Source organism: Pantoea sp. EEL5 (genome assembly GCF_049892805.1).
Taxonomy (GTDB): domain Bacteria; phylum Pseudomonadota; class Gammaproteobacteria; order Enterobacterales; family Enterobacteriaceae; genus Pantoea; species Pantoea ananatis.
In genome coordinates this window covers 287,410-345,080 of the sequence record NZ_JBNDNJ010000004.1, presented here as the reverse complement: position 1 = coordinate 345,080, position 57,671 = coordinate 287,410, and the positions used below count along the sequence as shown (strand labels likewise).

Below are 57,671 nucleotides of genomic sequence, written 5' to 3'. Positions count from 1 at the left end.
CGCCATCGCTTTTCTGCAGGAACTGGTGACGCGTTTTGCACCCCAGCGTGAGACATTGTTAGCCGCACGTCAGGTCCGGCAAAAAGAGTACGATTCCGGCGGGTTACCTGACTTTGATATGGAAACGGTTTCCATAAGAGAGCGAGCGTGGACGATCCGTGGTATTCCGGCCGATTTACAGGATCGTCGCGTTGAGATCACCGGTCCGCCCGATCGCAAAATGGTGATTAACGCCTTGAATGCTAACGTAAAGGTGTTTATGGCCGACTTTGAGGACTCGCTGGCACCTTGCTGGGAAAAACTCATTGACGGACAGCAAACCTTACGGGAAGCCGTGGCGGGAACGCTGCGCTATACCAGCGAGAACGGAAAAATCTATCAGCTACGGGCCGATCCTGCGGTATTGATGTGCCGGGTACGTGGACTGCATCTGTCTGAAAAACATGTTAGCTGGCAGGGCAATGCGATTCCCGGTGGTCTGTTCGATTTTGCTCTCTACTTTTTTCATAACGCGGAAGCCTTACTGGTAAAAGGCAGTGGCCCCTATTTTTATCTGCCTAAAACTGAGAGCTGGCAGGAAGTTGCGTGGTGGCGGGATATCTTTAGCTTTGCCGAGGATCGTTTTGATCTGGCTCGCGGCACCATAAAAGCCACCGTATTGATCGAAACGCTACCGGCGGTATTCCAGATGAACGAGATCCTGTGGAATCTGCGGGATCATATCGTGGGGCTGAACTGCGGCCGCTGGGATTATATTTTCAGCTATATCAAAACGCTGCGCGAACATGCCGATCGGATTCTGCCCGACCGGCAGTCTGTAACCATGGCTCAGCCCTTTCTGGATGCTTACTCACGACTGCTGATCCAAACCTGCCATCGCCGCGGTGCTTTTGCCATGGGCGGCATGTCAGCACTGATACCCAGCAAGGACAGCGCGCGCAATGAATGGGTGCTGCAGCGCGTCACTGAAGATAAACAGCGTGAAGCCAACAACGGACATGACGGTACCTGGATCGCGCATCCCGGTCTGGCAGACACGGCGATGTCAGTCTTCAACCAGGTACTGGGTGAACGCCCCAATCAGCTCAACATTCTGCGGCAGGATGACAGCCCTATAACGGCAGAGCAGCTTCTGGCACCTTGCGAAGGCGACAGAACTGAAGCGGGCATGCGCGCCAATATTCGGGTGGCGTTGCAGTATCTGGAAGCCTGGATTAGCGGCAATGGTTGTGTCCCCATCGATGGCCTGATGGAAGATGCCGCAACTGCAGAAATTGCCCGGACTTCAATCTGGCAATGGATCCGCCATCAGAAATCTCTGCTTGATGGACAGCCGGTCACGGCCGCGCTCTTCCAGCAGCTGCTGAACGATGAGCTGCAAAAGCTACAGATGCATCTGGGCGATAAGACATTCAGTTCAGGTCGTTATGAGGAAGCGGCGCGCCTGATGGCGCAGATCACAACCCAGGACGAACTGGTTTCCTTTCTTACTCTGCCAGGCTACCGCCTGCTTCCCTGACTTAAGGAGCCGTTGCCATGACACGTACTCAACATATTCAGCAACTCGAAAAACAGTGGCAGGACGCGCGCTGGCAGGGCATTACCCGCCCGTACAGCGCAGAGGAAGTGATTAACCTGCGGGGCTCTGTTGTGCCGGCCTGTACTCTGGCAGAGCGGGGGGCGGTGAAGCTCTGGTCGCTGCTCAATGGCGACGCCAAAAAAGGCTATATCAACAGTTTGGGAGCATTAACGGGCGGTCAGGCTCTGCAACAGGCAAAGGCCGGTATAGAAGCGATCTACCTGTCTGGCTGGCAGGTCGCTGCCGATGCCAACGTAGCAGGACAAATGTATCCGGATCAGTCGCTTTATCCGGTCAACTCCGTGCCTGAGGTGGTCACCCGTATTAATCAGACATTCCAGCGCGCCGATCAGATTCAGTGGGCTAACGGCACAGAACCGGGAGACAGCCGCTATATCGACTATTTTCTGCCCATTGTCGCCGATGCAGAAGCGGGCTTTGGTGGCGTGCTGAATGCGTTTGAACTGATGAAGTCATTGATCAGCGCAGGCGCGGCGGCCGTGCACTTTGAAGATCAACTGGCGGCGGTGAAGAAATGCGGTCATATGGGCGGTAAGGTGCTGGTGCCAACCCAGGAGGCGATACAGAAGCTGGTGGCGGCGCGTCTGGCTGCCGATGTCATGGGCGTACCCACGATCCTGCTGGCGCGGACCGATGCGGATGCCGCAGACCTGATCACATCTGACTGTGACGAATACGACCGCCCATTTATACGCGGCGACCGCACGGCGGAAGGTTTCTTCCGCACCAAAGCCGGCATTGAGCAGGCAATCAGCCGTGGACTGGCTTACGCCCCTTACGCCGATGTCCTTTGGTGTGAAACCTCCACCCCGGATTTGGCCATGGCCCAGCGTTTTGCCGATGCGATTCACGCCCGCTATCCAGGCAAGCTGCTGGCTTACAACTGTTCGCCTTCGTTTAACTGGAAAAAGAATCTGGATGACAAAACCATTGCGGCCTTCCAGCAGGCGCTCAGTGACATGGGCTATCGCTTTCAGTTCATTACGCTGGCGGGCATCCACAGCATGTGGTTCAACATGTTCGATCTTGCGCACGCTTACGCTCAGGGAGAAGGCATGCGCCACTATGTGGAAAAAGTTCAGCAGCCGGAGTTTGCTGCGCGCGAACGGGGTTACAGCTTTTCATCGCATCAGCAGGAGGTCGGAACAGGCTATTTCGATCAGGTGACCAACACGATTCAGGGCGGCAAGTCATCGGTGATGGCCCTGACAGGGTCTACTGAGGAGCATCAGTTTTGAGTTGAGTCTGTGTCTTTCCCGCCCGGCATCTGCGGGCGGGCTTTTTCAGGAGTGAATCATGCCGCCACGCGAATCACTGATTGCTCACACCATTCTGCAGGGTTTTGACGCGCAGTATGGTCGTTTTCTCGACATTACCGCAGGCGCACAACAGCGTTTTGAACAGGCCGAATGGCAGGCGGTACAGCAGGCGATGAAGGCGCGTATTCATCTTTACGATCATCACGTGGCATTAGTCGCCGATCAACTGCGCGTGCTGAACGGGGCGGCACACTGGGACGATGACTTTTGGCTGACGATTAAAAGCCATTACGAAACCCTGTTGCCCGGCTATCCGCGCTACGAAATTGCCGAGAGCTTCTTTAATTCGGTGTACTGCCGGTTGCATGGCCATAATGCACTGCAGCCGAAACGCCTGTTTATTTTCAGCTCTCAGCCAGCCTCAACGCAAACTTCCCCTGCGCGCCCTCTGGCGCGGACCTATCTGCCACATCAGGGCTGGCAAGCGCTGTTCCATCAGGTACTGCGCGACCTGCCTTTAACGCTGCCATGGCAGGATCGGGCGCGCGATGAAGCGTGGATTCACCGCCATTTGCGCGAGCAGTTTTCCGCCGCCCAGTTGGAGCAGGGCTGGCTGGACGTGTGCAGTGAGCTGTTTTTTCGCAACAAAACCGCCTGGATTGTTGCCCGGCTGCACCTGCCCGACGGCATATTTCCCTGTCTGTTGCCGATTCAGCGCAGCGATAAGGGCGAACTGTGGATTGATACCTGCCTCACGGACGTCAATGACGCGAGCATCGTGTTTGGCTTTGCCCGCGCTTATTTCATGGTCTATGCGCCGCTGCCGGCGGCGCTGGTGGCCTGGCTCAAGCCTGTATTGCCGGGTAAAACCCTGGCAGAGCGCTATATGGCTATCGGCTGTCAAAAACATGGCAAAACGGAAAGCTATCGGGAATATCTCCAGGCGCTGGCGCAAACCGACGCCGCGTTTGAGATTGCACCGGGTATTCGTGGCATGGTGATGCTGGTGTTCACATTACCGGGCTTTGATCGGGTATTTAAAGTCATCAAAGATCGGTTTGCACCGCAAAAAGAGGTCACCGAAATGCAGGTCAGGGCCTGTTATCAGCAGGTCAAAGAGCACGACCGTGTGGGGCGCATGGCCGATACACAGGCTTTTGAACAGTTTGCGTTGCCGCTCGCGCGTATCGCTCCCGCGCTACTGGAGGAATTTCAACACACGATTGCCGGAAAGATACGTATTGAGGGCGATCGCCTTATCATCAGCCACCTCTGGCTGGAACGTCGGATGCAGCCCCTGAATCTTTACCTGGCGCAGGCCAGTGAAAACCAGCGCCAGCACGCCATTGAAGAGTATGGCAATGCGATCAAACAGCTGGCTGCCGCCAACATCTTTCCCGGCGACATGCTGTTTAAAAACTTTGGCATCACCCGACACGGGCGCGTCGTGTTTTATGATTACGATGAAATCCGCCCTATGCAGGAACTCAATTTTCGTGAGGTTCCTCAGGCGCGATATGAAGAAGATGAGCTCAGTGCGGAGCCCTGGTACAGCGTGGGGCCGGATGACGTATTTCCTGAAACCTTCCGCTATGCATTATGCAGCGAGCCTGCCACAGGCGCGCTACTGCAACAGCGGCATCCGGAAATTTTTGAGGCGAGCTGGTGGCGTGCACAACAGCAGCGCATCGCTCAGGGGCATATTGAGGACGTGATCGCCTGGCAGCATGCCCAGCGTTTCTGCATCCGTTACGGCAGCACGTTGACGACGTCGTCACGTGTGCCTGCTACTGCAGGCATTCAGCCGTCCGTTTTTGCCAGCGGCCATGAATCAAACAGATAACCATCGAAATCAAGGTCATCAACATTGGAAAACTCCAGCAGGCGCTGTTTCACGTTTTCAAGATGTTGCCACATCGCCAGCTTTGCAGCGCGTGCGTCCTTCTTGATGAGTGCAGCAAGAATCTGTCGGTGATCGATCAACCATGCTTTACGATAAAGCGTATCGCCCAGGTGACTGTGCAACTGAATCCACATAGGGTTATTTTCACGCCATTGCCATGACTGGCGAAACAGTTCGACCAGCATGCTGTTATGCGTTGCTTCGGCAATGGCAAGATGAAAATGCATGTCACCGCTCTCTGAGTTTTCCAGCGAGCAGCTTGCCAGTTCGCGCTCTTCTAACAGCAAGGCCTGACGCATTTTGACGATATCTTCTCGCGTGGCCTGAAGCGCGGCGAATTCGGCGATATTACTTTCCAGTAGCTGTCGTGCCTGAAGCTGTTCAAACGGGCCGGCATCGTTGCAAAAATGCGTGTTCACTTCTTCAATACGTAATGGGTTTTTGTGCTCCACCACATAAATACCAGCACCGCGTCTGACTTCGATTAGCCCTTCAATTTCCAGCATAATCAATGCCTCGCGAACCACGGTGCGGCTGACGTCGAGCATGTCAGCAATTTCACGTTCTGGCGGCAAACGCTGACCCGAGCGGTAAGGCGTCTCCAGAATCAGTTGCCGGATTTTTATACCCACTTGCTGATAGGGCCGCTGCTGAGAGACAGACCTCATAATTATGCTCCCGTCAGATACCGTTCCGGCGAAAACTATATCACCCAACGGGTAAGGTAACAGGGTTTTGCGCACGTTAAGATAAACTGGTTGACCAGATGAAAAGGGGATTTATCCCTTATTTAACAATTAATTGCGGTTTTTATTAAAAGTGACATCATACGATGCCACTTTTGAAACACCTGTGCGACGTAATGGATGCGTCGTTACTTCAACATAAAATCGTATTGCACGCCGGTTTTCACATCCCAGTAATAAAGTTTATCGCCCAGCGCGCTGCCGGGCCGTTTCTCTCTGGCACGGTCAGCAGCCACGTACATATTCAGTCCTTTGAATGGCCCATCGGTAACGTTATACATCACCGCTCCCATGAGTCCGAGCCCGTTAATTTTAGTATTACGCTGCTTGTCTTCGTAACCTCTGGTGATAACTGGCCCCAGCATGACACCGACGTTTTGATTAAAGAAATACTGCCCGCCAAACTGCGCGGATAACATGTTTTCCTTGTTGCGGTCGATGCTCAGGGAGTCGGGATAGCCAATATCGGTGTAGACAATGCGCCCATCGATATCATGGGTCAGTTTGCCCACGGCGCCAAACAATCTTGCCTTATCAAAAGAGTAAGTTAAGCGTCCGGAAATTAAGGCGGTCTCGTGATGGTAACTAAGAGGCTTACTCATCCCTTCTACCTGACCATAAAATCCCATAAGCTCCCACTTCAGTGTATGGTCGTTGGAAAAGGTATGCGTTTTTTCAAAAATGCTCTGCACCTGGGTTGAGACATCTTGCTGATAAGACGCCCCCAACGAATAGCGTGACGACGCATCGTGCCATGATCCCACCAAATAGCCGCGTCCCCGGCGGGGATGGTACTTACCTGTTGCGCTGTCAATCACCCCTTCATCACGCACGCCGGTTGCCGAATCGACATAGTAGAAGGCGCGTTTACGCCACATTGACCAGAATTCCAGGTTTTCTGTTGCCTCAAAACGGGCCAGGACGCCTTCAGAAATCGTCTGTATCGTGCGGGACGAATTATCGGCGATCAGTGGAATGCGGTAGGGGAGACTGCCGTAACCATAGTCGGTACCAAACCGCCCAATGGTTAAGTAGAGATTATCGGCGGGTTTAAGCTTGACCGCGCCGACTGCCACGCCAAAGCTATCGTGCCCATCCAGATAGTAGCGGGTGCTCCAGCCGTCTTTCGCCCCCAGTTTGTATACGTAATAGGCACCCGCGCTGATACCAATAAAGTCAGAATAGTAGCGGGTGTTCACATCAATGAGCCCGCCTTGTACCCAGGCGTAGATATCACGCCCGGTACCTGCACTCGGCTTGTCTGCTCGTCGAAAATCATTCTTTAAACGAATTCTTAAACTGTCTTCATTATCATTAATGGCTGCGGCGTACAGCAGCGAGGGACACAGCAGCAAAGCGATGGCCATGCAGCGAAAAAAACGTGTGTTCATAAAGGAATCCCTGGCGTATTAAGTATTTTCATTACGTTCAGGCGCAGGCAGAACGGGCTGCTATCCGATGGGATCAGCCATGCGTAACGTGCAACCCACTCAAGAACTGGCTTGGTTGAATTAAGGGCGTGCGTTATTATCCTGCTGCCACACCTGTTCATAGTCGTAGCCGGTCAGGGCCTTCACCACGACTTTGGTTTCGGGTGTACAGTCGGCTTTATTCCCGCCGGCCTTAAGGCGATCAATTTCTTTCACCAGAACCCGATGCGTTTCACGGGTCAGTTTAAATTTGAAGGTCATATATAAGCTGATGAGTAATAAACTACCGGAGCCAAAGACCAGCAGACCAGTAATTGCATTCAGCGCACTTTCTGGCTGAATTAACTGCCCTTTGACGAAATGACTGTGCTCCAGTACGGCACCGACTATCATAATTGCGACGGCCACGGTACTTTTGCGCATCAGCGTCATCACGCCAGCAAAGACGCCTTCACGCCGTTGACATGTGACCATTTCATCCACATCAGGAATAAAGCTGTAAATATTCCAGGGAATAAAATAAAGCCCTGCGCGGCCAAAACCTAACAGAACAAATATCAGCGTGGTGAGCCACCAGGAAGACACAGCGCTATGGCCGATATACATCAAAATGAGATAACCGAGTACAGCAAAAATACATAGATAAGAAATACGCATGGCCAGGGCGGGCCTGATATTCAGCTTGTCCAGCATAAACATGAAAAGCAGCGTCGCGGGAATGGATACGGAGGTGGCAATCGAAAGATAGGCTGACGCGTTTGCCGCATCCAGGCTCAGGCCATATACGACGAAATAAACAAACACCGCTATGAAAATATCCAGCGCCGTAAATGATGAAATATAGATAATCAAGTGCTGTCTGAATATTTTGATTTTGAAGGTGGTGGCCAGCTCGATAAACATATTTTTCAGGTGGGATATCAGTCCAATACTTGGCCCGGCGTTAAGTCGCTCAAACTCTTCGGGATTCATGTCTTTCGATTCCCAGGTACAGGACCAGGTAATCAGCACCACAATAAAAAACAGGCATGAAAACAGGATACCGGTGTAGGTGAATGTCAGGGCAGAGTCCTGACCAAAATACTGGATCATAACGCCCGGTACTGAGGCGGTGAGGAAGGTGCCCACCTGAGAAAACGTCAGGCGGATTGCCGCCATACGGGTTCTCTCGCCAAAATCGTTGGTCATCTCTGCCGCCAGGGTTTCCCAGGGCACCAACACCATCGCCACCAGTAACTCTACCGCGAGATAGGTTCCAAGATAGTACCAGTAGCTCATGTCGCTGACCCAGACCAGCGCATAGATAAACATCAGCGGGGCGCTGATGAGCAGAAAGAAGCGGCGTCGGCCAAAACGTTTACCGAGGCGGGTGCTGCCAAACTTATCGGTGATATAGCCCATTATCGGGCTGAGAATAGCGTCAATGATGCGGGCGATAGCAAAAATGGAGCTCGCCTCGAGCATCGAAAGACCACAAAATGTCGTATAGAAAAAAAGCAACCAAGTCCCAATTAGCGCCATGGAGCCACCGCCAAAAATATCGGTAATGCCATAGCCTATTGCGGTGCCCGTGCCCACCTTCCTGCGTGGCGGTATTGTTGTTGTCATCATAATGTTCCCTTGATTAATTCAGCGTAACGGTCAGAAAACATCTTCAGGTTGTTATGCGATCGTGAAGATGAAGAGAATTGTTTTTTAGTTAATTTGTAATAGGAGAAAACGGTTAAATTGAATCGGCGCTTTGTTTAAATAATGTTCCTCCTTTTGTTTTTTTTATTGTTGGTTGGTTTTAATGTTTAAAATAAGTGGGTTGATTCCCGTTCTGATGTTTAATATCAAATGAAATTTATTTTGGTTAACCAGTGTTGACGGTGGTTAAGTCAACACAGTGAAGGCTATGTTGATTATCTGTCAGTGTATTTTTTGCTTGTAGTGCGAATGCATGGTAATCAGTCTGCTCTTTTAAAAAAAAGAGGTCGATCACAAATCCCCTGGATGTCCATAAGTTAGACTCAAAGTCAACTTTTGGTTGACCAGTTAAATGAATGGGATGTTTTATTACGTGAGAAAGATGTTATTTGATGTGGGTCTTGTTTGGGGTTTTTGTTAAATAAGGTGGTGGGTAATATATAAAATCTATTCTTCTTGTAATGTATAAAAGTAATGAAAATAACGCTTTTTTATTTTTTTTGAAATTATTCAAGGAATCGATAATGATTTATTTTACATCAGGACGTGTTCCATCCTCTGCAAAACTTGAAGCCGCTATGAATGCGGTTATCGATCAGGCGATTGATGCACAGCGCATTGTCGGTTGTACGGTGATGGTAGCCCAAGCCGGCGAATTAATGTATCAGCGAGCGGCGGGTCTGGCTGACAGAGAGCAGAAGAAAGGCATGGCGCTGGATGCGATTTTCCGCCTTGCCTCGCTGACCAAACCCATCGTGAGCCTGACGGCAATGCGCCTGATCGAACAAGGGTACATGACTCTGGATGACGACATTACGCGCTGGCTTCCCAATTTCCGTCCCTGCCTGGAAGAGGGGAAACCTGCAACCATCCTGGTACGACATCTCCTGAGTCACATGTCAGGTTTACGTTACCGTTATTCCGCGCCGGCTGATTCCCTTTATCACACCCTGAACGTGTCTGATGGGATCGACTATCAACCGGGATTATCCATCGAAGAGAATCTACAACGCCTGGCAGGCACTCCGCTGCAGTTTGAACCGGGAAGCGGCTGGCGTTATTCCCTGGGCATTGATGTTTTGGGCGAAATCATGGTGCGGGCAACCGGTAAGCGTCTGCCGGATCTGGTAAGTCATGCGGTCACGGAACCGCTCGGGATGAAAGATACGCTGTTTACCGTCAGGGATGAGGCGCGTTTAACCACGGTGTATACCGATGACAGCCCGGTGCCCACGGTGATAGGCGAGAATCAACGAATACCTTTTGGTGAGGGCGCAGCCATTTTCTGTCCTGACCGTATTCTCAAACCCGATGCCTGGCCGTGCGCCGGCGGGGGAATGGCAGGGACGGCCCCCGATTTCATGCAATTGCTGGAAACGATCCGCCGGCAGGGCGCGCCGCTGATTACGCGCGACAGCTTTGACTATATGACGCAGGAACACGTTGCCGCGAAATATGCCACGCAGGGACCGGGATGGGGATTTGGTGTGGGCTGGGCACTGCTTGCCGATCCCGATGCGGCCGGGTCGCCTCAGTCAGCGGGCACGCTGTCGTGGAGCGGCGCTTACGGCCATACCTGGTTTGTTGATCGCCAAAAAGAACTCTGTGTACTAGCCATGACAAACACGACGCCGGAAGGGGTAAACGGTCAGTTCCCCGTGATGCTGCGCGATGCCGTATATAGCGGTCTTGCGTAATTGATTGTTGGACTGACGGCGGGCGCCCCCTTTTAGGGCGGCGCTGGCCAGTCCACAGGCTGTTTCTTATAAAGGCTGCGGTTGAGAAAGCATGAAGAGCGCGCTGGCGTTATCGGGTGAGGCGGGCGGCATTTCTTTAACGGCCACTGTACGCCAGGGTGACCTGACGGGCTTCGCGGATGACCAGCGCGCCCAGTTCGGTGATGCGGTCGTCCGTCATGCGGGCAATAGGCCCAGAGATGGAAAGCGCCGCAAATGGCTCGCCGTGCTCATCGTAAATGGGGGCCGCCACACAACGCAAACCGAGCGCATGTTCTTCATCATCGAAAGAAAATCCCCGAGTCCGGATCTGTGCCAGATTGGTTTTCAGACTCTGAGGTGACATCAGCGTATTGGGCGTGTAGTAATGCAGGCCTTTCTGATGCAGCAGAGCGGTGACCTGCTCGTCGCTGAGATGCGCCAGAAAAGCTTTACCTGCGCCCGATGCATGCATTGGCAGTTTGCCGCCGATCGGTGCAGACATGCGCATCAGTTGCGTACACTGTACCTGATCGATAATCACCGCCTGAAAATCGCTGAGGTCCAGCACCGCCAGATTGACCGTTTCACCCGAGTTTTCCATCAGCGTACGTAGCACCGGGTGGACCAGCGCCAGCAGGTTCCGGCTCTGTAAAAAACTGCTGCCAACCACAAACGCATGTGCCCCCATGGTCCAGTAGCCTAAATCGCCCTCCTGGCGCACAAACCCCTGCTGCTGCATAGTGGTCAGCAAGCGATGTGTTGTGGAGTTAGGCAACCCGGCCTGCTGCGCGAGTTCGGTAAGCGCGACGCTGCCATGTGAATTAGCGATCAACTCCAGCAGCGTTAACCCACGGGTCAGTGACTGAACCTGACCGCCTGCGGGCGCTGAGGGGGCAGGGGTGCCACGGGGTTTTTTTCCGCGTTTCGCGGCGACGGGCGTTGCCATTCTGTTTCTCCTTTTCACATAGTGGAAACCATTTTCGTTTTAAACTGCCTGAATGCAAACGCTGACGTGCTGGTCAGACCTGATAATCACTTCCCTGAAAATCTCCGCTAAGGTTACTTTGAGGCATCATGACCTTATGCAAGAATGACTGGCTGGTATTTCACCAGCGCATTGACGTGGATGAGATAACCGTGAGCAATCTAACCGACGCGCTGCATCAGCAACTTGCCCACCGCATTATGGTATTAGATGGTGGAATGGGCACCATGATCCAGAGCTATAAACTGGACGAACACGATTTTCGTGGCAGCCGTTTTGCTGACTGGCCCTGCGATCTTAAAGGCAATAACGATCTGCTGGTGCTAAGTAAACCAGAGGTGATCCGCGAGATCCATGATTCGTATCTGGCCGCCGGTGCGGATATTCTCGAAACCAATACCTTTAATGCCACCTCCATTGCGATGGCGGACTACCAGATGGAAGCCCTGTCGGCAGAGATTAACTTCGCGGCCGCGAAGCTGGCGCGTACCTGCGCAGATGCGTGGACGGCAAAAACGCCAAATAAACCGCGCTATGTCGCGGGCGTACTGGGCCCCACCAACCGCACCTGCTCGATCTCACCCGATGTTAACGATCCGGCGTTCCGTAATATCACCTTCAATCAGTTGGTGGACGCCTATCGTGAGTCCACCCGGGCGCTGGTGGAAGGCGGTTGCCACATCATCATGATTGAAACGGTATTCGATACGCTCAACGCCAAAGCGGCTGTCTTTGCGGTGAAAGTAGAGATGGAAGCCCTTGGCGTGGCGCTGCCGTTGATGATCTCCGGCACCATCACCGATGCTTCAGGCCGCACGCTTTCCGGACAAACTACCGAAGCCTTTTATAATTCGTTGCGCCATGCAGAACCCTTATCCTTTGGTCTGAACTGCGCACTGGGGCCGGATGAACTACGTCAGTATGTCGCTGAACTGTCACGCATCGCCGAAGGCTATGTCACTGCCCATCCCAATGCCGGTTTGCCCAACGCCTTCGGCGAATACGATCTTGATGCAGAAGTGATGGCGCAACAGATTGGGGAATGGGCCAACGCCGGCTTTCTGAACATTGTTGGCGGCTGCTGCGGCACCACGCCACAGCACATCGCTGCCATGGCGGCGGCCGTGGAAGGCGTTGCGCCACGTCAGCGCCCCAAACTGCCCGTTGCCTGCCGTCTTTCGGGTCTTGAACCGCTGAATATCAGTGCAGAATCGTTATTTGTGAACGTGGGAGAACGCACCAACGTTACCGGCTCTGCCAAATTTAAGCGCCTAATTAAAGAAGATAAATATCATGAGGCGCTGGAAGTCGCGTTACAACAGGTTGAGAGCGGTGCCCAGATTATTGATATCAATATGGATGAGGGAATGCTGGACGCGGAAGCCGCGATGGTGCGTTTCCTCAACCTGATTGCGGGTGAGCCCGATATTGCCCGCGTGCCCATTATGATCGACTCCTCGAAATGGGAGGTTATTGAGAAAGGGCTGCAGTGTATTCAGGGAAAAGGCATCGTCAACTCCGTCTCAATGAAAGAAGGTGAGGCCGTATTTATCCACCATGCCCGCCTTGTCCGCCGCTACGGGGCCGCCATGGTGGTGATGGCCTTCGATGAGGTGGGGCAGGCCGATACGCGTGAGCGGAAGATTGAGATCTGTCGCCGCGCCTACCAGATCCTGACGCAACAGGTGGGGTTTCCGCCTGAGGACATCATTTTCGATCCCAATATTTTTGCCGTTGCGACCGGTATCGACGAACACAACAACTACGCGATGGATTTTATTGGGGCCTGCGAAGACATTAAACGTGAACTGCCCCATGCGATGATCTCGGGTGGCGTATCTAACGTCTCGTTCTCGTTCCGGGGCAACGATCCGGTTCGTGAGGCGATTCACGCGGTGTTTCTCTACTACGCCATCCGTAACGGTATGGACATGGGAATCGTGAACGCCGGGCAGTTGGCCATTTATGACGACCTGTCTGACGAACTGCGTGAGTCCGTTGAGGACGTGATCCTTAACCGGCGCGCCGACGGTACTGAGCGATTACTGGCGCTGGCGGAAAAATACCGCCGCAATAAAAGCGACAGTGCGGATGAAAAGCAGCAGGCTGAATGGCGCGGCTGGGACGTGGTGAAACGGCTGGAATACTCACTGGTCAAAGGCATCACCGAGTTTATTGAACAGGACACGGAAGAAGCCCGTCAGCAGGCCGCGCGCCCGATAGACGTGATTGAAGGGCCGCTGATGTCCGGCATGAATGTGGTGGGGGATCTGTTTGGTGAAGGCAAAATGTTCCTGCCGCAGGTCGTGAAATCGGCCCGCGTGATGAAACAGGCCGTCGCCTGGCTTGAACCCTACATTCAGGCCAGTAAAGAAGCCGGACGCAGTAACGGCAAGGTGGTGCTGGCAACGGTAAAAGGCGACGTCCACGACATTGGCAAAAACATTGTTGGCGTGGTCCTGCAGTGCAATAACTATGAGATTATCGACCTCGGCGTGATGGTGCCGGGCGAGAAAATCCTCAAGACCGCGCGCGAAGTGAAGGCTGACATCATTGGTCTTTCTGGGCTCATCACGCCGTCGCTGGATGAAATGGTCAACATGGCGAAAGAGATGGAGCGTCAGGGATTTACGCTGCCGCTGTTGATTGGTGGCGCCACCACGTCTAAAGCCCATACCGCCGTGAAAATCGAACAGCACTACAGCGGGCCCACCGTTTACGTGCAAAACGCCTCGCGCACGGTGGGTGTCGTGTCATCCCTGCTATCGGATACGCTCAGGGATGACTTCGTTGCGCGCACCCGCAAAGAATATGAAACCGTGCGTATTCAGCATGCGCGTAAAAAACCGCGCACGCCGCCGGTGTCACTCAGCGCTGCGCGCGACAACGCGACGAAGATTGACTGGGACAGCTATACACCGCCCGTAGCGAAGCACGTCGGTGTCAGGCGCGTTGACGCGGGCATTGACGTGCTGCGCAATTACATCGACTGGACGCCCTTTTTTATGACCTGGTCGCTGGCTGGCAAATACCCGCGCATCCTGGAGGATGAGGTCGTGGGCGATGAAGCGAAACGACTGTTTGCCGATGCTAACGCGATGCTGGATAAGCTGAGTGACGAAAAAGCGCTGACGCCACGCGGCGTGGTCGGCCTGTTCCCGGCTAATCGCGTGGGCGACGATATTCATATCTTTGCGGATGAGCAGCGCGATACGCTGCTGAACATCAGCCATCATCTGCGGCAGCAAACGGAGAAAACTGACTTTGCCAACTACTGTCTGGCCGATTTTGTGGCGCCGAAAAGCAGCGGTAAAGCTGATTATATCGGGGCTTTTGCCGTTACGGGCGGGCTGGAAGAAGATGCGCTGGCCGAGGCTTACGATAAGCAGCAGGACGACTACAACAAGATTATGGTCAAAGCTATTGCGGACCGCTTAGCTGAAGCCTTCGCCGAATATCTGCACGAACAGGTACGCAAAACGATTTGGGGTTTTGCTCCCGATGAGCACCTCAGTAATGAGGCGCTCATCCGCGAAAATTATCAGGGCATTCGTCCGGCGCCGGGCTATCCGGCCTGTCCGGAACACACTGAGAAAGCCACTATCTGGGCGCTGCTGGATGTGGAAACGCACGCGGGTATGAAACTCACGGAGTCTTTTGCCATGTGGCCGGGCGCCTCGGTATCAGGCTGGTACTTCAGCCACCCTGACAGCCGCTACTTCGCCGTGGCGCAGATTCAGCGCGATCAGGTTGAGGACTATGCGGCGCGTAAGCGCATGTCGGTAAGCGAAGTGGAGCGCTGGCTGGCCCCCAATCTGGGTTACGACGCCGACTAAAAAAACAAGGCAGCCTGATGGCTGCCTCTTTTTTAGTTAAACCGGGCGTCACGGTCCGAGGTCATGTCATACAGCTGGTACTTCCTTCCCAGCATCTGGCCACCATCACGGGTGAGCGGTACCCAGTTAATCTGCGCACGGCCACGGGTTGGCGTAACGGTAAACAGATCCATGGGGATGGAGATATAGAAGCCTTTAGTAAAGTCACCTTCGCCATACTGTTGCGATGATACGTTGGTTTTTGTGGCATAAACGCCAACCATCACGCCACTGTCGAAGCGCTTAGAGAGATCAATCGTGACGCCTTTATCCTTCGCCAGATACTGCCCGACGCTGGCTTTCACTAAGACGTTCTCCATAAACCAGGGACGCCAGTAGCCGGTAAGGTTGCCGGTAGGCGCTTCGTAACGGGTGAATCTCATCATGTCATCCCAGTCACGCTGGCGCACATAGTTAGCATCCACGCCAACGGCCCAGTTGCTGTCTACCGGACGATAGAGGACTTCGCCGCCTACGCCGCCATACATGGTTTCCAGATAGCCGCCGTAGACCTGGCCATAGAATCCGTTACCCAGATAATCCATGTAGTTGGCTTGCAGATCGTTAACGTAAACGTTGTTCTCAACGTAGTCGCGAATGTGCGTACGCACGCGTGGCAGCGTGGAATCCGCAGGTGCGCCGTTGTAGTTAAATTTGTCGTAATTGTTCGCAACGTTAGCAAACAGGCTACCGCCTACCAGCAAGTGATCGGTGAGCCAGTAATCGACGTTGCCCATCACGCCAACCTGGTACAGATAGAAACTTTCCGGGCCGCCCACAGACTGGTTAAGCACCGGCGACAGGCTGTAACTCAGGCGCTCTTTGCGAATAAACATGCCCTGCTCGGTAGGCTCCGGATCAACCGGATCTGTGCGGACCTGTTGTAACGGCTTTTCATGCCCTAATGGATAACCCCCCAGCTCGTTGCGCAGGCTGGCAACGGAGGTTTCTGTCGTGACCTGAGGCATGTTGTAACGCGACTCCGTCACGTTTATGGTCTCAATACCGTCTGGGAGATGATTCATGATGATGCGGTTCGCGCGATCCACACCTTCACGCGTGTCACGGTATTTGGTTTGCTCGCCTGATACGTACAGCGTGCTGCCTTTAGTCTGGATTTTTGGACCAGCCAGGCCCGCGTTGTACTTCAGTTCAGACAGCTGATTACCTGTCACCGTGGTTTCCAGCAGCTTAGGTTGCGGGTTCGGGTTGTACGCAGGTTTCGGACTGTCGATATGATCCTGATGCATATCGTTGAAGTTGGTGCGAATGGTGAAGCCGAACATAAAAGTATTGCCGCGCTCATAGCTGGCATTGATATCGGCCCAGTCAGTGACGCGGTAGATTGCACCGACGTTGACCTTGCTGCGCTGCGGCAGGCGTCCGGCGAAATCATCCTTGTAATCGTTACCTTCGTATTCCAACTTCAGGCGCAGCGGCTGCCAGGGCGTCTGGTATTCTATCCCGCCAAATACCGCCGAAGGGCCGTGGAACATCTGCGAGCCATTGATCGATCCCGCCTGACCGACGCCGGGGCGCTGACAGTAGCTGTCGCTGTAAGAACAGAAGGGGTTTTTCACGGTTCCGCTGTTGCCCAGATAGCCCCAGCCCATACCCAACGTAAAGTCGAACGGCCCCCAGGCTTTGGTGGCGACCAGGTACTCGCTGTCGAACAGGCCGGTGCCGCCCAGATCGCGGGTACCAAACGAGACCTCCGGCAGCCAGTAACCTTCCTGCCACAGGCGCAGCTTCAGGTCGAAAGCTTTATCTTTATAGCTTTGGTTGCCGCTGAAACTTTCCACCGCGCTGTAACGCCGGGTGCGCACATCGGTATAACGCACGGTTGTTTCCAGCCAGGGAAAAAGCTGCAGTGAAGCAGAATAGTAGCGATACTGATCATTATCGCGGAAGTTCAGGCTAAATTCGCCCTCTTTCGCCATACGCGCGGTGGGCACCTGCATCAGGCCCACGCCGCCAAAATCAGACTGCGAAGGCGTTACCGGCGCGGCATACATTTCCGCATGGGCCTGACAGGCGCTTGCCACAGAAACAGCCAACAGGCTGAGAAGATAACGTTTTTTCATCAGTCTGGTATCCGGTGAGTCAGAACAGAAACAAGGCGATCATTCAGGTCTTTAAACGCGCCTGGCAGGCTCCACGACGAGAAGCCCGTCATAATGATGCTGCCGGGTTCGGGTTCAACGTGGCGGTGATTCCAGTAGGCCACAGGCGCTTCCCGCGTCGTGCCGTCCGGCGCAATCACAATCGCGATATTACGTTCTGCTCCAGCCAGGCGGGGGTGCTCGCTCAGGTAATCCCGTACGGATTTCCCTGGCTGCCAGTTCACGGCACCGGCACCCGCGATGGGGCCAAACAACAGGACGCTGGTGCTGGGCTGGGTAAGGTAGAGATCGTAGCTGCCTTCCAGGCGGCGGTTATCCATCGTATGCAGACGGATCCAGTCGGGATCCAGGGAGGTGAACTGCCGCCCGGTCACCCGGATACCGCTTAACTGACGAATAACGGCATCAATGGCCGCAGCCTGCTCTCCGCTACTATCGGCACGCCAGGCGCGCAACTGCGCCAGCGTTTGCTGATACTGCTGCTGCGCGACTGCCGTTGCCCCGCGCTCGGCAATAACGGCGCGTCGCCAGTCAGTCTGTGTCATCAGCGCGGGCTGAGTCACCAGCTGTGCCAGGTTTTCCACCTGGTTAACCTGTACGCTCTGGGTATCGTGGGGGGCATGCACGGTAACCTGACCTGCGGCCTGAGCGGCCAGGGTGGTGAGCAGGCTCATTCCTGCCAACAAGCGTGTTATGTTTTTCATGATTTTGCCGGCTTCAGAATGGTGATATCAACAGGGAATGCATCGGCAGCCAGCATTTGTCGGGACTGCACGACCTGACCACTACTGTTGTCGATCCAGAACGTGTTTTGCCACTCGCGATCCAGGCTGTCGATATGAAGCTGCTCATGCCAGACGCGGCAGGCAATGCGGTTCCCCGCAATATCCAGCACCTCGTCATCGCCCCGCGTGAAGGTTGAGCTCAGGGTTCCGCTATGGACGTTGCCCTGAACGGTCCACTGAACAATTCGCGTCCAGCTGTCTCCGTTGCTGAGGTGCAGGCCTTTAGCCAGCGGATCCTGCTGTAAATTGCTGACGTCTGTCAGATTGTCAGGCAGGCCCAGCGTTTTGATCAGCCTGCCATGTGCGGTGACCAGCATCGATTGATCGCGAGTGACCCACTTTTGCTGGCCATTTTCGTTATAACCCAGCACGACAAAAATGCGCTGGCCATCATTGATTCGGGCATACAGGCTGGCATAGGGCAGATTATCAATCTGCTGAGGCGTGACGGTGACATCTTCTGGCCCTTCAATGGCCATCATCACGGTCTGTTCGAGTCCTTTTTGCGTTTGTGTACAGGCCTGCAGCAGCAGGCAAACGAGCAGCAGCGGAAGTTGGCGCACAATGTGTCCCTGATAAATGATGCCAAAGTAAAAATAACCACACGAAAGTGTGGTTATGTTTAAAGCTCCCATACCCTTACTCGTTCAGGCCGCCGACGCTGTGGCATCCTGATAGCGACTCATTTACCTGCGCAAACGAATCGTGATATGCGCGTTCGCAGCCTTGCTACAGCCCGAATGAGCAGGGTACCCATCAACGCGTGGTGCCCGTTGTGGTTGTGGTTGTTGTACCAGTATTTGCCCCGTCACCACCGCCAGAAGCGGCAACACCGAGTCCTACTAACGCGCCGAGCACGCCGATACCTACAGCGGTCGTCGTACCTGCGGACATGGTGCCCGCCTGTGCGCCCGCTGCAGCACCAGCTTCTTCCGGCGCGGCAAACGCACTGGAAGAGACGGCTACGTAAAGTAATGCCAGACCGGCAATCATGCGTTTTTTCATAACAACACCTACATTGAGTGAATGAAGGATTGCTATCCGACATTTTTGCACAACAGCATAAACCGTTGACGCAAAGCCGAAGGACAGACCCATTACGGGCGCGTCCAGTATAGGGCAACAAAATACCAGAGTTCAGTAATGTAAAAACCTGTCAGTCTGTGAGGGCGTAAACGGGCTAAATTAAGTAAATTCAGCGTTAACTTATTTTAAAGGCATGGGTTTATGTTGAAAGGCCGGATATTTGTCTGCAAAGACGGAGAAAGCAAAGCGGTTTCTACTTATTTAGTATTCTTTGGTACGGAATAAGAATTATCGGAATTTCCTTAAGTGTGGTTAAATTAAATAACATTATAAAACAACAGGTAAGAATGAGTTGCGTGCCGTTTTAGGGCCATTTTTAATAAGATTGTCATGATTTAACCCCGGCTAACTTCGGATTTGCCTCAGCCTATTTTAAGAATTATCCAATCCGTATATCGACTTTTCAGATAAAAAGCGGGTTGCACTCTCCATCATAGAATAAAAAAGGCGACTAAATAGCCGCCTTTTTGTGCCTGTGGAAATTTAACGCCAACGCTTGTAGCGATTAATTAAGGCATTAGTGGAGCTGTCATGACTGGTAATATCACTGTCATTTTCGAGCTCTGGCAGAATACGGTTTGCCAGTTGTTTGCCCAGCTCAACGCCCCACTGATCGAAGGTAAAGATGTTCAGAATGGCACCCTGGGTGAAGATTTTATGTTCATACAGGGCAATCAGGGCACCCAGGCTAAACGGCGTGATTTCGCGTAACAAAATAGAGTTAGTAGGCCGGTTACCTTCAAACACTTTAAACGGCACAATATGCGCGACCGACTCGGCAGACTTGCCGGCGTCGGTGAACTCTTTCTGAACCACATCACGCGATTTACCAAAGGCCAGGGCCTCGGTCTGGGCAAAGAAGTTAGACAGCAGTTTAGGATGGTGATCGGCAAGCGCATTGTGGCTCACAGCAGGGGCGATAAAGTCGCACGGGACCAGTTTGGTGCCCTGATGAATCAGCTGGTAGAACGCGTGCTGGCCGTTAGTACCCGGTTCGCCCCAGATAATCGGGCCTGTCTGATAGGTAACAGGCTGGCCTGCACGGTCAACGTATTTACCGTTCGATTCCATATTTCCCTGTTGGAAATAGGCCGCGAAGCGATGCATATATTGGTCGTACGGCAGGATGGCTTCTGTTTCGGCACCGAAGAAGTTGTTGTACCAGATCCCGATCAGCGCCAGCAGCACCGGAAGATTCTGCTCCGCTGGCGTGGTTGAGAAGTGCTTATCCATGGCGTGCGCGCCGCTCAGCAGCTGCTCAAAATTATCGAAGCCAATAGAAAGGATAATTGACAGACCAATTGCTGACCATAGTGAATAGCGACCGCCTACCCAGTCCCAGAATTCGAACATGTTGTCCGTATCAATACCAAATTCGCCTACCGCTTTGGCATTGGTGGAGAGCGCAGCAAAGTGCTTCGCAACGTGCTGTTGATCGCCGGCCGTTTTCAGGAACCAGTCACGCGCACTGTGGGCGTTGGTCATGGTTTCCTGGGTGGTGAAGGTTTTAGAGGCGACCAGGAACAGCGTGGTTTCAGGACTCAGATCTTTTAGCGTTTCGGCAATGTGGGTGCCATCGACGTTAGACACAAAATGCATGTTCAGGTGATTTTTATACGGGCGCAGCGCTTCCGTCACCATGAAGGGACCGAGGTCAGATCCACCGATACCGATGTTAACAACGTCCGTAATGGGTTTTCCGGTATAGCCTTTCCAGTCACCGCCGATAATGCGTTCGGAAAAGCCTTTCATTTTTTCCAACACGGCGTTGACTTCAGGCATGACATCTTTGCCATCAACGATAATCGGCGTATTACTGCGGTTACGCAGCGCGACGTGCAGCACGGCGCGATCTTCAGTGCGGTTAATCTTCTCACCCGAGAACATAGATTTAATCGCACCGCTTAAATCGGTCTCTTTTGCCAGTGCCTGAAGCTTATCGAGGGTTTCCTGAGTAATGCGGTTTTTCGAAAAATCCACCAGCATCTGGTCGTCAAAGGTGGCTGAGAATTTAGCAAAACGATCGGCATCCTGGGCAAACAGGTCGGCAATTTTCGCCGTTTTCATCTGTTCATAGTGCTCTTGCAGCGCTTTCCAGGCTGCGGTTTGGGTCGGATTGATATTTTTCATGGCAACACTCTTGTTGATATTAAGAACCGTCATTCCATCGGGGTCGCATCGTACCCGGTTAGCATTTCAGTATGACCACAGTTGCAACTGAAAGGAAAATTTTGTCTGCGCCATAAAGGCACCATGATGAAAACACGCTGTTTTACGGTCAATAATGCGGCAAGATTTCAGCCTGATTCCATGGGGGAAAGGCTGAAAAGTATGGCCTGTTAGCAGACCGCATACCTTGTGCCACATCAGAAAGTGGTGGCGTTGCTGAAGCCATTAAGCACTGTAGTCGCTGCATTAGGGCAAAATTTGTTATCCGGTGCGCTCTGCATGAAAAATTGTCCCACAGCGGTCATTGACAGCAGGGCCAGAAATCGATAAATCTATGCGCGCTACTTGCGCACCCGTGCGCAAGCCAGAAGAGGCGCGTCGCCCAGGCAGTGTGTTGGAGGAACCGTATCCGGCGATAACACATCAGGGGGAGCGACGCCGAGGTGGTAAACACACGGTGTGTTGACTGTCGGCTGCAGGGGCTGAATCCTCTGGGTTGTCACCAGAAACGTCCACAGTCGGACGTTTTGCAAGGTGGAGCGCTTCTGGGTGACTCGTCTATTCGATCTTACCCGTTTCTGCTCTTTCCTTGTGCTTAGGCTGAATTACTGTTTCTCACCCGTTAACGGATGAGGGCAACGTACCCTGACACGAGGTCATACAATGTCTCTGAATCTGAATGTAGCGAAATTTGGCGGTACCAGCGTTGCCGATTTCGATGCCATGAACCGTAGCGCCGATGTGGTATTGCAGGACAGCAATACCCGGCTGGTGGTGCTTTCTGCCTCTGCAGGCATCACAAACCTGCTGGTCTCTCTTGCCGAAGGCCAGGAGACATCGCAGCGTGCAGCGCAACTCGATGACATCCGCCGCATTCAATACGCCATCATCGATCGTCTGCAAAATCCGGACGTCATTCGCGACGAAATCGACCGCATCATTGATAACATCGGCATGCTGTCCGATGCGGCCGCGCTGGCCACGTCTAACGCCTTAACCGACGAACTGGTCAGCCACGGCGAACTGATGTCGACCTTGCTGTTCGTTGAGATCCTGCGTGAACGCAAGGTTAATGCAGAATGGTTCGATGTACGCAAAGTCATGCGCACCAATGACCGTTTTGGCCGTGCTGAGCCCGATGTGGCCGTACTGGCTGAACAGGTTAGCGCGCAGCTGCAACCGCGTATTGCGGCGTCACTGGTGGTGACCCAGGGCTTTATCGGCAGCGAAGAAAAAGGGCGCACGACCACGTTAGGTCGCGGCGGCAGTGACTACACGGCTGCCTTGCTGGGTGAAGCGTTAAAAGCCTCGCGCGTGGATATCTGGACGGACGTGCCGGGGATCTACACCACCGATCCGCGCGTGGTGCCTGCGGCAAAACGTATTGATGAGATCACCTTTGAAGAAGCGGCTGAAATGGCCACCTTTGGGGCCAAAGTGCTGCACCCTGCAACGCTGCTGCCTGCGGTGCGTAGCGACATTCCGGTGTTTGTTGGTTCCAGTAAAGATCCTGCCGCGGGCGGTACGCGCGTGTGCAATGAGACGGCGAATCCACCGCTGTTCCGTGCGCTGGCGCTGCGCCGCAAGCAAACCCTGGTCACGCTGCACAGCCTGAATATGCTACACACGCCGGGCTTCCTGTCTGAAGTGTTCAATATTCTGGTGCGTCACAACGTGTCAGTGGATCTGATCACCACGTCGGAAGTCAGCGTGGCGTTAACGCTGGATACCACGGGATCAACCTCAACGGGCGACAATCTGCTGAGCCAGGCGCTGCTGACGGAGCTGTCGTCACTCTGTCGGGTGGAAGTGGAAGAAAACCTGGCGCTGGTGGCCATTATCGGCAACGAATTGTCGAAAGCCTGCGGCGTAGGGAAAGAGGTCTTCGGCGTGCTCGAACCTTTTAACCTGCGGATGATCTGCTACGGTGCCAGCAGCTACAATCTCTGTTTCCTTGTGCCGGGCAATGATGCTGAAAGCGTAGTGCGTACACTGCATCACAATTTGTTTGAATAAGCGCTCAGCCGCCACTGGGTTAAAGCCGGGCTCTGTCCGGCTTTTTCACGACAGGCCGCCAGGCGGCACAGCGTGCTTTCACAGTAGTCCCTCACTCGCTCATAAGGATATCTGTTTATGCTTGCCACCTTAACTCGTCTGTTTCCTTTGTGGGCAATTCTGTTGTCTGTCGCTGCCTACTATTCACCCACAACCTTTCTTGGCATCGGTCCATGGGTCGCTTATCTGCTGATGCTGATTATGTTTGGCATGGGCGTAACGCTGAACATTGATGATTTTAAACGCGTGCTGACGCGCCCGGCGCCGGTTATTGCCGGCACCTTCTTACACTATCTGGTCATGCCGCTGGCCGCCTGGGCGCTGGCTAAGCTGTTTCATATGCCGCCGGATCTCGCTGCGGGGATGATTCTGGTGGGCAGCGTTGCCAGTGGGACCGCTTCTAACGTAATGATCTATCTGGCTAAAGGCGATGTGGCCCTGTCGGTGACGATCTCGTCGGTGTCAGCATTGGTGGGCGTGTTTGCCACGCCGCTGTTGACGCGCTTTTACGTGGATACGCACATTCAGGTTGATGTCGCTGGGATGCTAATGAGCATCGTGAAGATCGTCGTGATCCCTATCGGGTTAGGCCTGATCATTCATCACACCATGAACAGCGTGGTGCGCCGGATCGAGCCCTATCTACCAGCCTTTTCCATGCTCTGTATTCTGCTGATCATCAGCGCCGTCGTGGCAGGTAGCCAGGGCTTTATTGCCTCAGTCGGTGTCATGGTGATTGCAGCGGTCATCCTGCACAATGCCATTGGTCTGCTGGGAGGCTACTGGGGCGGTAAACTGTTTGGCTTTGATGAGTCCACCTGCCGCACGCTGGCGCTTGAGGTCGGTATGCAAAACTCAGGACTGGCCGCCACGCTGGGCAAACTTTACTTTTCTCCTCTGGCAGCGCTGCCGGGCGCCCTGTTCTCTGTCTGGCATAACCTGTCCGGTTCACTGCTGGCGGGTTACTGGTCGGGTAAACCTGTTGAGAAAAAGAAGTAGTTTTTTGCCTGTACAACCGACATCACGGGTGCCGTATGGCCCCTGTAAATTAATCCCCGTCCCTTTCGTCATCCGGCTGTTCCAGCACCGTGTAGGCCACTGCGCAGAACAGGGAGTTCAGCCGCTTCATATCACCCAGCAGGCCCAGATGGAGTGAGCTGGTTTCAATGCTCTGCACATTCTGCTGGTGCAGGCGATTGACGTGTGAATGGGAATAACGGCGTATTTTCAGGCGGAAACGGTGTTTGGCTCGGCGCAACCGCTTCGCGCTGGTGACGTCGTGCGAGAGGAAAACCGACAGGCTCAGCCGCAGGTTTTCAACCAGCTGTTCGTAGAGTGACTCAAGCTCTTTCATGCCTTCTGGCGAAAAGGCCCGCCGCGCGGCAAGAGACTTATCGGCGACATCGCCGCTCATGCGTTCAATGATATCGCCTGCCATTTCCAGGTTTAGCGACATTTCAATCACTTCTCCCCAACGGCGAGAATCCTGCTCTGATAAATCCTCTTTGGGCATGCGCGCCAGATAGAGTTTGATGGCGGTGTAGAGCACATCGACGTCATCATCCAGCCGCCGCACGCGACGTTCCGCACGTGCTTCTCCACGAACCACTTGCAGAAACGTGTCCAGCATCTGCTCCAGCACGTCGCCCATGCGCAACGCTTCGCGCGCCGCGTTAACCAACGCCAGTGCCGGTGTATCCAGCGCGCTGCTGTCAAGGTGCCTGGGTTTCAGCGTGGTATCGCTTTCGGCATCGTCAGCAATCAGTCGGCAACACAGACGCGCCATGGCATCGGCGAACGGCACCATCACCACGCAGCGAATCAGGTTGTAGAAAACGTGAAAGAAGATCACCAGCTCTTCGTCGTTCACCGGCAGCTTGTCCAGCCATACCGCAACCGGATCGACAAAGGGCAGAATCAATACGCAGCCAATCAGCTTAAACAGCAGGCTGCCCATCGCGACGCGTTTACCCGCCGCGTTGGAGCCACTGCCGTTGATGACGGCCAGTAAACCACTGCCGAGGTTAGCGCCAATCACCAGGCACAACGCCACCTTAAAGGCGATCACGCCCGTTGCCGTCAGGGTGGCCGTAATCAGCACCGCTGCCAGGCTTGAGTAGCTGATAATCGCAAAGACCGCGCCGATCAAGGCATCCAGCATCACATCACCCGTTAAGCTGGAAAACAGCACCTGTACGCCCGAGGCCTGGGTGATTGGCCTGGCGGCTTCGACAATCAACTGCAGCGCCAGCAGGATAAGCCCCAGACCAATGCTGGTACGTCCAAGCTGTCCTGCGCGGGTTTGTTTGCGGCTGATGAAAAACACTACACCAAAAAAGATAAACAGTGGTGAAAGCCAGGAGAGATCAAACGTCAGGACGCGCGCCATAATGGCTGTCCCGACGTCAGCACCCAATATCACCACCAATGCCGGTGTCAGGCTCACCAGGTTTTGGGCCACAAATGAGGTCACCAGCAGCGTGGTGGCATTGCTGCTTTGTACCAGCATGGTCACGCCAATGCCGGCCAGGAACGCCATGGGTTTCTTTTCTACACTGCGGCTGAGCACCCGGCGCAAATCGGCACCGTATACGCGCATAATTCCGGAGCGGGTAATGTGCGTGCCCCATACCAGAAGCGCAACGGCAGAGAGTAAGTTAAGCAGGGTTAACACGTATAGTGGCTCCTTAACCATCAGGCTTCAGGCGGTTCAGATTGCCAGCCTGATGGAGAACGCAATCTGATCACGTGATTGCCGGACGCTGTGCAATTTTTTTCAGTGTTTTAAACAACCTGCGCAACGTCGACATCTCTAAATGTAGACTACTCTGGCGATCTGCATGGACAAATCCAGCCTGCGCGCACCGCTTCGTTTACCGGGCGAGCCTTTTCAGGCCGATTGGACGGTCAGCGGTAGCGCATCGCACAGGCAGAGACGTTCAGTGGGCGCGGGGCTGGCCGGAGAGGGCTGCGGGTGATACCCGGTTGCTGACCCTGTCAGGTCAGCACAGGAGCGGGTTTAAGACGTTCATGTTCTCAACCCTTCCGCCGCACGGGGAAGGGCGCCAGCTTCAGTATGCTGAGCCCGCCAGCAGGGCATGATGGACTGGCTTATCATGGGGCACATCAAGCAGTGAACACAGGGTGCCACAAAGCTCGGTTTGTTGAGGCGCCAGGCCGGGCCTTAGCGAGAATCCCTCGCCAAACACAAACAGCGGAACGGTCGTTTCTTCTGGCAGCATGCCACCGTGCGACCGGTCGTCGTTCATCCCGTGGTCGGCCGTGACGACGACCTGATAGCCTTCTGCCAGCCAGCCGGGCATCCACTGCGACAGATAGCCATCCGCCATGCGCGCGCGGTTACGGTACTGCGCAGAAGACAGGCCATGCTGATGTCCGGCATGATCGATATTCATCGGATGAATCAGCAGGAAATCCGGGTTGTAACGTAACCGAAGACTCTCGGCATCTTCAAACAGGTGCGAGTCTGGATAGCTGTCATCGACGTAAAAATGACCAAACTGAACAGGCAGGGTCGGGGCCTCAGTGTGACGATCGCGTGCCGGGACGAAAGGGGTGCGGTTATACAGCTCGCTTATCCAGTGGTAAGCGGCGGCGGCGGTGGTCAGTCCGGCATCGCGCGCATAGTGAAACACACTGCGTTCGCGGCTCATACGGTTAACGTCGTTATGAATGATGCCACTCTGCACCGGCGCAACGCCGGTCAGAATACATTCATACAGCGGACGTGACAGCGAGGGTAGCTCGCAGGTCAGGCTGTAATAATGCCCTCTGTCCTGGGCGCATTCCGCATGCAGGTAACCCATAGCATGTTGAGCAACGTAGTGACTCAGGCCGTCCAAAATCACCAAAATCGTTTTCATGTTTTCTCCTTACTGCGCCGCTGAATTTGCGCGTCTGAGCCCTCAGGGATCACTGTGAGGTTATCTGACGCGGTGACAGGCTTTGATTTCACGTCTCATTACCGCCTGCGCAGGAACTATTTTGATAGTGTGCACACACTAACTTTCTGCGAGCCGTCTGCTTTCTGGTGACGTCTCGCGTACTGCATCGCGTTTTTTGCGGCCACCTGACTCTGCTCACTGCTAGAGGACAGAAGCTACGCGCCAGCTCAGGGCAGTAAACGCCTTCATCCAGAGACGCCGGTGAAAGCATTGTCTGACGCCGTCGTTCGCAAAAGCCGAGCCAATGTAGTCTGCGGATATGAAAAATGGATGACAGGCTTAACAATCCGCGGCACGGCGAAAATCAGCCGCCGTAACGGGCCGATGTGAGCCGCCGTAACACAGCAATAAAAAACCGGCCTGTACAGCTGTGTCATTCCGCCTTAGGGAGACGGAATTCACCCTGCCTGACAGGGAACACTGCACGTCTCAACGTTGTGTCGGAGAGGGCAGCGGATGCGGTAAGCCTGACGGCTATATTGTGATTTAGGTCACACTAAAGCATGATAACGCTAACCGAACTCCATTCGATTCTCGAGGCGTGACATGAGTGATAAAAATCCTGCAGCACAGAAGATTGCGCGCCTGATGCAGTGGGTGCTGAACGCGGGGCTGTTGATCCTGGCCTTCATTTTGATGGTATTTTTGGGCAAGGAGACGGTACATCTGGCCAATGTGCTGTTTAGCACCGGTGAGCAGGCGTCCTCCTACCTGCTAATTGAGGGCATTGTGATTTATTTTCTCTACTTTGAGTTCATTGCACTCATCGTGAAGTACTTTCAGTCGGGCTACCATTTTCCCTTGCGCTATTTTGTCTATATCGGGATTACGGCCATCATCAGGCTGATCATCGTCGACCATAAAAATCCCTTTGATACGCTGTGCTACTCTGCGGCCATCCTGCTGCTAGTGATCACGCTGTGGCTGGCAAACAGTAACCGGCTTAAACGCGAGTAATCACGTTCTCAGCATTCAGGACGGGTGTTCCTCGTATCGCTCTGCGCTAAACTACCGCTCTGAAAATTTTTAGGGGAAAGTGCCATGACGCAAGACCCGCTCCGTTCGTTACGTTCACTTAACTGGCTGGCGCTGGACGATGCCGCATTGACGCAACCGCTTCGTGACTGGCTAATGGAAGAGGATTCCATGACGCGACGCTTTGAACAGCATTGCCAGAAGGTCAGGGTGGAACCTGTACGTGAGGACTTTATCTCCGCCGATGAACTCGGCGATGAAGGGGCATTACTCCCTGCCGATCAGCGTTTCTGGCTGCGAGAAGTCATTCTCTACGGGGATGAGGAACCTTGGCTGGCAGGGCGCACGCTGGTGCCAGAAAGTACCCTCAACGGCCCGGAAGCGATGTTACAGCAACTCGGTACGCGCCCGCTGGGGCGTTATCTGTTCTCGTCATCAACGCTGACCCGCGATTTCATTGAGCCTGGCCGCGTTGATGCGCTCTGGGGACGCCGCTCGCGCCTGCGACTGTCAGGGAAACCGCTGCTGTTAACGGAACTGTTTTTACCGGCTTCGCCGCTCTATCGTGATCAAGGTTAAGGGTTTGACCTGTGCAGAACACACAAAACATGACGAAATGGCAGGCTTATAGCCGCCTGATGCGCATTGATAAGCCGATTGGCGCTCTGCTGCTGCTGTGGCCAACATTGTGGGCGCTGTGGTTGGCAAAGATGGCTGTTCCGCCCCTACACATACTGGCGGTGTTTGTCGCCGGGGTATTTGTTATGCGCGCCGCAGGCTGTGTCATCAATGATTATGCCGATCGCAAGGTCGATGGTCATGTCGAGCGCACGAAGCACCGGCCGCTGGCAAGCGGTGCCGTCACTGCGAAAGAGGCCAAATACTTATTTGTGGTGTTAGGACTGATTGCCTTTGCCCTGGTGCTGAGCATGAACCTGATGACCATCATGCTCTCGGTCGTGGGCCTGGCACTGGCCTGGGTCTATCCGTTTATGAAGCGCTATACGCATTTGCCGCAGGTGGTGCTGGGCGCGGCATTTGGCTGGGCGATTCCCATGGCATGGTCAGCAGTTAGTGAGTCCTTACCTCTTGTCTGCTGGCTGGTATTTCTGGCTAACATTTGCTGGACGGTGGCCTATGACACGCAATATGCCATGGTCGATCGCGATGATGACCTGAAGATTGGCGTTAAATCAACGGCGATACTGTTTGGCCGCTACGACAAATTCATTATTGGTTTGCTGCAGTTGGCGACGCTGGTACTCATGGCGTGGGTAGGGATGATTCTGGATCTGAACGGGGCGTTTTACTGGACACTATTGCTGGCTGGCGGGCTGTTTGTTTATCAGCAAAAGCTGATCGCAGAGCGCGATCGCCAGGCCTGTTTCCGCGCTTTTCTGAACAACAACTACGTAGGACTGGTTCTGTTTCTGGGCGTGCTGATGAATACGCCGCCGTTTTCACAGCTTCTTTAAACGCCATTGACAGGACATCACAGCCAGCTTGTGGATTGGAAAGTGGGTCAAAGCGGGTAGTTGCGCCATGCCAGCACGCGGATAAAAAAGGCGACCTCAATGGTCGCCTTTTTCGTTGTCGCTGACTCGTTAATCGTGCGCGACAGCGCTCTCAATGGTCATGCGTACATCGCTGGTAACCAGCTCAGCCAGGATATGCCAGGTCGCCAGCGTCTGCGCCACGTCTGCATCGCCACTGTCGCTGATATAGCCTTCATCACGCAGTGTGAGCACCAGTGAGGAGAACACCGCTTTATCAAAGAACTCCGGCGCGTTAATGCCGTGCAACACGCTCAGACGCTGCGCCAGGGTACGGCTCTCTTTTTCCAGCGTGCCACGGTTGATGGTGGGCTTGGCACTCAGGATGGAGAAAGTAATGGCGTAGCGCTGCAGCGTCTCACGTACACCTGCGGCCAGCAGCTGAAGCGTACGGTAACGCGCGGTATTGAACGACAGCAGGCCCGCTTCAATGGTAATCAGCCCCTGACGCGTCAGTTCCTGGCACAAATCAGTGAGCAACTGCGGCAGTTGGTCATTGCTCCAGCGCAGGAACAGTTCACTCTTCAGCATGGGGTAAATCAGACTGACCTGACGCAGCAGTTCGGCTTCGCTCAGATTACGGTGCTGCTGCACAATCGCCGCAATCAGCGCTGGCATCACCAGCATATGATGAATGTTATTACGGTAGTAGGTCATCAGCACGGCCTGCTCGCGCGGCAGAATAATGATGTCACCAATACTGTCTTTCTCACTCTCGAACTTGTTCATGCTAAGGGCATGGTCCAGCAAGGCTTCGGCGGACATGTCTGGCAATGTTGCATCCGGTGAGTAGGGCACATTGCGCAGTAACTGGGTGTAGCACTCCAGTTGCTCAATCAGCTGCTCGCGAGTTAGTGAGCGCTGACGTGAAGCAAGCAGGGCGGTCACGCACAGGTTCATGGCATTCGCCGCGCCGGCTTCATTGATTCGCACCATGATGGTGGCCGCGATATCATTCGCCGTTGGGGTTAACCAACCCGGGCGTTGGGCTTCAATGGGATCGATAGAATCCCGCCATTCAGGAACGCGCTTGTTCAGATAATTTATCAGCGGCAGCGGCTCACCAAAATTCACGTATCCCTGGCCGAGGTTACGCAGCTTGCGCAAGCCGCGCACCATCTGCATAAAGCCTTCTTTCTCTTTAACGGCACCGCGCAGTTCTTTCGCGTAGGTTCCCACTTCCATGACATGTTCATAGCCGATGTAAATAGGCACTAACGTGATAGGGCGCGTACCGCCGCGCAGCATGGCCTGCAGCGTCATGGATAACGTCCCGGTTTTAGGATCCAGCAGTCGGCCAGTACGTGAACGGCCGCCTTCAACGAAGTACTCGACGGAATAGCCGCGGGTAAAAAGCTCGCCCAGATATTCGCGGAAAACGGTGGAGTAGAGCTTGTTGCCCTTAAAGGTACGGCGAATAAAGAAGGCACCCAGACGGCGGAAAATCGGCCCGGCAGGCCAGAAATTCAGGTTAATACCGGCGGCGATGTGCGGCGGTACCAGCCCCTGGTGATACAGCACGTAAGACAGCAGCAGGTAATCCATGTGGCTGCGGTGGCAGGGCACATAAACGATCTCGTGTCCGTCCTGCGCCAACTGACGCACGCGCTCACCGCCGTTCACATTGATACCCTGATAGAGGCGGCTCCAGAGCCAGCCCATTACCCGGTCCGTCACGCGAATGGCTTCATAGGAGAAGTTGGCGGCAATCTCTTCCATCATCTCGATGGCGTTCTGCTGCGCTTTCTCATGGGAAATCTTTTTACTGCGTGCTTCGTCTTCTACCGCTTTTTCAATCGCCTTCGATTGCAGCAGGCGGTTGAACAAATCCTGGCGCGCGGGAAGGCGCGGGCCAACAGCCGCCAGACGCTGACGGGCAAAGTGGATACGGGCAACCCGGGCCAGTTTCTGGGCGATGGATTTATCCGTGCCGTGCTCAGTCGCCATACGACGCAGAGAGACGGTCGGTGAGAAGCGCACAAAACTGTCACGTCCATGCCAGAGCACGGCAAAGAATTTTTGTACGCCGTTAAGCAAGCGCAAATGCGGTGGATTGTCTTCACCCTGCACTTCCCGACCAGGTGCACGACCAAACATAACTGAAACCGGTAACATCTGAATATCAAGCTCAGGATTACTGCGGTGCAGATCAAGATATTCGTGGAAGATTTTTACTGACTCGACGCTGGGCACGAAATAGGGGAACACGCGCGGACCGTCGTGAATAAAGACATGGCGCGGCAACAGGGCCCCGTCAATCTCCAGTGGTGAGAGCGGATCGGGCAGATCGTGCCGGATGCACTGCGCACGCAAAGTGAGGAGATCGGCCTTTGAATCATAAGGCAGGACATACATAATAGGCCGGGTAGGATCCAGCCCATGTTCGGATACGGGATCGGCCGGAATGGCCTTACTCTTTACCAGAAACGAAAGGGGTAAATTCAGTAATTTATAAAAAAGTATACGCCAACCTGACATAGACAATATGAAGCCTCTTGTTAGCAAAGCGGCGCAAGCTTATCAGAAAGCGCAGCAAAAATCTGTGACAGCGACAATTGTGCGCTGCCCAATATTGACGTCAATCCTTTGAAAAGAGTTCCTTTATTATGACAAATAATGCCACCGGCCTTAACCGTATTGTGAAAGCGGCCGGCTATTCATGGCAAGGTCTGCGTGCTGCCTGGCAGCACGAAGCCGCTTTTCGTCAGGAAGCGGTTGCCGCAGTGGTGGCGATTATCCTGGCCTGCTGGCTGGATGTCGATACTGTTTCGCGCATCCTGATGATTGGTTCTGTCGTGCTGGTGATTATTGTCGAAGTCCTGAACAGCGCGATAGAAGCCGTGGTAGACCGCACAGGCCAGGAGCGTCATCCGCTTGCCGGGCGGGCAAAAGACATGGGATCCGCTGCCGTTTTTATCGCAATATTACTGGCCCTTTTTGTCTGGGGAACGCTGCTTTGGTCGCATTTGCGATAAGCGTTCCATCTCGGCTCAAATAACTGATTTTGACCTGAGTTTTGGTTTCCATTTCACCAATACCTGTATATACTCACAGCGACTGTATAAACAACCAGGGGGCGGGATGAAAGCATTAACCAGCAGGCAGCAACAGGTCTACGACTTGATTCGCGACCACATTAATCAAACAGGCATGCCGCCAACGCGTGCAGAAATTGCTGCACAACTCGGTTTTCGTTCGCCCAATGCGGCCGAAGAACACCTGAAAGCACTGGCGCGTAAAGGCGTGATTGAAATTGTCTCTGGTGCGTCCCGCGGTATCCGTTTGTTAATGGAAGAAGAGCCATCAGAGGGCCTGCCGCTGATCGGTCGTGTTGCCGCCGGTGAGCCATTACTGGCCCAGGAACACATTGAAACGCATTACAAAGTGGATCCCGACATGTTCAAGCCTTCAGCGGATTTCCTGCTGCGCGTAAGCGGTATGTCAATGAAAGACATCGGCATCATGGATGGCGATCTGCTGGCCGTTCATAAAACGCAGGACGTGCGCAATGGTCAGGTTGTGGTGGCGCGCATCGATGACGAAGTCACGGTAAAACGCTGGAAAAAGCAGGGTTCTGTGGTGCATCTCTTACCTGAAAACAATGATTTCGAGCCTATCGTTGTTGACACCCGTGCCCAGTCACTGACCGTTGAAGGTCTGGCCGTGGGCATTGTGCGTAACGGTGAGTGGCTGTAAAACCGGTTAAGATTGTCGGCTTTCGTCAATCTTACTATTCCCCTGCTTGTCCTTACTTTTCCGCTGTGGGTTGACCTGAAACCCCGGCGGTTAATCGCACGGATTCACGAATGCGCTTTCTGACGGCTACCGATAAAAAACTGTGGCGGTTAGCGCTGCCCATGATCCTGTCAAATATTACGGTTCCTTTGCTCGGCCTGGTCGATACGGCCGTTATTGGCCATCTCGACAGTCCGATCTATCTGGGCGGCGTCGCCGTCGGCACGACCGTCACCAGCTTTGTCTTCATGTTGCTGCTTTTTCTACGCATGAGCACTACGGGCTTAACGGCACAGGCATTCGGTGCGGGCGATAAGACCGCGCTGGCGCGTGCGCTGACACAGCCACTGATCATCGCCCTGGTGGTCGGCATCCTGTTTATCTTCCTCCGCTATCCCGTCACCGCATTGGCGACCCGCTTTGTCGGTGGGGATCCGTCGGTGCTGGAACAGGCTGCCCTGTTTATTCATATTCGCTGGCTCAGCGCGCCCGCAACGCTGGCTAACCTGGTAATCCTGGGCTGGCTGCTGGGCGTTCAGTATGCCCGGGCACCCGTCATCCTGCTGGTGGTGGGTAATGTCATCAATATCCTGTTAGATCTTTGGTTGGTTCTGGGCCTGCACTGGGGCGTGGCCGGTGCTGCCACCGCCACCGCGCTGGCAGAATACGCGACGTTGCTGGTCGGTATGGCAATGGTGTGGCGCGTATTAAGGCTCCGTGGTATCAGGTTTGATATGCTCGCCCGCAGCTGGCGTGGCGATATTCACCGCCTTCTTCGCCTTAATCGCGATATCTTACTGCGCTCATTGCTCTTGCAGCTCTGCTTTGCCTCGCTGACCGTACTGGGTGCCCGTATTGGCCCGGATGTGGTAGCGGTAAATGCTATCCTTCTGATGTTTATCACTTTTACCGCTTATGCCCTGGACGGCTTTGCCTATGCCGTCGAGGCCTTTGCTGGCGAAGCACACGGGGCAAAAGACGGTAGCCGACTGCAGCAGGTATGGTTGTCTGCCTGTCGCCAGGCCCTGTTAGTGGCGCTGTTTTTCTCGCTGGCCTATGCTTTTTTTGGCTATCAGATCGTGACTTTGCTGACTTCTATTCGTGCACTGCAAGAGGCGGCCGATAGTTTTCTGATTTGGCAGATGGTGTTACCGCTGATCGGCGTCTGGTGCTATCTGCTGGATGGCATGTTTATTGGCGCAACGCGGGGCAGAGAAATGCGTAACAGCATGGCAGTGGCTGCGCTGGGTTACTTCCTGACGCTCACGACACTGCCTTGGCTGGGCAACCATGGTTTGTGGCTGGCTATCGCCGTTTTCCTGGCCCTGCGCGGCTTATCCTTGTGGCTGGTCTGGCGTAAGCACTGGCGTAATGGCACCTGGTTCAATGCCTGACCGCTCAGCCGGAATTATGACGCAGGATACATAATATTTTCATTTTTTCCGGCAATCCTGAGATTACCTACTACAATTAACTTTGAATGGCGCTTATGACCAGCGCTTTATATCGTGATTTTGCTTAACTGCAAGATAATGCGAAACCGAAGGATAACGTGGAGGTCTGCAATGAATAAAGACGAAGCGAGTGGTAACTGGAAACAGTTCAAAGGAAAAATGAAAGAGAAATGGGGCAAGCTGACCGATGATGACATGCAAGTCATTGAAGGTAAACGCGATCAGCTGGTCGGTAAAATCCAGGAACGTTACGGCTACGCAAAAGAAGAAGCGGAGAAGGAAGTAACGGCCTGGGAAGGTTCTAACAAAGATTACCGCTGGTAATCACGCTTTTCAGGGACGCTCCTACCCGGGTCGGTACGCTCATGCCGGCCACCGCACAAGGATGTGCAAACTAGCTCCGCTTACCGCGCTTTTTCCCTTCAGTGTGATGGTCGTGATCACAATGTTCATGCTGTTCACACGCCTCAACTTCAGCACAGTTCTCACATAAACCATGCGCTTCGATCACGCTATTTCTGAGGATAAAATGGGCTTCCTCAGCCAAAGAGGCGATGATCTGCTCCGCGCCCTGAGCCTGCTTTTCGGTCACGCCAGCACAGCGATCGCACACCAGCATAACCGACGTGTGTGCAGGCGCTTCGAAGTGATGGCACATTACGTAGCTGTTATTTGACTCCACCCGATGAATAAATCCCTGCTCTAGCAGGAAATCCAGCGCGCGATAAACGGTGGGCGGTTTTGCCTGTGGCTCGCTAACCCGCAGCTGATCAAGCAGATCATAGGCACTGATTGAGCCAGGCTGTCCGGCCATCAACCTCAGCACTTCTGCTCGCTGTGTTGTCAGGCGGACACCGCGCTGTAAACACAGCTTCTCAGCCTGGGTCATAATTTGCTCTGGCGTCATGGTTGACATGAAAGTTCTCCGCTGGACAGGTGATGTTATCTTATCACAATAATTATGTTGACGCTGAACCTCGCCAGGAGTCCCTAAGCCTGCCTTTTTGGCCGCTTTTCCCCCCTGTTTTCCCCCGGCAACAACCCGCCTGAGACCAGTGTATTTCAGAATGTTTATAGATATTTTTTACTTTTACTTTACATCTCACTGAGTTAAGCACTAATGTTTAAATGTTCTTAATAAAGTGCTGGCTCAGACCGGATTTGCCTGAAGCTTTTCTGGCGGTAACTGCACATATCGGATCGAAAAATAATCAATCCACGGAATTGCGCCACTATTTACTCTGAATTCACAGCAATAAAGCGTTAGCAATCCTCCACAATGGAGCTAACAAACTATTCAGTCGTTAATGTTTTGACGGCAATATTTCAGGTGATGATAAGCAAATGGCAAAATTAACCGTACCACGTTCCGTTCTGGTTTTTCCTGCAGTGTTCAATGCCCTGGTTTTTTCATCTTCCGCGCTGGCCGCAGGAACCTGGTATGATGCCCGTAACGATGCCATGGGTGGAACAGGCGTGGCGTCGTCGACCTACGGATCAGCCGTTCTGGCCAACCCGGCCTTGATGACCAAAGCGAAACCTGATGACGATGTCAGCATCATTATTCCCAGTGCCGGTGCGCAAATCACCGATAAAGACAAGATGGTCGATAAGATCGATAACATCACTGACACAGTGAATCGCTATCAGGATCTGTTCGAAAATGCATCGGGGTTTGAACTGTTGCGGCGCATTCCTGAGATACAGGCCGCGTCAGGCGACTTAGCGAATACGCTCCGGGACTTACGCGGTAACAAAGCTAATGCCACAGCGGGCGTGGCGATCGCCGTAACCATCCCTAACGAAACCCTGCCTTTTGCTTTTGTGACTAAGGCTTACGGTACAGCACATGTACGCGCAAACGTGAAAGAGGGTGACATTGTCATACTGCAGGGCGTTGCTGATGGCAGCTTTGCAGGTATTCCTGGCGGTCCCTTTGGGCTGGCTAATATCCAAAACTTGCTGGGTTCCAGTGCCAATGGGCTGGCTGCACTGAATACGGATTATGGTATTGCCGTTGCGCATGAATTCACCATCGCCGGTCAGCCGGTTTCAATTGGCATTACACCCAAGCTGCAAAAAACCTGGCTGTATAACTATTCCGCCAGCGTCTATAACTACGACAAAAACGATTTACGCGATGGCCGCTACCGCAGCACGGAAAGTGGCTTCAACATTGATGCCGGCATGGCGACAGTGTTTGCTGAAAACTGGACGCTGGGCGTGACCGGACAAAACCTGGTTTCCCGCGATCTGGAAACGAAAGAAGTGAACGGCTACCGCGATACTTACGAAATCCGGCCGTTAGTAACCGCGGGTTTAGCCTGGGATAAAGGTCCCGTTACCCTGACAGGCGATGTTGACCTCACTGAAACCCATCGCTTTAAATCGCAGGAAAACAGCCAGTACGCTGGCGTCGGTGCGGAATACCGTGTACTGGACTGGCTGCAGTTACGTGCTGGTTACCGCGCGGACATGCGTTCGACTGATGAAAACGTAGCCACAGCCGGTTTCGGCCTGTCACCATTCAATAATTCTGTGCACCTGGATCTGGCGGGTTCGGTAGGCCAAAACAATACCTGGGGCGCGATGGCTCAGCTCGGATTTAATTTCTAATCTCCGCCATTCACGGGCGGGCGATACCTTGTCGCCCGCCCTTATGCTATCCTTGCGCAGAATATCATCACTGTTAACCACCGGACCGACTGCGCTTCATGACCGATACTTTTTCATCCCAACGCTTCTCCATTGCCCCCATGCTCGACTGGACTGACCGTCACTGTCGCTATTTCCATCGCCAGCTTACGGCTGACACGCTGCTGTATACCGAGATGGTAACAACGGGCGCGATTATTCACGGCAAAGGCGATTATCTGGCATACAGCGAGCAGGAGCATCCCGTGGCCTTGCAACTGGGCGGCAGCGATCCCGCAGCCCTGGCGCAGTGTGCGGCGCTGGCAGAGCAGCGCGGTTACGATGAGGTGAACCTTAATGTCGGTTGCCCGTCAGATCGGGTACAGAATGGTCGTTTTGGCGCCTGTCTGATGGCGGAAGCTGGCTTAGTGGCTGACGGCATCAAAGCGATGCGCGATGTGGTGGATATCCCGGTAACGGTGAAAACCCGTATCGGCATTGACGATCAGGACAGCTATGCTTTCCTTACCGACTTTATCGGCACGGTTGCCGAACGCGGTGGTTGTGACACCTTTATTATCCATGCCCGCAAAGCCTGGCTTTCCGGACTCAGCCCGAAAGAGAACCGTGAGATCCCACCGCTGGATTACCCACGTGTTTACCAGTTAAAACGCGATTTCCCTCAGTTAACGATTGCGATTAACGGCGGCGTTAAAACGCTTGAAGAAGCGAAAACGCATCTTCAGCATCTGGATGGCGTCATGATGGGCCGCGAAGCCTATCAAAACCCCGGTATCCTCGCACAGGTGGATCGTGAATTATTTGGCCGCGACCGTCCTGCTGTCGATCCGGTTGCGGTGGTGCGCGCGATGTATCCTTATATCGAGGCAGAACTGTCGAAAGGCACCTATCTCGGCCATGTCACGCGCCATATGTTGGGCCTGTTCCAGGGCATTCCTGGTGCACGTCAGTGGCGTCGTCATCTTAGTGAAAATGCGCACAAACCTGGCGCTGACGTCCGCGTGCTGGAGGCGGCGCTGGCGTTGGTCGCCGACAAAATTCCTCAGGAAGCCTAGTTCTGCCAAACCAGCCATCAGGCTGGTTTTTTTAACACCATAATTTGGTGAATTTCATCATCTTTGGTCTGGGGCTATTCTGTTATCTTATTTAAAATCAAAAAGTTAACCTTTGGCACGTTTCTTGTAATAAATAATCTATTGATAACGAGGAGCACCAAAATGGACATACTTTTTGTATTGGGTTTTTTCCTAATGCTGTTATTCACCGGCGTGTCCCTGTTAGGCGTCATTGCTGCCCTGATCGTCGCGACGGTGGTGATGTTTATCGGTGGCGTGTTTGCGCTTATCGTACACGTTCTGCCCTGGCTCATACTGGCGGTGGCAGCGGTGTGGCTTTATCGCCGCTTTTTTACTGATGAAGACACACGTCGACGCAACAGGCTCAAACGCCGCTTCAGCCGACTGGAAAGAGATGGCCGGTACTAAATGTGGGCGAGATCACAGGTTAAGAGATTGCCGGTAAGATAATGGCTGCGGACCATACTTTTTACTTATGTTTTCTGTCAGGATGGCTCGCGTGATTTCATAATCTGTTCATCGCTTCTGCCCCTACATCAGTGCGAATGAAAAATAAAAGAAGGGCTTCCTGCGGGAAGCCCTTTTTATTTCACGGAATTAACAGGCTCGATCCGTGCGTGGCCCGGCTTTCCAGCACCTGATGTGCCTTACTGGCGTCTTTAAGGGCAAATTGTTGCTGTTCTGGCACATCGACCTTAATCGCACCGCTGGCCAGCAAAGAAAACAGCTCAGCGCTGGCTGTCTCCAGTTCCTGGCGATTGGTGATGTAACCAAACAGGGAGGGCCGGGTAACGAACAACGATCCCTTTTTGTTCAGGATACTGAGATCGATATTGGTCACCGGACCCGAAGCATTACCAAAGCTCACCATCAGCCCCTGACGGCGTAGACAGTCTAGCGAGGCCTCCCAGGTCGCTTTACCCACGGAGTCATATACCACGCCAACCTTTTCGCCTGCGGTCAGTTCCATGACGCGCTGGGCAATATCTTCTTGCTGGTAGTTAATGGTGGCCCAGGCGCCGGCGTTTTTTGCCCGCGCCGCTTTTTCTGGAGAGCCGACGGTGCCAATCAGGTGTGCGCCAAGCGCTTTCGCCCATTGGCAGGCAATCAGCCCAACCCCACCGGCCGCCGCATGAAACAGGAACGTTTCATCCGGTTTTACCTTGTAGGTCTGACGAAGCAGATACTGTGTGGTCAGGCCTTTGAGGAAACTGGCGGCTGCCTGCTCAAAGCTAATTGCGTCTGGTAACAGCATCAGACGCTCTTCAGCTACATTATGGCGTTCACTGTAAGCGCCCAGCGCCGCCTGGCAATATACGACGCGATCGCCGGGCGTAAAGCGCGTAACGGCCGAACCGACGCGGGTGACGACACCGGCCGCCTCGGTGCCCAGCCCCGAGGGAAAATGGCCCGTTGGATACAGACCGCTGCGCACGTAGGTATCAATATAGTTAATGCCAATCGCGCGATTCTCTACCTGGATTTCATGCTCGGTGGGATCGGCAAGCTCAAAATCGACCCAGTTTAAGACCTCGGGACCGCCGTGTGCGTTGAACTGAATACGCTTTGCCATTCTTACTCCTGTGATTGTTTCATCATGAGGGTGAGGCGCGCCCCTTAACTGAGGTATACTTGCGCGTCCCCACAGAAGATCGGTAATGCATTCACTATGGCAGGAAATAAACCCACCAACAAATCGAACGAAACGCAGGATCGCCAGTTGGAAGGCGTGAAAATGCCCCCGCATTCGCTGGAAGCGGAACAGTCGGTACTGGGTGGGTTAATGCTGGATAACGAGCGCTGGGACAATGTGTCCGAACGCGTCGTGGCTAATGATTTCTTTAATCGCTCGCACCGTCTGATTTTTTCCGAGATGCAGCGCCTGCTGGAAAACAGTAAGCCAATCGATCTGATCACCCTGTCAGAATCGCTCGAAACGCGGGGCGAACTGGAAATGGCAGGCGGTTTCGCCTATCTGGCTGAGCTGGCCAAAAATACGCCCAGTGCTGCGAACATCGGCGCTTATGCCGATATCGTGCGCGAACGCGCCGTGGTGCGCGAAATGATCGCCGTGGCAAACCAGATCGCCGATGCCGGTTACGATCCACAAGGGCGCAGCAGTGAAGATCTGCTGGATTTTGCTGAGTCGAACGTATTTAAGATTGCAGAGGCGCGGGCCAATAAAGATGACGGCCCAAAGAACATCGAGCAGATTCTTGAAGCGACCGTTTCTCGCATTGAGTCGCTGTATCAGACGCCGCATGATGGTGTCACCGGAGTGGATACCGGCTACCAGGACCTGAATAAGAAAACCGCCGGGCTTCAACGGTCAGACCTGATTATTGTGGCTGCCCGTCCGTCTATGGGGAAAACCACCTTTGCCATGAACCTGTGCGAAAATGCCGCGATGTTGCAGGACAAGCCGGTTCTGATCTTCAGTCTGGAAATGCCCAGCGAGCAGATCATGATGCGTATGCTGGCTTCCTTGTCGCGCGTGGATCAAACGCGTATCCGTACCGGCCAGCTCGACGATGAAGACTGGGCGCGGATTTCAGGCACCATGGGCATCCTGCTGGAAAAGAAGAATATGTATATCGATGATTCTTCTGGCCTGACGCCAACCGAAGTGCGTTCGCGCGCGCGTCGTATCTACCGTGAGAACGGTGGACTGAGCCTGATTATGATCGACTACCTGCAGCTGATGCGCGTCCCGGCACTGTCAGATAACCGTACGCTGGAAATCGCGGAGATTTCGCGTTCACTCAAAGCGCTGGCAAAAGAGCTGAATGTGCCGGTGGTGGCCTTATCCCAGTTAAACCGCTCTCTGGAGCAGCGCGCAGATAAACGCCCGGTGAACTCCGATCTGCGTGAATCCGGATCGATCGAGCAGGATGCCGACTTGATCATGTTTATCTATCGCGATGAGGTCTACCACGAAAACAGCGATCTTAAAGGGATTGCCGAGATCATCCTGGGTAAGCAGCGTAACGGCCCCATTGGTACCGTTCGCCTCACTTTTAACGGTCAGTGGTCGCGTTTCGATAACTACGCTGGGCCGCAATACGACGACGAGTAATGCTGCTGTGTGCCGACATGCACGATCTGTGCATGTCGGCCCCCGCCGTGCGAAATAGTGTTGGACAAGCCTGCAGATAATCGGGTTATCTGTAGTAAAGCAACACTTTACGCGATGGAAACAGCATGACTCATGTAGACGATTACGATCTGAAAATCCTCACTCTGTTACAATCCAATGGCCGCCTTACTAATCAGGAACTCAGTGATTTAGTGGGTCTTTCTGCATCGCAATGCTCACGCCGCCGTATCAACCTTGAACAGGCAAACCTTATTCTTGGCTATCATGCGCGTTTGTCGCCCGACGCCGTCGGTCTTGGCATGGTTGGGCTAATCGAAGTGCGCCTGATCAACCATACTGCAGACTATGTTGAGAGCTTTCATCAAATGGTGGAACGGGAAGAGGCCATTGTTGATGCTTATAAAACCACCGGCGATGCCGACTATCTGCTTAAAGTCGCGGTAGCTGACTTAGCCTCGCTCAGTGCCTTAATCAGTCAGCTTTTAGCCGGGCACCAGAGCGTTTCCCATGTCAAAACGTCGGTCGTGCTAGGCAGACTGAAAGAGAATGGCCTGATGATGAGTGCGGAACCGGCTGCGCGCCAAAAAAGCGCATGATGTGCCATTTTGGTGCAGATTAAACGCGATAAACTGCCTGGTTTTGCGCTATCTGTGCATAAAATAAGTCGGTATTGCACGAAAGCACCCGCCCGGACGGGCGAAAACGGTGATCTTCTGTCAACCTGTTGCCAGCGCAGCCCGGCTGGCGCAGTTATTGCATCAGTGCGTCATTACCCGTACTGAGACAGCATCATGGATAACATTGTACAACCCGCTCATATTCCCCACTCTCGTCTTGAAGATGCGCTTGCAATTCTGCTCGGCACGTTAATGGTGTCGTTCGGCGTGATTATGCTGAAGCAGGCGGGCGCGCTGACCGGCAGCACGGCAGGCCTCGCGTTTTTAATCAGCTACCTGTCGCCGATGTCTTTTGGCAGCGCCTTTTTTCTCATTAACATCCCGTTTTACTGGCTGGCCGTAAAACGGATGGGCTGGGAATTTACCCTGAAAACCTTCAGCGCCGTCGGGCTGGTGTCGCTTTTTACCCACCTGCACCCGCTGTTTATGCATTTTTCCGCGCTGAATCCTTTTTATGCGGCATTGTTCGGTAACGTCATCATGGGGATTGGGTTTATAGTGTTGTTTCGTCACAAAGCCAGCCTGGGTGGAATCAATATTCTGGCGCTGTGGTTACAGGATCGTTTCGATATCCGCGCCGGTAAACTGCAAATGGCGGTAGATACCTGCGTCGTGCTGGCGTCACTTTTTGTCGTCAGCCTGCCAATGTTGCTCGCGTCTGTGGCAGGCGCGGTGGTGCTTAATGTGATTATCGCAATGAACCATCGCCCCGGGCGGTACAGGGTTTAGTGGCCCCTTTTATTTCTAGACCAACCATGGAGATCTGCACCGTGTTCCAAAACGTTGATGCCTATGCTGGCGACCCTATTTTGTCGCTGATGGAAGCCTTTAAACAGGACCCGCGCGAGCATAAAGTGAACCTGAGTATTGGGCTTTATTACAACGAGCAAGGCATCATTCCTCAGCTACAGGCCGTGGCCGATGCTGAGGAACAGTTGCGTGCCGAGCCGCAGCAGGCGTCGCTTTATCTGCCAATGGAAGGATTGAGTACCTACCGCAACGCGATTGCCCCGTTGTTATTTGGTGCCGATCATCCGGTGCTAAAAGCGGGCCATGTGGCATCCATCCAGACATTAGGCGGTTCGGGCGCGCTGAAAGTGGGCGCGGATTTCCTCAAGCGCTATTTTCCGCAGTCAAACGTCTGGGTTAGCGATCCGACCTGGGAGAACCATGTTGCCATTTTTAGCGGTGCCGGTTTTGAGGTGAAGACCTATCCCTGGTACGATCCTGAAACTAACGGTGTCCGTTTTGATGCCTTCCTCAACACGCTGAAAACCTTACCAAAGCAGAGCATCGTGCTGTTGCATCCGTGCTGCCACAACCCAACCGGCGCCGACCTGACCAATGCTCAGTGGGACGAAACCGTCGCGGTGTTGAAAGCGCAGGAACTGATCCCGTTTCTCGATATCGCCTATCAGGGCTTCGGTGCCGGAATGGAAGAGGATGCTTACGCGATGCGTGCGGTTGCTGCCGCGGGCCTGCCTGCGCTGGTCAGCAACTCCTTCTCGAAAATTTTCTCGCTCTACGGCGAACGCGTCGGTGGGTTGTCCATCGTGTGCGACAGCGCTGAAGAGTCCAGCCGAGTTCTGGGTCAGTTAAAAGCGACCGTGCGTCGCAACTACTCCAGCCCGCCGAATTTTGGTGCGCAGGTTGTGGCAAGTGTCCTGAACGACGCGGCTTTAAAGGCAAACTGGCTGGCAGAAGTGGAAGCGATGCGTCTGCGTATTATCGACATGCGTCAGGCGCTGGTACAGGTGCTGAGCACGGCATTACCGGGCAAGCGCTTCGACTACCTGTTAAAGCAACGCGGCATGTTCAGCTACACCGGCCTGAGCGCGCAGCAGGTGGATCGTCTGCGCGAAGAGTTTGGTGTGTATCTGGTCGGCAGCGGTCGTATGTGCGTGGCTGGCCTCAACAGTAAAAACGTTCACCAGGTTGCAGAAGCGTTCGCCGCGGTCATGTAATTTACGGCCGTCACAGGTTCTGGCCGCCAGCATTGTCTGGCGGCTTTTTTATTTTCAGGCTTCGGGTTTACCTTTGCGCCACATTCTGCACACTTAAATGGTCTGACAGATTCAGGGAAAAAATTATGTGGCATCAACAAACGTTGGTCTTAAGCGCGAAATCTCGTGGTTTTCATCTGATCACGGACGAAATCGTGCAGCAGTTGACGGGATTACGTGATATCAGAACGGGACTGGTGCATTTGCTGTTGCAACATACTTCAGCCTCACTGACGTTGAATGAAAACTGCGATCCTACGGTTCGACGTGATATGGAGCAGCATTTCATGCGCCACGTCCCGGAAGACGCACCTTATCAGCATGACTATGAAGGTCGTGACGATATGCCCGCGCACATTAAATCGTCCAGTCTCGGCGTATCGCTGACATTGCCCGTGCAGCGCGGTCAGCTGGTATTAGGCACCTGGCAGGGGATTTGGTTGGGTGAGCATCGCATTCACGGCGGTGCCCGGCGTATCGTTGCCACCTTACAAGGGGAATGATAATGAATAATTCGGAGTTACTGACCTATTGCATGAACAAACCTGGCGCCGAACAGAGCGTACACAGCGACTGGAAGGCCACGCAGATCAAAAGCAACGGCGTACTGTTTGCCATGGTTCACGAGGTAAAAGGGCGTCCAGCGGTATCGTTAAAGTCGACGCCTGCGCTGGCCGAGCTGATGCGGGAAGAGCACAGCGATGTGTTCCCCAGTGAACACCTGAATAAATCCCACTGGAATACGCTGTTTCTGGACGGCACGTTAAAAGATTCGCAAATCTATTATCTGGTGGACGCCTCTTTTCAGCAGGCTGATGCCGGACGATAACTGCCCTTTCCCGAGGTGGGAAAGGGCAAACGGCAGGGTTATGCCGCTGATTCATCACGCAGCGTATTGATATCAATAACAAAGCGGTATTTTACGTCGCTTTTCAGCATACGTTCGTAGGCGTCGTTAATCTGATTCATCGCAATCAGCTCGATATCTGAGGTAATGCCATGCTCGCCACAGAAATCCAGCATTTCCTGGGTTTCTGCAATGCCGCCAATCAGTGAACCGGCAATACTGCGGCGTTTAAAGATCAGATTGAAAACCTGTGGTGCCGGGTGGTCGTGCTCAGGTGCGCCAACCAGGGTCATATTCCCGTCGCGCTTCAGCAGGGTGATAAACGGGTTGAGGTCGTGCTGGGCGGCGACGGTATTCAGGATAAAATCAAAGCTGTTAGCATGCTGAGCCATCTGGTCGGCATCTTTTGAGATCACCACTTCGTCCGCGCCCAGGCGTTTACCGTCTTCGATTTTAGACGGAGAGGTGGTGAACAGCACAACATGCGCGCCCATAGCATGTGCAATTTTCACGCCCATATGACCCAGGCCGCCCAGACCGACGATGCCAACTTTTTTACCGGGGCCTACGTTCCAGTGGCGCAGCGGCGAATACGTCGTAATGCCGGCACACAGCAGCGGTGCCACGCCTGCCAGTTCAAGATTTGCAGGAATACGCAGTACAAAGTCTTCATCCACCACCATTGAGGTGGAGTAGCCGCCATAGGTAATGGCCCCTGTTAAGCGATCTTCACCGTTGTAGGTGCCGACAAAGCCATTTTCACAATACTGCTCCAGCCCTTCCTGACAGCTCGGACAGCTACGGCAGGAATCCACCAGACAGCCGACGCCGACCAAATCGCCCACTTTGTATTTTTGGGTCTCAGGGCCAACAGCGGTAACGCGACCGACAATCTCGTGTCCCGGTACCACTGGGAAAATTGTGTTTTTCCACTCATTGCGTGCCTGATGCAAGTCAGAGTGACAAACGCCACAGAACAGCACTTCAAGCTGTACGTCATGAGCACGAAGCTCACGCGGTTTGAAATCAAACGGTGCCAGTTTGGATTTTGCATCCTGAGCAGCATACGCATGGGTAATGTTCATGGTGTCTCCAGTTAAGGTGTGTCGTGATTTTTTGATCAACGCCGCAGCGTAAAGCGCGCAGCAAGAAGGTGACGCCAGGGGCGTACCAAAGAGGAACGGATTAAGGATAGTCAGGGGATTGAAAAGCGTATATGCCTATACGTGTCTGAATCTTGCCTGATCCTGCATTTCTCAGGGTAAACAGAACAGCGATCAAAAAAAGCCTGCCAGAGCCGTGCTGCTTGTCAGTCACGCCTCCGCTCAAAGGTGGCCTGAAAAACGGCTGTACCATTACTCAGCGCTACCGCCGATGGCGATGCGCCATTGGCCTTCTCTTGGTTTACGCCTGCCTGGCCGGAAGATCACAACATCAGTCCGTGAAAAATGGCCAACGATGTGAACGTCGCTGCCGGGGCGTTCAGTAAGGTCGTGTCGGAAACAGAGGATGAGGTCATCCCTGGCCATCCCCGGCGTTCTCAACGGCCGGGCACACGAGCAGGATAGTTTCACTGGTGTCTGTTATTGCGTTCGTTCATCTGGACGACTAAGGCTGCTTATCATCCCCGGAAAGGTTCTGTTGCCGTAAGCTGGAATGTTTTCGGACAGGCGATTGAAGAAGAGCCGGCAGGTCAAATCGCGTCAAAAAACATTACGTAAAGTATGGTTTTATGGTGGCGCCGGACAGACATGTAGATAGTCAGCGGAATCAGTCGCGATTTCCGGCGCGTCAGAGAACCTGAACGAGCTAATGGTGCGGGCATGCATAAAGTAAAAATAACGGTTTTATCGGTAGAGTTGAAGCCAACGCTAATTGAGCAGTATGGCTATCCGAAAATGGAGAAATGTCCTAAGCATCAAGAGGGCGAGAAATTTATTACTGACTTTCGCAAACCCAATGCCCTCTGTGAAGACGCCTGGGGTTGTATGGAAAAGTTCGTGTTTACTCTGGCTCATACCAGCGAGCCATTATTTTGGAATGACTGGTCCAGACAGGGCAAAGCGGTGGTGTGTTGCAATGACGGGTACCGGCCGGTGACATTTTTGCTCGAAACGCTGGATGAAGAGGCCAGGCCGTTTTAGCAATTAAAAGCCACTGTCATATCCCTGTGATATCAGGGGCATGGTCATACAGCGTCTCGTCTTGTGTCAGGGCTCGCCAGATGGGGGCTGCTTCTTACGCTTTGCCTGATGTGCTTGCCAGAGCCTGGCAGAAACGCCCGCCAACGCGCTTTGCTTGCCTGACGTAATGAAGGTATGAGTGCATTTAAAGAACGCCGCAACGTTATCCGTTGCGGCGTTCTGTTATTTTTCCAGCAAGGGCTTCAGGAAGCGCGCGGTATGCGATTTCTCGCAGTTCGCCACGGTTTCTGGCGTACCTGATACCAGAATTTCGCCGCCGCCGCTGCCGCCCTCTGGGCCCAGATCGACAATCCAGTCCGCCGTTTTAATCACGTCAAGATTGTGTTCAATCACCACAATCGTGTTGCCCTGATCGCGCAGCTGGTGCAGAACTTCCAGCAACTGCTGAATATCGGCAAAGTGTAACCCGGTGGTCGGTTCATCCAGGATATACAGCGTCTGGCCGGTACCGCGTTTCGACAATTCACGCGCCAGCTTCACACGCTGGGCTTCACCACCGGAGAGTGTCGTCGCCGACTGGCCCAGACGGATATAGGATAAACCTACGTCCATCAGCGTTTGCAGCTTACGCGCCAGCGCCGGAACGGCATCAAAGAACTCGCGGGCTTCTTCAATGGTCATTTCCAGCACTTCGTGAATGCTTTTGCCTTTGTATTTAATCTCCAGCGTTTCACGGTTATAGCGTTTGCCTTTGCACTGATCGCACGGCACATAGATATCCGGCAGAAAGTGCATCTCAACTTTAATGACGCCGTCACCCTGGCAGGCTTCACAGCGTCCGCCACGGACGTTAAAGCTGAAGCGGCCGGGATTGTAACCGCGAGAGCGGGACTCAGGGACACCGGCAAACAGCTCACGTACCGGCGTGAAAATACCGGTATAAGTGGCCGGGTTGGAGCGCGGCGTACGGCCGATAGGGCTTTGGTCGATATCGATAACTTTATCGAAGTGCTCCAGTCCAGCTACGTCGCGGTACGGTGCCGGTTCGGCAATCGTTGCGCCGTTCAGGGCGCGCTGCGCAATCGGGAACAGCGTATCATTGATGAGCGTCGATTTACCTGAACCGGATACGCCGGTAATACAGGTAAACAGGCCGACAGGCAGGGTTAAGGTGACATCCTTAAGGTTATTACCCCGCGCGCCGGTAATTTTCAACACCTTAGACGGATCGCCTTTCACCCGCTCAGCGGGCAAGGCGATTTCGCGTTTCCCACTGAGGAACTGACCGGTCAGGGAGGCCTCTTCAGCCATAATCTGATCGACGGTTCCTTCCGCGACAATCGTACCACCGTGCACTCCGGCGCCAGGGCCGATATCAATAACGTGGTCGGCGGCACGAATCGCATCCTCGTCATGCTCGACCACAATGACGGTGTTACCCAAATCGCGCAGGTGAATCAGCGTTCCAAGCAGGCGCTCGTTATCACGCTGATGCAGGCCAATGGAGGGTTCATCCAGCACGTACATAACGCCGACCAGGCCGGCACCGATCTGACTGGCCAGGCGAATACGCTGAGCTTCACCGCCGGAGAGCGTTTCAGCAGAGCGCGACATCGACAGATAATTCAGGCCGACGTTGACCAGAAAACTCAGGCGATCGCCAATCTCTTTCAGCACTTTCTCGGCGATTTTAGCCCGCTGGCCACTCAGTTTCAGGTTTTCAAAAAATGACATGGCGTGCCCAATACTCATCTCTGAAATAGTGGGCAACGTCGTGTTTTCAACATACACGTGGCGCGCTTCGCGGCGCAGACGTGTGCCTTCGCAGCTGGCGCAGGCCCGGTTGCTAATAAACTTCGCCAGCTCTTCGCGTACTGCGGAGGATTCCGTCTCTTTATAACGGCGCTCCATATTGTTCAGCACGCCTTCGAACGGATGGCGGCGAATCGAGGTATCACCCCGATCGTTAATATATTTAAACTCAATGTTCTCTTTGCCGGATCCATACAGGATTACGTTGCGAACGTTATCTGGCAGGCTGCTGAATGGCGCTTCAATATCAAACTTAAGGTGTTCAGACAGCGAGCGCAGCATCTGGAAATAGTAAAAATTACGACGATCCCAGCCGCGAATAGCGCCACCGGCCAGCGACAGCTCAGCATTTTGCACCACGCGATCGGGATCGAAATATTGTTGCACGCCCAGACCGTCACAGGTTGGGCAGGCCCCGGCAGGGTTATTGAACGAGAACAGGCGCGGTTCCAGCTCACTCATGCTGTATCCACAAATCGGACAGGCAAAGTTGGCCGAAAACAGCAGTTCTTCCGCATCAGCATCGTCCATATCAGCAACAATTGCCGTACCGCCAGAGAGTTCAAGCGCGGTTTCAAACGACTCGGCAAGGCGCGTCGCCAGATCTTCACGCACTTTGAAGCGATCGATAACGACTTCGATGGTGTGTTTTTTCTGCAGTTCCAGCTTGGGCGGATCGGAAAGATCGCACACCTCGCCGTCAATCCTGGCGCGGATATAGCCCTGCGTCGCCAGATTCTCCAGCGTTTTGGTGTGTTCGCCTTTACGATCTTTCACGACCGGCGCCAGCAGCATCAGGCGGCGGCCCTCGGGCTGCTCGAGCACCTGATCGACCATCTGGCTGACCGTCTGTGCCGCCAGCGGCACGTCGTGGTCCGGACAGCGCGGTTCACCCACGCGGGCAAACAGCAGACGCAAATAGTCGTGAATCTCCGTGATCGTCCCCACCGTGGATCGCGGGTTGTGCGAGGTGGACTTTTGCTCAATGGAGATCGCCGGTGACAGCCCCTCGATATGATCGACGTCCGGTTTCTCCATTAAAGAAAGAAACTGGCGCGCATAGGCAGAGAGCGACTCCACATAGCGGCGCTGACCTTCCGCATACAGCGTATCAAACGCCAGAGAGGACTTACCGGAACCTGACAGGCCCGTCACCACAATAAGTTTGTCGCGAGGAATCGTCAGGTTGATGTTTTTCAAATTATGGGTGCGGGCACCACGAACTTCGATCTTATCCATTCACCTTTCCCGGATTAGCAGCACTCACCGCGCCCTACGACACGGCCAGAAGAAACGCATCATTATGGCACAAAAAATAGACTGAACAAATATCCAGTAGTTTTTTGCCTTTTTAAGACGGATGATAAAAATGGAACACCGCTCTAAAGTGGGAAACCAGGCGCGGGACGTGTTAGAATTGATCGCGTAGACTTACGTAAAAATTCATCGGGAGACAGCAACATGGCCAGTCGTGGCGTTAACAAAGTGATTCTTGTCGGGAATCTGGGTCAGGATCCGGAAGTACGTTACATGCCAAATGGTGGCGCTGTCGCCAACATTACGCTGGCTACCTCGGAAAGCTGGCGCGATAAGCAGACCGGTGAAAACAAAGAAATCACCGAATGGCACCGTGTTGTGCTGTTTGGCAAGCTGGCGGAAGTGGCGGGTGAATACCTGCGTAAAGGCTCTCAGGTCTATATTGAAGGCCAGCTGCGTACCCGTAAATGGCAGGATCAGGGCGGCCAGGAACGTTACACCACCGAAGTCGTGGTTAACGTCGGCGGCACCATGCAAATGCTGGGTGGACGTCAGCAGGGCGGTAACGCGCCAGCAGCAGGCGGCGGCCAGGGCAACAACAACGGTTGGGGCCAGCCTCAGCAACCGCAGCAGGCGAACAACAACCAGTTTAGCGGTGGCGCGCAGTCTCGCCCGCAGCAGCAGCCAAGCGCACCTGCCAGCAACAACAATGAACCACCGATGGATTTCGACGACGACATTCCGTTCTGATTGCAACGTTGCGTCGCTTCTCTACTATATAAAAGCCCCTTACCGGGGCTTTTTGTTTTTCTGCCTTGTTTTTGCCGCGGTGACAGCCTGGCTTTTAGCTCAGGTCGTGCAGTGCCTTATCCAGCGGCGGGCTCAGTGAGATGTCCTCAAACGCAACGGCCAGGCCAGCGCGTTCTGGCGTGCAGCACATGACGCCAACGTTAACGCGGCCCGGCGGGAAGGGGCACAAACGCAGCAGCGGCCAGCATTGCCCGTCGGTTGAATACTGCAGTCTCAGGCTGTCGCCTTTGCGCGTCAGCCTCAACCAGAATGCGCGCGCATCGCCGGGAAAGATGCCCGTAGCCCAGTCAGACTGACCAAGCGTCAGGACGCTGCCGATAGCGGGCGCACCATCATTATATTCAATGCCCGCTTTCAACCAGTGCTGCGCATCGCGCATCAGCATCAGTCCGGCCTGATCGTACAGCGTCGTAAAGTCGGCACGAATCTTGACCTGGAAAGTAAAATCCTCCTGCACCGCCCTGGCGAAGATATGCCCGGAAAAGCGTTCAAATCCATACCAGGTTTGGTGCCAGAAATCCGTTTTTTCGTCGGTAACCACGTGCAGGATACCGTTCTGATGCTGCCACCTTGCGGGTTCATTGATCCAGGAAAAAGAGTCGAGCACGGCGCCTCCAGAATAAACCATTGATCACAGCCTTAGCGTTGAGGATAGTCGGCTAAGAAGACGTGTGCCGATCAAACGACGTTGAGCGGACAGGCCTCAGCGCCATTCGGCCAGCAGGGTGGCGGTATCGACAACGCGCGGCACGTTACCGGGCATGCTAAGGGCTGCCCAGACTTCATTATGCTGACCAATTAACTGCTCAGCGTTGGCATAGGTCCTGTCGGCAGTGGTGTGCGCGTCGGCGGCCACGGTGATGCGATACCCTAAGCCTGCTCCGACTTTGAGCGTGGTATCAACACAGTAGTCGGTGGCACAGCCACAAATTACGAAGTCAGTGATAGCTAAGGTGCTCAGCAGCGAAGCCAGGGTTGTCTGCCAGAAACTGTCGCAGGCGGTTTTGGTAACGTAATACGCATTCTGGGGCTGTTCAATTTCGGGTAGCAGTGCAAAAGCATGGCTGCCTTCAATCATGTTCCCTTCGCGATGCTGAATAAACAGTATAATGTCAGCCTGTCTGATCAGTCGGTTGATCTGCGCCACTCGCCCGGCGCGATCGAAACGCGGCGATTCAAACACGCCATTTTGCATATCAACGACCATGACTACGCGCTGCATAATTGCTCCCGGTGAGTGTGCCTGTGAAGCAGTGTTACCTAATCGACAGAGGATAACAATCTGCAGTTTGGGTGCGGTGCAGAAGACCTTGTTGCAGGAATAAGGAGAGGTGAGGTGGAGGGCATTCCAGCCGTATTTCCCGGTGAAAAAGATCGCGCACAGTTTAAGCAATCGCCAGACCTGCCAGGTGTGGAGCTTTATCAGGCGCACATCTCTCATTACGCCTTTGAGCCGCATACGCACGAAGCGTTTGGTATAGGCACCATTGAGGCGGGAGCACAACGTTTTCGCTATCGCGGTACGCAGTACATCGCGCCCGCGCATTCGCTGGTGATGATGAATCCCGATGAGCTGCATACCGGTGAATCGGCCTGCGAAGACGGCTGGCGCTATCAGATGATTTATATTCAGCCGCAGTTGATGGACGAACTCAGTGGCGATCGCGGCTGGTGGTTTGATGAGGCGCTCAGAACGGATGTGCGTCTGGCACAACCTTTATCGCAACTCCTCTCGGCGCTGTGGCAGGCCGATACGGCACTGGCACGCGACAGTTTATTATCTGAACTGCTGCTGTATATGCGCCCGCTGGCGCGAATGTCCTCACCGCGTAAAGCTGAAGCCCGACACCGTTTCGATGACGTGCGCGACTACCTGCGCGCCAATCTGGCTGAACCGCTCAGACTGGAGACGCTGGCCGCGTTAGCCTCGTTGTCGCCCTGGCACTTTTTACGGGCCTTCCGCGATCGTTTTCACGTTACGCCTCAGCAAATGTTAATGGCTTATCGACTGTATGAGGCCAAACAGAAGCTGGCTCAGGGTGAGGCCATTGCCAGCGTGGCTGCCGCCGTGGGCTTAACGGATCAGGCTCATCTGACGCGCGCGTTTGCCCGTCGTTATGGCATCACGCCGGGCCGCTATCAAAAACAGATAAACCCAAAACTACTCAGGCGTTTATGAGGCGACTACTGGCGCTGATTCGTGTGCGCTGAACAGTGGTCAGCTGGCCTGGCAATGGCCCGTCGTTATGGCATCACGTCGGGCCGCTATCAAAAACAGATAAACCCAAAACTACTCAGGCGTTTATGAGGCGACTGCTGGCGCTGATTTGTGTGCGCTGAACAGTGGGAAGTTGCCCTGCTACTGGGGCCTCAGCTGATGTGAATCATGCCACCTTTCCTGTAAGGGAACACAGCCAGCGCTTATCGCTGTTGTTGATGAGGCCTCCCTCCGTTTTTGCCATCCTCGCCGGGCCGTTGTGGACATTGGTCTGGACTCAATACGGGCAACCTGTATTCACATTTGTCGCTTTTTTTTTGCCTGGCTTCTGGCCTGTTCTGGACGATGCGATTTAAACCTCAGCCACGCGGTACTGCCATCAACATTCGATAAGCCTTGCCCCTGATAATTGATAATTACCCAGTGTGATATTCACGCTTTTTCGGATTATGCCTGACTCAGGCACGGCAAAATAACGCGGTAATCGCGCTTTTCTCACCCTGTAACTGGCCTTTATCTGTTATATGCGCCGCGCGCTCTGCAAAAAAATGTGATCCCTGTAGGGCGTTACCACGTGCTGCAGGGTGCATTTTGAACAAAAAACAGACAGTTTTGTCCGGGGCACGACCGTCATTCGCCCTAAAAAGAGGAGAATGTGAGCCTGATGTTTAGGCTGGCCGCCAAATTTTATGTGTAACCAGCACGCAGCGTTGCCGTTTGGTTAAGATAAATCCCTATAAAAAACCACCCTTTACTTCAGCAGTGTCTAATTAAATCGCTCGTTCATCCCGCTTCGCTTTTATTTAATGTTTAACGATGGGCATCAATAGTACAGGATATGTGCTATTGGCTGCTGAAAGTGATAAGTATCAATAAACTGTTTATCTGAGATTATTCTGGCCTGTTTTTATCTTTTTATGCTGACAACGATCGCGGCGAGATTGGAAAAAATTCCCAGGGTCAGAGGTGGCTAAAAAAAGCACTTTATAAACCGACTTAACATTACCCTTGCTGAACAAAGAGGCCAGTGGATATTCGATTCTTTTAGGGAGGCTAATGAAAAAAAGAGGGGCGCCAATCTCACCGAAATGAGATTTGGCGTATAAAAGTGGCGTAGATAGAGAGACTTTTGCTGTTGTGAATCAATTTTACCGCAAAAAAGGAAGCGTAACCGCAAATCCATTCATTAATTACGGACTGGGCGAAGCGCACCACCATAAATGTCCTGTTAAATGCTCTTCATCTCTTCTGGTAAGAACAAATCTCAGCGATGTCGCCATTATAAAGCCGTTGTCTCACTATTAGCGGTTATCTGAACCGGCAGGGTAATGATAAACGCTACGGCTAATATCCAGTAAACGGCAGCTGCGCCGGGTTCCTACATCAAAAGTGCTCTGTAAGAAGTTGACCGCCTGACGTTTTTCGTTGGTGGTGAAGAAATTCTTCAATACGCTCTGTAGCATTTCCTTATCCGCGTTCAGCGCTTGCAGTTCGCGTGTCAGAAACTGTACTTTTTCTTCCAGTTCTTTGATTTTTCTGCCTTCTTCCGAGGATAGCCCAGAGAACTTCTTCTTCCAGCTGTAGAAGGTTGCCTCAGAGATGCCCAGCTCTTCACAAATCTCTTTAACCTTAACGCCCGATTCAGAAGCTTTAATGGCATTTGTGATTTGATCTTCGCTATATCGTGACTTTCTCATAAATGCTCTTACCTTTCTTATCAATTAATGGATGAGAATTACTTTATTAACCTTTGGTACTGTATGATTTCATTGAGTGCCGTATTTAAATACGGACGTTAAATTGCGAGGGTTAAATTAAGATATTTAGAATAAATATCATCATGGGATAAATCTTATTTTATTCTTATCGGGATGTCGCGCCTTCCTGGTATGGGGTTTTTGATATAAATTCATCGCATCCCAAAGATAAAAATGACTGTAAATTTGATATTCAAAGCCGCCTGACCTGTTTTATTCAGGGAGGATGGTTTTTGGAAACATTATTGGTTTCAATTTGAAATCGTTTCCAGTAGAGGGTATTCGGTCCAGATATAATCAGAATTCTCCTGAATTCTCCCGATAAAATAAGACTGGATTCTCATTTTTGCGCCGGACTGGCGCGATGTTTATAATTTCGCTATGAAATTTAAGCGCTTATTAATTCGTCCCAGGGATGGGCACCGAAGTGGTAGATGTAGAGTAATACTAAGGAACAGTCGATGAAATTGAGCGTAATGTCTAATGCCGCCTGGATGATGTCTGAAAAGATTATCTCCGTCTTTGGCGTCATTTTCGTGACGTCATATGTGGCAAAATCCTTCGGTCCGACCCTATTTGGTCAGATGGCATTTTCAACGTCATTATTTGCTATGGTGCAAACCATAGCCCTCTTTGGCACTGAAACAATTTTGTTTAAACGTGTCAGCAAAAATGCGGCCAAAGGTTTACGTTTAATGCGCATCGCACGCACGTTGCGCATGGGTTTATTACTTCTCACCTCAGGGCCAGTATTAATTTGGGTTTGGTACAACATGCAGGAGAACTTCCTGGCATTTGCACTGGCCTCTTTTGTTGCGTCTGTTTTTGTCACACAGGACACCTTTAGCGTTTACAACAATGCACGATTGGCGTCAAAGCTGAATACCGTGGCGAATGCGATTGGCATGCTGATGAGTTTTGCCCTGAGCTTTATCATTGCCTGGCTGCGTCTCAATCCATTGTGGCTAACGCTTTCGGTTATCACGGTCACGCTGGTGCCTTACGCCATCAAACGTTACACCTTTTATCAGGCACATCAGGACCAGCTTCCGCCGCGCGAGACGCGAACGCTGTATTTGCGTTACCTGATGTATGCCGGATTGCCTCTGGCGATTTCCAGCATTTTTATCTCTGTCCAGGTAAAAGCCGCGCAGATGTTTTTGGCTGGCATCGCATCGGCCCAGGAGCTTGGCTTGTTTGCCGCAGCCAATACCATCGCCGCCTCGTGGATTTTTATTCCCGTCGCACTCATCACCTCGTGCTTTAGCGAAATTTTTCGCGCGCGCGGTGAGGAAGCGATCAGGCTGACGGCGCGGCTCAATGGCTACGTGATGGCCGTGTCTTTGCTGATGTTGCTGATCGTCGCACTGTTCGGTGAACAGATAATCATCGCGCTGTATGGCCCAGCGTTTACCCAGTCAGGCAATCTCATCACCCTGCTGTCGATAGCGACCAGCTTTTCGGCGCTGGGCACCGTCGCGTATCGCTACATGGTAAAGGAAGGGGGCTTTGATTATTTACTGAAGAAAATCATTTGTCTGGTGATCATCAGTATGCCGCTTTCCTGGTGGCTGATTCAGGGCTATGGCATTACAGGAGCCGCATGGAGCGTTTTTCTATCAGAGCTCCTGTCCCTGACCGTCATGAATTATTTCTTTAAACACGGCGTGATTCAAAAAATCCAGGTTTCCTCACTCAACTACAAAACCTACAAATGAGGTCAAATATGCTCAAGTTAAAACACGAGCTCAGAAGAAGTTTGCAATACTTCATCAAGAAGATGCCCTGGACTTATCAGGACCGGATTTATTATTTCCGTAAGTTCAGAAGGCTCCCCAACCTGCGTGAGCCCAAGGTGTTCAATGAAAAAGTGCTGTATCGCAAGTTCATTCATGGTGACTATCAGCTCTATGCCCGCCTGTCTGACAAGTTTTCGGTGCGTGAGTTTATTGCTGAGAAGATCGGCAATGAATATCTGATACCGCTGCTTCATGACACGACCGATCCCACCACGTTGAACAATCTGACGCGTTGGAAGGGAACGGTGATCAAACCGAATCATGCGTCAAACATGGTCGAGATCGTGCTGGAGGAACCTAACGCACTCCGGAAGCAGCAAATCATTCATAACTGCTACACGTGGTTAAAGACTGACTTCGCCAACGAAGCGCGTGAGATTCACTATCGCTATATCAAGCCACGTATTCTGGTTG

Annotated in this window: 47 protein-coding genes and 1 riboswitch (2 of these 48 only partly in view); of the genes, 28 read left to right on the top strand and 19 right to left on the bottom strand. The window is 53.3% G+C overall.

Annotation, left to right across the window (positions count from 1 at the left end; genetic code table 11):
- The 3 genes in view from aceB to aceK are tightly spaced (at most 58 nt apart) and all read left to right on the top strand, a layout consistent with a single transcriptional unit that may run on beyond the window.
- Positions 1–1,519 carry the 3' portion of a malate synthase A gene (aceB, locus tag ACPXSQ_RS17350; protein WP_426144174.1) on the top strand. The gene continues 80 nt to the left of window position 1, outside the view, so 1,519 of the gene's 1,599 nt are visible here — the last part of the coding sequence; its start codon lies beyond the left edge, outside the window; it ends in the stop codon at positions 1,517–1,519.
- Positions 1,520–1,536: 17 nt separating this feature from the next.
- Positions 1,537–2,838, top strand: coding sequence for an isocitrate lyase (gene aceA / locus ACPXSQ_RS17345; protein ID WP_426144173.1), 1,302 nt, complete (start codon positions 1,537–1,539; stop codon positions 2,836–2,838).
- Positions 2,839–2,896: 58 nt separating this feature from the next.
- Positions 2,897–4,702, top strand: a complete 1,806-nt coding sequence (aceK, locus tag ACPXSQ_RS17340; RefSeq protein ID WP_014606957.1) for a bifunctional isocitrate dehydrogenase kinase/phosphatase — start codon at positions 2,897–2,899, stop codon at positions 4,700–4,702.
- Here aceK and uxuR read toward each other — a convergent pair.
- From uxuR to ACPXSQ_RS17325, 3 genes are all read right to left on the bottom strand, one after another.
- On the bottom strand, positions 4,660–5,430 hold the full coding sequence (gene uxuR / locus ACPXSQ_RS17335) for a Uxu operon transcriptional regulator (protein WP_014595046.1): 771 nt from the start codon (positions 5,428–5,430) through the stop codon (positions 4,660–4,662). The genes aceK and uxuR overlap by 43 nt on opposite strands.
- 206 nt (positions 5,431–5,636) lie before the next feature.
- Positions 5,637–6,899 (bottom strand): glucuronide uptake porin UidC, encoded by a 1,263-nt coding sequence (gene uidC / locus ACPXSQ_RS17330; RefSeq protein ID WP_013024137.1) that lies wholly within the window; start codon positions 6,897–6,899, stop codon positions 5,637–5,639.
- A gap of 120 nt (positions 6,900–7,019) precedes the next feature.
- Positions 7,020–8,549 carry an MFS transporter gene (locus ACPXSQ_RS17325; RefSeq protein WP_426144172.1) on the bottom strand — a complete coding sequence of 510 codons (1,530 nt, stop codon included), beginning with the start codon at positions 8,547–8,549 and terminating at the stop codon, positions 7,020–7,022.
- A 602-nt stretch (positions 8,550–9,151) separates the two neighbouring features.
- On the opposite strand from ACPXSQ_RS17325, the gene ACPXSQ_RS17320 reads away from it, so the two are divergent.
- Positions 9,152–10,324: a serine hydrolase domain-containing protein gene (locus ACPXSQ_RS17320; RefSeq protein ID WP_426144171.1), complete on the top strand. Its 1,173-nt coding sequence runs from the start codon at positions 9,152–9,154 to the stop codon at positions 10,322–10,324.
- A 136-nt stretch (positions 10,325–10,460) separates the two neighbouring features.
- Here ACPXSQ_RS17320 and iclR read toward each other — a convergent pair whose 3' ends face one another.
- Complete coding sequence (gene iclR, locus ACPXSQ_RS17315; RefSeq protein WP_014595049.1) at positions 10,461–11,291, bottom strand: glyoxylate bypass operon transcriptional repressor IclR; 831 nt, start codon at positions 11,289–11,291, stop codon at positions 10,461–10,463.
- A gap of 191 nt (positions 11,292–11,482) precedes the next feature.
- Between iclR and metH the strand changes: the two genes are divergently transcribed.
- Positions 11,483–15,166 (top strand): methionine synthase, encoded by a 3,684-nt coding sequence (gene metH / locus ACPXSQ_RS17310; RefSeq protein ID WP_426144177.1) that lies wholly within the window; start codon positions 11,483–11,485, stop codon positions 15,164–15,166.
- Positions 15,167–15,198: 32 nt separating this feature from the next.
- On the opposite strand, the gene ACPXSQ_RS17305 is transcribed toward metH, so the two are convergent.
- The 5 genes from ACPXSQ_RS17305 to pgi form a co-directional block, all read right to left on the bottom strand.
- Complete coding sequence (locus tag ACPXSQ_RS17305; protein ID WP_014595051.1) at positions 15,199–17,289, bottom strand: YjbH domain-containing protein; 2,091 nt, start codon at positions 17,287–17,289, stop codon at positions 15,199–15,201.
- On the bottom strand, positions 17,289–18,032 hold the full coding sequence (locus ACPXSQ_RS17300) for a capsule biosynthesis GfcC family protein (RefSeq protein WP_014595052.1): 744 nt from the start codon (positions 18,030–18,032) through the stop codon (positions 17,289–17,291). The genes ACPXSQ_RS17305 and ACPXSQ_RS17300 overlap by 1 nt, the downstream gene beginning before the upstream one ends.
- Positions 18,029–18,676 carry a YjbF family lipoprotein gene (locus tag ACPXSQ_RS17295; protein WP_033766286.1) on the bottom strand — a complete coding sequence of 216 codons (648 nt, stop codon included), beginning with the start codon at positions 18,674–18,676 and terminating at the stop codon, positions 18,029–18,031. Before ACPXSQ_RS17295 ends, ACPXSQ_RS17300 begins: the two co-directional genes overlap by 4 nt.
- A 193-nt stretch (positions 18,677–18,869) precedes the next feature.
- Positions 18,870–19,118, bottom strand: coding sequence for an exopolysaccharide production protein YjbE (gene yjbE, locus ACPXSQ_RS17290; RefSeq protein WP_026020991.1), 249 nt, complete (start codon positions 19,116–19,118; stop codon positions 18,870–18,872).
- A 564-nt stretch (positions 19,119–19,682) separates the two neighbouring features.
- Positions 19,683–21,329 (bottom strand): glucose-6-phosphate isomerase, encoded by a 1,647-nt coding sequence (gene pgi, locus ACPXSQ_RS17285; protein WP_014606951.1) that lies wholly within the window; start codon positions 21,327–21,329, stop codon positions 19,683–19,685.
- A gap of 399 nt (positions 21,330–21,728) precedes the next feature.
- A riboswitch (Lysine riboswitch) is annotated at positions 21,729–21,921 on the top strand.
- 110 nt (positions 21,922–22,031) lie between these two features.
- Between pgi and lysC the strand changes: the two genes are divergently transcribed.
- Entirely contained in the window at positions 22,032–23,384 is a 1,353-nt protein-coding gene (lysC, locus tag ACPXSQ_RS17280) for a lysine-sensitive aspartokinase 3 (RefSeq protein WP_014595054.1), read from the top strand.
- 117 nt (positions 23,385–23,501) lie between these two features.
- Positions 23,502–24,422 (top strand): ketopantoate/pantoate/pantothenate transporter PanS, encoded by a 921-nt coding sequence (gene panS, locus ACPXSQ_RS17275; protein ID WP_014595055.1) that lies wholly within the window; start codon positions 23,502–23,504, stop codon positions 24,420–24,422.
- A 49-nt stretch (positions 24,423–24,471) separates the two neighbouring features.
- Here the strand turns inward: panS and ACPXSQ_RS17270 are convergent, their stop codons facing one another.
- Both ACPXSQ_RS17270 and ACPXSQ_RS17265 read right to left on the bottom strand, forming a co-directional pair.
- Positions 24,472–26,097 (bottom strand): Na/Pi cotransporter family protein, encoded by a 1,626-nt coding sequence (locus tag ACPXSQ_RS17270; RefSeq protein ID WP_041930946.1) that lies wholly within the window; start codon positions 26,095–26,097, stop codon positions 24,472–24,474.
- A gap of 397 nt (positions 26,098–26,494) precedes the next feature.
- A complete protein-coding gene (locus ACPXSQ_RS17265; RefSeq protein WP_014595057.1) occupies positions 26,495–27,307 on the bottom strand; it encodes an alkaline phosphatase family protein in 813 nt (270 codons plus the stop codon).
- A 627-nt stretch (positions 27,308–27,934) separates the two neighbouring features.
- Between ACPXSQ_RS17265 and psiE the strand changes: the two genes are divergently transcribed.
- From psiE to ubiA, 3 genes are all read left to right on the top strand, one after another.
- Complete coding sequence (psiE, locus tag ACPXSQ_RS17260; RefSeq protein WP_013024151.1) at positions 27,935–28,345, top strand: phosphate-starvation-inducible protein PsiE; 411 nt, start codon at positions 27,935–27,937, stop codon at positions 28,343–28,345.
- A gap of 84 nt (positions 28,346–28,429) precedes the next feature.
- Positions 28,430–28,942 carry a chorismate lyase gene (ubiC, locus tag ACPXSQ_RS17255; protein WP_013024152.1) on the top strand — a complete coding sequence of 171 codons (513 nt, stop codon included), beginning with the start codon at positions 28,430–28,432 and terminating at the stop codon, positions 28,940–28,942.
- Between the two features lie 11 nt (positions 28,943–28,953).
- Positions 28,954–29,838 (top strand): 4-hydroxybenzoate octaprenyltransferase, encoded by an 885-nt coding sequence (gene ubiA / locus ACPXSQ_RS17250; RefSeq protein ID WP_029569358.1) that lies wholly within the window; start codon positions 28,954–28,956, stop codon positions 29,836–29,838.
- Positions 29,839–29,967: 129 nt separating this feature from the next.
- Here the strand turns inward: ubiA and plsB are convergent, their stop codons facing one another.
- Entirely contained in the window at positions 29,968–32,394 is a 2,427-nt protein-coding gene (gene plsB / locus ACPXSQ_RS17245; protein WP_014595060.1) for a glycerol-3-phosphate 1-O-acyltransferase PlsB, read from the bottom strand.
- 128 nt (positions 32,395–32,522) lie between these two features.
- On the opposite strand from plsB, the gene ACPXSQ_RS17240 reads away from it, so the two are divergent.
- From ACPXSQ_RS17240 to ACPXSQ_RS17225, 4 genes are all read left to right on the top strand, one after another.
- On the top strand, positions 32,523–32,891 hold the full coding sequence (locus ACPXSQ_RS17240) for a diacylglycerol kinase (protein WP_013024155.1): 369 nt from the start codon (positions 32,523–32,525) through the stop codon (positions 32,889–32,891).
- 106 nt (positions 32,892–32,997) lie between these two features.
- Positions 32,998–33,612 carry a transcriptional repressor LexA gene (gene lexA, locus ACPXSQ_RS17235; RefSeq protein WP_014595061.1) on the top strand — a complete coding sequence of 205 codons (615 nt, stop codon included), beginning with the start codon at positions 32,998–33,000 and terminating at the stop codon, positions 33,610–33,612.
- Positions 33,613–33,722: 110 nt separating this feature from the next.
- The gene (gene dinF / locus ACPXSQ_RS17230; RefSeq protein WP_013024157.1) at positions 33,723–35,045 is read left to right on the top strand and encodes an MATE family efflux transporter DinF; all 1,323 of its coding nucleotides are present in this window, start codon (positions 33,723–33,725) and stop codon (positions 35,043–35,045) included.
- A 171-nt stretch (positions 35,046–35,216) separates the two neighbouring features.
- Entirely contained in the window at positions 35,217–35,429 is a 213-nt protein-coding gene (locus tag ACPXSQ_RS17225) for a CsbD family protein (protein ID WP_014606944.1), read from the top strand.
- 70 nt (positions 35,430–35,499) lie between these two features.
- Here the strand turns inward: ACPXSQ_RS17225 and zur are convergent, their stop codons facing one another.
- Complete coding sequence (gene zur / locus ACPXSQ_RS17220; protein ID WP_013024159.1) at positions 35,500–36,021, bottom strand: zinc uptake transcriptional repressor Zur; 522 nt, start codon at positions 36,019–36,021, stop codon at positions 35,500–35,502.
- Positions 36,022–36,449: 428 nt separating this feature from the next.
- Here zur and ACPXSQ_RS17215 point away from each other — a divergent pair, with 428 nt between their 5' ends.
- From ACPXSQ_RS17215 to pspG, 3 genes are all read left to right on the top strand, one after another.
- A complete protein-coding gene (locus ACPXSQ_RS17215; protein WP_013024160.1) occupies positions 36,450–37,721 on the top strand; it encodes a conjugal transfer protein TraF in 1,272 nt (423 codons plus the stop codon).
- 98 nt (positions 37,722–37,819) lie between these two features.
- On the top strand, positions 37,820–38,815 hold the full coding sequence (gene dusA / locus ACPXSQ_RS17210; protein WP_013024161.1) for a tRNA dihydrouridine(20/20a) synthase DusA: 996 nt from the start codon (positions 37,820–37,822) through the stop codon (positions 38,813–38,815).
- Positions 38,816–38,977: 162 nt separating this feature from the next.
- A complete protein-coding gene (gene pspG / locus ACPXSQ_RS17205) occupies positions 38,978–39,244 on the top strand; it encodes an envelope stress response protein PspG (RefSeq protein ID WP_014606942.1) in 267 nt (88 codons plus the stop codon).
- A 181-nt stretch (positions 39,245–39,425) separates the two neighbouring features.
- Here pspG and ACPXSQ_RS17200 read toward each other — a convergent pair whose 3' ends face one another.
- Positions 39,426–40,409 (bottom strand): quinone oxidoreductase, encoded by a 984-nt coding sequence (locus tag ACPXSQ_RS17200; protein WP_014606941.1) that lies wholly within the window; start codon positions 40,407–40,409, stop codon positions 39,426–39,428.
- A gap of 96 nt (positions 40,410–40,505) precedes the next feature.
- Here ACPXSQ_RS17200 and dnaB point away from each other — a divergent pair, with 96 nt between their 5' ends.
- From dnaB to ACPXSQ_RS17170, 6 genes are all read left to right on the top strand, one after another.
- Positions 40,506–41,912: a replicative DNA helicase gene (gene dnaB, locus ACPXSQ_RS17195; RefSeq protein WP_013024164.1), complete on the top strand. Its 1,407-nt coding sequence runs from the start codon at positions 40,506–40,508 to the stop codon at positions 41,910–41,912.
- A 125-nt stretch (positions 41,913–42,037) separates the two neighbouring features.
- Positions 42,038–42,529 (top strand): Lrp/AsnC family transcriptional regulator, encoded by a 492-nt coding sequence (locus tag ACPXSQ_RS17190; RefSeq protein ID WP_013024165.1) that lies wholly within the window; start codon positions 42,038–42,040, stop codon positions 42,527–42,529.
- A gap of 195 nt (positions 42,530–42,724) precedes the next feature.
- Positions 42,725–43,339: a YitT family protein gene (locus ACPXSQ_RS17185; protein WP_013024166.1), complete on the top strand. Its 615-nt coding sequence runs from the start codon at positions 42,725–42,727 to the stop codon at positions 43,337–43,339.
- A 41-nt stretch (positions 43,340–43,380) separates the two neighbouring features.
- On the top strand, positions 43,381–44,574 hold the full coding sequence (locus ACPXSQ_RS17180; RefSeq protein ID WP_426144170.1) for an amino acid aminotransferase: 1,194 nt from the start codon (positions 43,381–43,383) through the stop codon (positions 44,572–44,574).
- Positions 44,575–44,699: 125 nt separating this feature from the next.
- The gene (locus ACPXSQ_RS17175; protein WP_014606939.1) at positions 44,700–45,116 is read left to right on the top strand and encodes a secondary thiamine-phosphate synthase enzyme YjbQ; all 417 of its coding nucleotides are present in this window, start codon (positions 44,700–44,702) and stop codon (positions 45,114–45,116) included.
- Positions 45,117–45,118: 2 nt separating this feature from the next.
- Positions 45,119–45,442 carry an MmcQ/YjbR family DNA-binding protein gene (locus tag ACPXSQ_RS17170; protein ID WP_014606938.1) on the top strand — a complete coding sequence of 108 codons (324 nt, stop codon included), beginning with the start codon at positions 45,119–45,121 and terminating at the stop codon, positions 45,440–45,442.
- A gap of 38 nt (positions 45,443–45,480) precedes the next feature.
- Here the strand turns inward: ACPXSQ_RS17170 and ACPXSQ_RS17165 are convergent, their stop codons facing one another.
- On the bottom strand, positions 45,481–46,545 hold the full coding sequence (locus ACPXSQ_RS17165) for an NAD(P)-dependent alcohol dehydrogenase (protein ID WP_014595065.1): 1,065 nt from the start codon (positions 46,543–46,545) through the stop codon (positions 45,481–45,483).
- 738 nt (positions 46,546–47,283) lie between these two features.
- On the opposite strand from ACPXSQ_RS17165, the gene ACPXSQ_RS17160 reads away from it, so the two are divergent.
- Positions 47,284–47,604, top strand: a complete 321-nt coding sequence (locus ACPXSQ_RS17160; protein WP_071887034.1) for a TIGR04076 family protein — start codon at positions 47,284–47,286, stop codon at positions 47,602–47,604.
- Between the two features lie 222 nt (positions 47,605–47,826).
- On the opposite strand, the gene uvrA is transcribed toward ACPXSQ_RS17160, so the two are convergent.
- Positions 47,827–50,655 (bottom strand): excinuclease ABC subunit UvrA, encoded by a 2,829-nt coding sequence (gene uvrA / locus ACPXSQ_RS17155; protein WP_128392441.1) that lies wholly within the window; start codon positions 50,653–50,655, stop codon positions 47,827–47,829.
- Positions 50,656–50,877: 222 nt separating this feature from the next.
- On the opposite strand from uvrA, the gene ssb1 reads away from it, so the two are divergent.
- A complete protein-coding gene (gene ssb1, locus ACPXSQ_RS17150; RefSeq protein WP_013024173.1) occupies positions 50,878–51,423 on the top strand; it encodes a single-stranded DNA-binding protein SSB1 in 546 nt (181 codons plus the stop codon).
- A gap of 94 nt (positions 51,424–51,517) precedes the next feature.
- On the opposite strand, the gene ACPXSQ_RS17145 is transcribed toward ssb1, so the two are convergent.
- Together ACPXSQ_RS17145 and ACPXSQ_RS17140 are read right to left on the bottom strand one after the other, a co-directional pair.
- Positions 51,518–52,111 carry a DUF1349 domain-containing protein gene (locus tag ACPXSQ_RS17145; protein WP_014606936.1) on the bottom strand — a complete coding sequence of 198 codons (594 nt, stop codon included), beginning with the start codon at positions 52,109–52,111 and terminating at the stop codon, positions 51,518–51,520.
- Between the two features lie 75 nt (positions 52,112–52,186).
- Entirely contained in the window at positions 52,187–52,705 is a 519-nt protein-coding gene (locus ACPXSQ_RS17140; RefSeq protein WP_426144169.1) for an isochorismatase family protein, read from the bottom strand.
- Positions 52,706–52,819: 114 nt separating this feature from the next.
- On the opposite strand from ACPXSQ_RS17140, the gene ACPXSQ_RS17135 reads away from it, so the two are divergent.
- The gene (locus ACPXSQ_RS17135; protein WP_014606934.1) at positions 52,820–53,662 is read left to right on the top strand and encodes an AraC family transcriptional regulator; all 843 of its coding nucleotides are present in this window, start codon (positions 52,820–52,822) and stop codon (positions 53,660–53,662) included.
- A 1,340-nt stretch (positions 53,663–55,002) separates the two neighbouring features.
- On the opposite strand, the gene ACPXSQ_RS17130 is transcribed toward ACPXSQ_RS17135, so the two are convergent.
- Entirely contained in the window at positions 55,003–55,398 is a 396-nt protein-coding gene (locus tag ACPXSQ_RS17130; protein WP_014606933.1) for a transposase, read from the bottom strand.
- 521 nt (positions 55,399–55,919) lie between these two features.
- On the opposite strand from ACPXSQ_RS17130, the gene ACPXSQ_RS17125 reads away from it, so the two are divergent.
- Both ACPXSQ_RS17125 and ACPXSQ_RS17120 read left to right on the top strand, forming a co-directional pair.
- On the top strand, positions 55,920–57,176 hold the full coding sequence (locus ACPXSQ_RS17125) for a polysaccharide biosynthesis C-terminal domain-containing protein (RefSeq protein WP_013024178.1): 1,257 nt from the start codon (positions 55,920–55,922) through the stop codon (positions 57,174–57,176).
- 8 nt (positions 57,177–57,184) lie between these two features.
- Positions 57,185–57,671 carry the 5' portion of an ATP-grasp fold amidoligase family protein gene (locus tag ACPXSQ_RS17120; RefSeq protein ID WP_022622123.1) on the top strand. 464 nt of this gene lie beyond the right edge of the window, so only the first 487 of its 951 coding nucleotides appear in the window; it begins with the start codon at positions 57,185–57,187; the stop codon falls past the right edge of the window.

Excerpts from the sequence above, each read along its gene's own strand:
- ubiC (WP_013024152.1), top strand. The coding sequence starts at position 28,430 with ATGACGCAAGACCCGCTCCGTTCGTTACGTTCACTTAACTGGCTGGCG.
- dusA (WP_013024161.1), top strand. The coding sequence starts at position 37,820 with ATGACCGATACTTTTTCATCCCAACGCTTCTCCATTGCCCCCATGCTC.
- ACPXSQ_RS17130 (WP_014606933.1), bottom strand. The coding sequence starts at position 55,398 with ATGAGAAAGTCACGATATAGCGAAGATCAAATCACAAATGCCATTAAA.
- ssb1 (WP_013024173.1), top strand. The coding sequence starts at position 50,878 with ATGGCCAGTCGTGGCGTTAACAAAGTGATTCTTGTCGGGAATCTGGGT.
- ACPXSQ_RS17225 (WP_014606944.1), top strand. The coding sequence starts at position 35,217 with ATGAATAAAGACGAAGCGAGTGGTAACTGGAAACAGTTCAAAGGAAAA.
- ACPXSQ_RS17305 (WP_014595051.1), bottom strand. The coding sequence starts at position 17,289 with ATGAAAAAACGTTATCTTCTCAGCCTGTTGGCTGTTTCTGTGGCAAGC.
- uidC (WP_013024137.1), bottom strand. The coding sequence starts at position 6,899 with ATGAACACACGTTTTTTTCGCTGCATGGCCATCGCTTTGCTGCTGTGT.
- ACPXSQ_RS17140 (WP_426144169.1), bottom strand. The coding sequence starts at position 52,705 with ATGCAGCGCGTAGTCATGGTCGTTGATATGCAAAATGGCGTGTTTGAA.
- iclR (WP_014595049.1), bottom strand. The coding sequence starts at position 11,291 with ATGGCAACGCCCGTCGCCGCGAAACGCGGAAAAAAACCCCGTGGCACC.
- ACPXSQ_RS17165 (WP_014595065.1), bottom strand. The coding sequence starts at position 46,545 with ATGAACATTACCCATGCGTATGCTGCTCAGGATGCAAAATCCAAACTG.
- ACPXSQ_RS17215 (WP_013024160.1), top strand. The coding sequence starts at position 36,450 with ATGGCAAAATTAACCGTACCACGTTCCGTTCTGGTTTTTCCTGCAGTG.
- dinF (WP_013024157.1), top strand. The coding sequence starts at position 33,723 with ATGCGCTTTCTGACGGCTACCGATAAAAAACTGTGGCGGTTAGCGCTG.
- ACPXSQ_RS17320 (WP_426144171.1), top strand. The coding sequence starts at position 9,152 with ATGATTTATTTTACATCAGGACGTGTTCCATCCTCTGCAAAACTTGAA.
- panS (WP_014595055.1), top strand. The coding sequence starts at position 23,502 with ATGCTTGCCACCTTAACTCGTCTGTTTCCTTTGTGGGCAATTCTGTTG.
- plsB (WP_014595060.1), bottom strand. The coding sequence starts at position 32,394 with ATGTCAGGTTGGCGTATACTTTTTTATAAATTACTGAATTTACCCCTT.
- uvrA (WP_128392441.1), bottom strand. The coding sequence starts at position 50,655 with ATGGATAAGATCGAAGTTCGTGGTGCCCGCACCCATAATTTGAAAAAC.
- aceA (WP_426144173.1), top strand. The coding sequence starts at position 1,537 with ATGACACGTACTCAACATATTCAGCAACTCGAAAAACAGTGGCAGGAC.
- psiE (WP_013024151.1), top strand. The coding sequence starts at position 27,935 with ATGAGTGATAAAAATCCTGCAGCACAGAAGATTGCGCGCCTGATGCAG.
- ACPXSQ_RS17300 (WP_014595052.1), bottom strand. The coding sequence starts at position 18,032 with ATGAAAAACATAACACGCTTGTTGGCAGGAATGAGCCTGCTCACCACC.
- ACPXSQ_RS17175 (WP_014606939.1), top strand. The coding sequence starts at position 44,700 with ATGTGGCATCAACAAACGTTGGTCTTAAGCGCGAAATCTCGTGGTTTT.
- lexA (WP_014595061.1), top strand. The coding sequence starts at position 32,998 with ATGAAAGCATTAACCAGCAGGCAGCAACAGGTCTACGACTTGATTCGC.
- ACPXSQ_RS17265 (WP_014595057.1), bottom strand. The coding sequence starts at position 27,307 with ATGAAAACGATTTTGGTGATTTTGGACGGCCTGAGTCACTACGTTGCT.
- lysC (WP_014595054.1), top strand. The coding sequence starts at position 22,032 with ATGTCTCTGAATCTGAATGTAGCGAAATTTGGCGGTACCAGCGTTGCC.
- zur (WP_013024159.1), bottom strand. The coding sequence starts at position 36,021 with ATGTCAACCATGACGCCAGAGCAAATTATGACCCAGGCTGAGAAGCTG.
- dnaB (WP_013024164.1), top strand. The coding sequence starts at position 40,506 with ATGGCAGGAAATAAACCCACCAACAAATCGAACGAAACGCAGGATCGC.
- yjbE (WP_026020991.1), bottom strand. The coding sequence starts at position 19,118 with ATGAAAAAACGCATGATTGCCGGTCTGGCATTACTTTACGTAGCCGTC.
- ACPXSQ_RS17125 (WP_013024178.1), top strand. The coding sequence starts at position 55,920 with ATGAAATTGAGCGTAATGTCTAATGCCGCCTGGATGATGTCTGAAAAG.
- uxuR (WP_014595046.1), bottom strand. The coding sequence starts at position 5,430 with ATGAGGTCTGTCTCTCAGCAGCGGCCCTATCAGCAAGTGGGTATAAAA.
- aceK (WP_014606957.1), top strand. The coding sequence starts at position 2,897 with ATGCCGCCACGCGAATCACTGATTGCTCACACCATTCTGCAGGGTTTT.
- ACPXSQ_RS17200 (WP_014606941.1), bottom strand. The coding sequence starts at position 40,409 with ATGGCAAAGCGTATTCAGTTCAACGCACACGGCGGTCCCGAGGTCTTA.
- pgi (WP_014606951.1), bottom strand. The coding sequence starts at position 21,329 with ATGAAAAATATCAATCCGACCCAAACCGCAGCCTGGAAAGCGCTGCAA.
- ACPXSQ_RS17240 (WP_013024155.1), top strand. The coding sequence starts at position 32,523 with ATGACAAATAATGCCACCGGCCTTAACCGTATTGTGAAAGCGGCCGGC.
- ACPXSQ_RS17145 (WP_014606936.1), bottom strand. The coding sequence starts at position 52,111 with ATGGTTTATTCTGGAGGCGCCGTGCTCGACTCTTTTTCCTGGATCAAT.
- ACPXSQ_RS17325 (WP_426144172.1), bottom strand. The coding sequence starts at position 8,549 with ATGATGACAACAACAATACCGCCACGCAGGAAGGTGGGCACGGGCACC.
- ACPXSQ_RS17160 (WP_071887034.1), top strand. The coding sequence starts at position 47,284 with ATGCATAAAGTAAAAATAACGGTTTTATCGGTAGAGTTGAAGCCAACG.
- ACPXSQ_RS17170 (WP_014606938.1), top strand. The coding sequence starts at position 45,119 with ATGAATAATTCGGAGTTACTGACCTATTGCATGAACAAACCTGGCGCC.
- ACPXSQ_RS17190 (WP_013024165.1), top strand. The coding sequence starts at position 42,038 with ATGACTCATGTAGACGATTACGATCTGAAAATCCTCACTCTGTTACAA.
- ACPXSQ_RS17185 (WP_013024166.1), top strand. The coding sequence starts at position 42,725 with ATGGATAACATTGTACAACCCGCTCATATTCCCCACTCTCGTCTTGAA.
- pspG (WP_014606942.1), top strand. The coding sequence starts at position 38,978 with ATGGACATACTTTTTGTATTGGGTTTTTTCCTAATGCTGTTATTCACC.